Source organism: Streptomyces sp. NEAU-W12 (genome assembly GCF_026242095.1).
Taxonomy (GTDB): domain Bacteria; phylum Actinomycetota; class Actinomycetes; order Streptomycetales; family Streptomycetaceae; genus Streptomyces.
The window spans coordinates 56,621-113,299 of the sequence record NZ_JAPJDM010000008.1 but is presented as its reverse complement, the minus strand read 5'-3'; the positions used below and the strand labels follow the sequence as shown (position 1 = coordinate 113,299).

Sequence of the window (56,679 nt, the reverse complement as noted above, 5' to 3'; positions counted from 1 at the left end):
GGGAGACCTTCACCCGCGCGCCGGGCCGGGGCGCCTGCACCACCATGCCGTCGCCGAGGTAGAGGGCGACATGCGTGGCCTCGGGGAAGTACACGACGAGGTCACCCGGCCGCAGCTCGTCCAGCGGGACCCGGTCCAGCCGTGCCCACTGCCCCTGGCTGGTCCGGGGCACCGGTGTCCCGGCCGCCCCCCACGCCTCGGAGGTCAGCCCCGAGCAGTCGAACGCCTCCGGGCCCTCGGCGCCCCACTCGTACGGCTTCCCGATCTGCTCCACCGCGTACCGCAGGGCCCGGTCGCCCGCAGCGGAGGGCGTGCGCCCGGTACCGGGACCGCCCGGGGCGCCGGGAGCACCCGGCACGTCGAGGGCGCCGGACGCCATGAACTCCGCCTGTTTCCGGGACGCTTCGGTCCGCTCCAGCTCCGCGAGGGCGGCCAGTCGGCCGGGGGTGAGCGAGGCGAGCAGTTCCTCGACCTCGCCGAGCCGCTCGCGCACCGCGGCGCGTTGCTTCCCGCGCCGCTCGGTGAGGGCGAGCCGGTCGTCGAGCGCCTTGCGGGCCTGCCGGGCGAGCGCGTCGGCCCGCTGCTCGCTGCCGGTCAGCCGGCCCACCGCGGCCGCCCGGTTGCGCGCCAGCCGCCCGATCACGTGCCCCTGGTCGAGCGCGTGCTGCGGGTCGCGGGCCAGCAGCAGCCGTACGTACGGGGAGATGCCGGTGCTGCTCTGGTACTGCTGCCGGGCCAGCCGCCCGGCCGCGCTCCGGCTGTCGTGCAGGGAGAGCCGGGCGGCGGCGAGGGCGCGGTCCAGACGCCGTGTCTCGGCGCGCTGCTTCGCCAGCCGCTCCTCGGTGGCGTTGTAGGCCTCGGTGGCCTTCCCGACCTCGCGGTACAGCCGCTGAAGATCCGTCAGCAGTCCCGCGACGGACCGGTTGCCGGGCTGAGCTCCCCCCGTGGGCACGTCGGCCTCCGGAGCCCCGGTCGCGGTGCTGACCGGCGGGTCCGCGGCGGCCGTCGCGGACGCCGGCGCGAGAACGGTTCCGGTCGCGACCGCCGCCGTACACACCAGACGCAGAAGCATTCCTGACACGACATCACCTCCGACGCGGGCGGCTCCTCCGCTCCGCACCGCGAGCATCCGGCCGCCCGGCCGGGCCCGCTCGCCGGATGTGCGCGGTTCGGCGCAACGGCGTCACCCGTCGGCGTCGTCCGGCTTGCCGCGCGGCGTGGCGCCTGGATCGGCGGCCGGGCCGCGGGCGGGTCCGGACCACGGCCACCTCGGGCGGTCGGGCGTCGCCGCCCCGTCCGGGTCGTACAGGTACTTCCACCCCTGCGTCAGCCCGAGCCGGCTGCTCTGCCCCCGGGGCACGCGCCGGTAGACCAGCACCGTGGGCGGGCCGCCGTCCGGGGCCGGGACGGGGATGCGGTACGTCTTGGGCGGGTGCCCGGTGATGCCCAGCAGCACGGGCAGGACGCGCCCGTCCATGGGCCCGCCCTCGAAGGGGGTGTCCTGTCTCTTCACGGCACCAGTGTCGGCCATGCCCCCACGCCGGCCGCCCCCCGGCCGCCCGTCCGGCCGGTCAGCCGTCCGTGAGCAGTGCCCGGACGAGGGCCCCGGTCTCCGCGTCACGCCGCGCGGTCACCTCCAGGGCGGCCAGGAACTGCTCCACGAGCCAGTCCCGCAGCTCGGCGACGGGCAGCGGCCTGTCCTCGTCGAGCCAGATCAGCGAGGCCGCCTCCACGGCGGTGATCCACATCCGGATGGTCATCCGCAGCCGCGGCCCCGGCTCGGCGGCCCCGAGATGGCTGAGGATGTGCTCGGCGGCGGCCCGGCGCACCCCGTCGACGATGGCGCTCGTACGGGAGGTCTCCACCACGCTCCCACCCTGCAGCAGCGCGCTGAACCCGGTGCCGTGCCCGTCGACGAAGGCGAGATACCGGTCGAGCACCCGGGCCAGCCGGGACAGCAGCGGGCCCTCGCGGGGTTCGTCGAAGCAGTCCCGCAGTTCGTCGGCGGCGGACCGCAGCGCCGCCTCGTACAGCTGCTGCTTGCCGCCCGGGAAGTACCGGTACACCAGGGGTCGCGACACCCCGGCCGCCTCCGCCACGTCGTCCAGCGACACCTCGTCGGGTGCGCGGTGCGCGAACAGGGACAGCGCGGCGTCGAGCAGCTGACTGCGCCGCTCCTCGACGCCGAGGCGCCGGTAGGCGGGGGTGGGAGCCTGCGGAGTCATGCTCCGCAGCGTAACCGCCCGCCCCCGGCGGCTGCTCGGGCATGTACCGGTCGGCCCTGCCCGCACTGCGCCGGCGGTCCGGACGCCTTCCACGGCCGCCGCCCGACCCCGCGCGGCACCCCGATGCCGTCCGGGCTGTGTCGGAGTGCGGCTCCGCCGCGTGGCGGTGGGCTGCTTGCCGGGGTGCCGGGGTGCCGGGGTGTCGGGGCGCCGGGGTGCCGGGGTGCCGGGGTGCCGGGGTGGTGGTGTTCAGGCCAGTAGTCCGGACGCCTTCCACAGCCGCCGCCCGACCCCGCGCAGCACCCCGATGTCGTCCAGGAAGTCGGTGAGCCGCTTCGATCCCTGCTGCATGATGTCCCGGCGGTGCCCGCTCGCCCTGACCTGGGCGACGGCCTCGTGCTTGTCCAGCCCGACGTTCGTGTAGACCTCCGGGTTGACGAACGCCACCGAGAAGACGCGGGCGAACTCGCCGGAGGTGACCCGGGTGAACTCCTGCGACCACTTCGGCGCGGTCACCATCTGGCGCCGCAGTTCCTCACGGGCGTAGCGCACATGCCGGGCCTCCTCGACGACGTGGATGCGTGTGACGCCCCGGATCAGCGGCTGGACCCGCTCGTCGGGGAAGGTCAGCCGCTGCATCCAGTCCAGGACCTCCTCGCCGAGCAGGGTGGCGGTGAAGGAGCCGGGCGTGGTGGAGATGGTCTTGAACAGCCGTCCCAGGTGCTGGTGCGCCGGGCTCACCGGGTACCACGGTGTCCCGCCGCGGGTGATCAGCCGCGCGAACATCATGGAGTGCCGGCACTCGTCCTCGATCTCGGTGAGCGCGTACCGCACGTGTGCGCTGGTGGCGTCCTTGTCGTAGACGTGCCGCACCAGCAGCTGCATCAGGATCAGCTCGAACCAGATGCCGAGCGAGGCGAGCGCCGCCGCCTCGTGCTGCGACAGCCGGATGCGCTGTTCCTCGCTCATCCGCTTCCACAGCGGGGTGCCGTACAGCGAGACCAGCTCCGGCGGCCAGAACCACAGGCCCTCCTCGAAGGGCGCGTCCCAGTCCAGCTCCCTGTCCGGGTCGAAGGAGTGCTTGGCGGAGGCGTCGAGCAGCCGCTGCGCCACCTGCTCCCGGTCCTTGAGCAGGCCGAGCGCGTCGCGCAGCCCGTCGATCGCGTCGGCGTCCGTCAGGGGCTGGGTCGTCATGGTGGTCCCACCTCGCGGGCATATCGAGTTACCGGCGGTTACCCGACTTATGAGACCGCCTGTCAGCAAGCTCGTCAATCCCTTGCGCAGGTCTTGTTGACAGGTGATCTACCTGGCGCGGGCGTCAACGGTGCGCTCCCCGGAGCACCTCGCGGAACGGCGCATCGGCGTCCGCGTTCACCGGGTCGAGGTTGTCGACGAAGTCCTTCAACCGCGGGGAATCCAGAGGTGCCCTGAGCCGGGCGATGTCGACCTGGGCGAGTTCGTACGCGGGGGTGGCTTCGGGCATGGGCCGAACGGTAGGCGCGGAGGGCGGGTTTCGGCGGCCCTCGTCCCAGCAGGTGATCCGCGAGGTGATCCGCCGGCGACGCCTACGGCCCCAGCACCGCCTCCATCACCGCCCGCGCGATCGGTGCCGCCGTGCCGCCGCCGCTGATCTCCCGGCGGCTGGCCGACGCGTCCTCCACCACGACGGCCACCGCGACCTTCGCCACCGGGTCCCCGTCGGCCTGCGCCCAGGACACGAACCAGGCGTACGGTGTACCGGAGTTGCCGATCCCGTGCTGGGCCGTGCCGGTCTTGCCGCCGACCACGGCACCGGGGATCGCGGCGTTCGTGCCCGTGCCCTCCTCCACCACTCCGCGCATCAGCTCCCGCATCCGCAGAGCCGTCGTCGGGTGCATGGCCCGCCGGGCCGGCCCCGGGCCGGCCGTCGACACCGGGCCGCCGCCCGCCCGGGTCGTCCGCTCCACCAGGTACGGCTCCCGCACGTTCCCGTTGTCGGCGACGGCCGCCGCGACCATCGCCATCTGCAGGGGAGTGGCCCGCGTGTTGTACTGGCCGATCGACGACAGCGCGACCTGCGCCCGGTCCATCGTGGTGTCGAAGGTGCTGCGCGCCACCGGGAACGGCACCCGCAGCCCCTCCTCGTTGAAGCCGAAGCCCTCCGCCGTGGCCGACAGGTCCGCCAGGCCCGTGGCCACCCCCAGCTTGGCGAACACGGTGTTGCAGGACCAGGTGAACGCCTCCCGCACCGAGGCGTCCGCACACCCGCGGGACCCGTTCGTCAGCCGTGTCGTCGTCCCCGGCAGGGTGTACGGGTCGGGGGAGTCCGTCGGCTCGTCCAGGTCGGTGACCACCCCCGCGTCCAGCGCCGCCGCCGCGGTGACCACCTTGAACGTCGAACCCGGCGGATACGTCTGCCGCACGGCCCGGTTCAGCATCGGCCTGTCCGGATCGGCGTTCAGCCGGGCCCAGGCCCGCCGCGCCGCCGCCCCGTTCCCGGACAGCGGCTCCGGGTCGTACGACGGAACGGACACCAGCGCCAGGATCCGCCCGGTCGACGGTTCCACCGCCGCCACCGCGCCCTTGCGCGAGCGCAGTCCCTCGTACGCGGCCCGCTGGGCGGCCGGGTGGATCGTCGTGACGACGTCGCCGCCCGCGTTGCGGGAACGGGTGAAGTCGTTCCACAGCGGCAGCGGCTGGAGCAGCGGGTCGGTGCCCGCCAGCAGTGCGTCCTCCGTGTGCTCCAGCAGGGTCGTCCCGTACTCCTGTGAGGCGAAGCCGGTCACCGGCGCGTACAACGGGCCGTCGGTGTAGGTCCGCTCGTAGCGCAGATACTCGCCGGTGTCCCGCGAGCCGGTGACCGGGCGGCCGTCGACCAGGATGTCGCCGCGCGGCTGGTGGTAACGGGCGATGGCGTCACGGCGGTTGGCGGGGTTGTCGTCGTAGGCGTCGGCATGCAGCACCTGGACGCGGGTGGCGTTCACCAGCAGGGCGAACAGCAGCAGCGCGCAGAAGACGGCGGCACGCCGGATGTACCGCGTCATGACGCCACGCCTTCGCTCGTCCCGTCCCACCGGGGACGCCCGTCCCCCCGACGGCGCGCCGAATCGCTCAGCCGGACCAGCAGCGCCACGATCGCCCAGTTGGTGACCACCGACGAACCTCCCTGCGCCAGGAACGGCATCGCCATCCCGGTCAGCGGGATCAGCCCGGTCACCCCGCCCGCGATCACGAACACCTGGAGCGCCACGATCGCGGCCAGCCCCACGGCGAGCAGCCGGCCGAACGGGTCGCGCAGCGCGAGCCCCGCCCGGTAGCCGCGCTCCACCAGCAGCCCGTACAGCAGGAAGATCGCGGAGAGCCCGGCCAGGCCCAGTTCCTCACCGGCCGTGGCCAGGATGAAGTCGGACTTGACCGCGAAGCCGATGAGGACGGAGTGCCCGAGCCCCAGACCGGTCCCGAGCAGCCCGCCCTCAGCGAAGGCGAACAGGGACTGCGCCAGCTGGTTCGGGCCCTCGCCCGCCTCGATCGACTCGAACGGCCGCAGCCAGGTCTCGATCCTGCTGTGCACATGGGGTTCCAGCCGGCCCACGGCCACCGCGCCCAGGGACGCCAGCAGCAGCCCGACGGCGAGCCAGCCGGTGCGGCCGGTGGCGACGTACAGCACGACGACGAACAGGCCGAAGAACAGCAGCGACGTGCCGAGATCCCGTTCCAGGACCAGCACGCCCACGCTCACCAGCCACACGGCGACGATCGGTCCGAGCACCCGGCCGGTGGGCAGTCGCACCCCCCAGAACCGGCGGCCGGCATAGGCGAGCGCGCCCCGGTTCTCCGCCAGGTAGGCGGCGAAGAACACCGCGAGCAGCACCTTCGCGAACTCGCCCGGCTGGATGGAGAAGCCGGCGACGCGGATCCAGATCCGGGCCCCGTTCACCGGGGGGAAGAAGATCGGCACCGTGAGCAGGACGAGAGCGGAGGCGGCGTACACGCGGGTGAAGCGCCGGAGCACCCGGTGGTCGCGCAGCAGCAGGACGACCGCGATGAACAGCGACACGCCCAGCGTGGACCACACCAACTGGGTCGGGGCGGCCTCGTCACCCGGCGTCTCCAGGTCGAGCCGGTAGATCAGCACCAGGCCGAGCCCGTTGAGCAGGACGGCGATGGGGAGCAGGAGCGGGTCGGCCCAGGGTGCTCGGAAGCGCACCGCCAGATGGGCGACCAGCGCGAGCACGCCGAGCCCGGCGCCGTAACCGGCGGCGCCGGGCGGGACGGAGCCGTTCCTGGCGTGGCCGACGGCGCAGTAGCCGTACACCGACAGCAGGACGGCCAGGACGAGGAGGGTGAGTTCGACGCCGCGGCGCCGGGGGAGGGGGACGGTGGGCGTGGGCGGATCAGCCGTCGCCAAGGAGATTCCGGCCTTGCTCATGTCCGGAACTTATCTATATGTCCCCCTTGGGTGCTGTGTCCGTCAGCACCAGCGTGGCGCGGGCCCGATGTTGTCGATGTGACGGGCGGCGCCCCAGGCCCAGGTGCCGTCGGTGAGCAGGTACCAGAGCGGGTTGCCCTGCACCTCGTCCCCGCCGACCTTGCAGTAGATCGAGACGACATCGCCCTTGTGGGCGTACCGGATGACCTTTGAACCGCGGTCCGGCGAGGTGCGCAGAGCGAGCGAATCGCTGGTGACGACACCCTTGTACTCGCCCCGGTTGCCGTGGTTGCCGCCGGCCTGGTGGCCCCCGTTACCGCCGCCCCCGCCGCTGTTGTTGCCGTGATCGTTGTTGCCGTTGCCTCCGCCTCCGCCGTTGCCTCCGCCGTTGCCTCCGCCGCTGTTGTTGTTGCCGTGGTCGTTGTTGCCGTTGCCTCCGCCTCCGCCGTTGCCTCCGCCGCCGTTGTTGTTGCCGTGGTCGTTGCCGCCGTTGCCGCCGGTCTGCTGGTCCCAGCCGCCGTTGCCGCCCTGCTGGTTCGAGGACCCTCCGCCGTCGCCGTTGCCGCCCTGCTGGCTCCAGTCCGACTGGCCTCCGCCGTCCGGCGTGTCGCTCGCGACGGCGGGGGCGACGGCGGCCGCGAGCGCCAGGGTGCCGGCGGCCAGCGTCATGGGCAGGCGGCGAAGGAGGGGGGAGCGTGGCGAGCGCGGCGCGTGCGGGGAGTGGCGTGACATGAAGTACCTCCATAGGGGGTCGGAGCAGTCGAAGGTGACCAATCGCCACATTAGGAGCAGCCCTCCGCCCCTGCCCGCCTTGGTGCGCCATCGGGGACGGCCGTCCGCCTATTCGGCCAGTTCCTCCAGCAGGCGGGCCGTCGTCAGCCCGGCCCGCAGGTAGTCGACGAACAGGTCGTTGTGCAGGGCCCAGCCCGAACGGCGGGTCCGGATCAGCCGGATCGCCTCCTCGGCGGAGCTGCCCCGGCGCATCAGCGCGTGCGCGACGACCAGTCCCGAGCGGTTGTACCCGTGATAGCAGCGCACGAGGACCTTGCGCCCGTCCTCCAGCGCCTCGCACGCCGCCTCGGCGAGCCGGATGACGCCCAGCAGCTGGGTTCCGTCGAGCGGCCCGTCCGGGATCGGCCACACATGGTGCTCGACCCCGGGGGCCGGCCCGTGCCCCGGCAGTCGCAGCAGCGTCTGCACGAGATCGAACTCCTGGCGCACCGAGGCGAACTCCAGCTGCCCGGTCCGGGCCCTGAACTGGTGGCCGCCCATCCACAGACCGGGTGCGACCTCGTCCCACGGAGTGTCCGGTGCCGGTACGTCGGGTTGCTTTCTGCGGGCATGCAACGGCGCCTCCCGGGCATCACCGTCCACGTGCTCTCCAAGGTAGCCGGGTTCTTGCCCCTGGGGCACCCCGGCTGTTCCCATGGAAGGCGGGGTGATGGTGCATGAACGGTCTGCGCGTCGTACCGGCCTGGCGGCACGGCCGGGAGCGGCTGTACGTCTGTCTCCCGGACGGCGGGAACATCGCCTGGTACGACCGTGACGCGGCCAGGGTCAACCTGCTCGGTGAGGACCGCGAGGCGGAGGTGCTCGAAGCGCTCGGCCCCTTCCTCACCGGCCCGGTCTCGGTCGGCCCGCCTCCGGTCCCCACCCCCGCCGAGCTGGCACGGCTCACCCTCCACCCCGACGACGACCTCGCCCCGAACCGCCCCGGCGAGGCCCTCCTGATCGCGCTCGACCGCGACCCCGGCCCGGCCCACCGCCTCCGCGCCGACCCGCGCCACCGGGCACTCGAGGCGGAGCGGGCGGTGGGCGAGGCCCTGGACCGCATGGACGGCCTGGGCGTACGCACCCTGCACTCGATCCCGCTCCCCGGCGGCGACCGCGTCCACCACCTGGCGATCGGCCCCGGCGGGCTGTACGCCGTACACGCCGTGTACGCCCGCAGGCAGCGGGTGACGGTCGTCGACCCCCTGGTCGCCGTCGGCCGCCGTGGTGAGCCGCACCCCGTACTGCGCCGAGTCCGCGCCGACGCGGACCGGGTCTCGTACGCCCTGACCGCAGAGGTCCGCCCGGTGCTTGTCCTGGTCGGAGCGTCGCAGGTGACGGTGAGGACCCCGCCGCGCGAGGTGCGCGTCCTGACGGACGGCGAGGTGGAGCGTCTGGGTGACCTGGGGGGCGTGCTGAAGCCGGCCGACGTGGAGGCCCTGCACGCGAGGGCGCGGGACCGGAACACGTGGGCCCGGCTCTGAACGGAGCGGCAAGGCCCCGGACCTGATGGCGGCCGTGGAGAGCGGCGTCCGCGCCGCCCGCGCGTCCCGGGGCGCGAAGGAGGCCCCGGCCGGTAAGGCCGCCCCGCGCACACGCTCGGGCCGGCCCGGCCCGGCCGCGGACGACTGGCGGACGACCGCGGGCGGCTGTGGGCGGCTGTGGGCGACCGCGGGACGGCGAAACGGAATTCACCCGTACGGCGGTTCATGGATCCCAGGGCCCGTGTTCCGCGTCTTCCTCCAGGGCTGTGCTTCCATGTGCGTGATCTGTTGGACCTGTGTGCATGACAGAGGCAGCCGGTCACACGGCACACTCACGGACACCGGCGGAGGGCATGACCGAGGACGAGTTCGATGCTTTCTACGCGGCCGCGTTCCCCCGTCTGACCGGGCAGCTCTTCGCCTTCACGGGGGACCTGGGCGAGGCTCAGGACGTGGTCCAGGAGGCGTTCGTACGGGCCTGGGACCGGCGCCGCAAGCTGCAGGCCGACGGGGCACCCGAGGCATGGGTACGCACGGTCGCCATGCGCCTCGCGGTCAGCCGCTGGCGCCGCGCGCGCCGCTGGCTGGAGCTGGTGCACCATTCCGCGCTGCCGGAAACGACCCCCGGCCCCGGCCCCGAACGCGCCGCGCTGGTCGCCGCGTTGCGCGAACTGCCCGAAGCCCAGCGCATGGCGGTCGTCCTTCACCATCTGTGCGACCTCAGTGTCGAACAGGTAGCCTCCGAGACCGGCGCCCCCGTGGGGACGGTCAAGGCCCGGCTGTCCCGGGGGCGGGCGGCACTGGCCAGACAGCTGGCGGTGGACGAGGCCGAGGAGCCGGCCTGGAGGGAGGGCGGCCGTGTCGGATGAACTCGCCACTGCGTTGCGCGAGTTGGCGGAGGCCCATGAGACCCCGCCGCCCCTGCCGGCCGCCGAGGTCCGCACCCGGGCACGGCGTCGCTCCCGCCGCCGCCTGACCACCGTCCGCCTGGGCCTGGCGACCTCGGCGGCCGGCGTGCTGGCGACGATCGGACTCACCGTGCACGCGGAGGAGCCCGGCCACGACTCGCGGCGCACCCCGGCCACCTCGCCCGACACCCAGGCGATCGGCACGCCGGCGTCCAGCCCCCGGGCACCCGGGACGGCGACCGGCAGGCCGGCCGGCACCGCGGAGGCCGTCCTCGACCTGGGCCGCCACACCCTCACGGTCGGCGGCCGTGTCATGCGCGTCAACGCGCACTTCGTCGCCGCTCCGCTGCCGCACGGCCACCGACTGACCGTGCGGGCCAAGCACGAGGTCATGCTGCTGCGGAGCGACGCGAGGACCGGGAACGTCTACGAGGCCAAGGTCCCGTACGTGGTGGAGCTGCGTACCGGCGACGGGGCCCCGGCCTACGCGGGCGCCCTCGCCTTCGACACCGGATCCCTCGGTGCCCTCGACACCAGGACGAGCTGGCTGGGCCTGAGCGTCGACGACGCGCGATGGTTCTACACCCGCGCCCGGCGGGGCGAACACGTCGAGATCACCTCCGAGGCCACCCCGGCCCCGTCCGTGGCGACGACCGGCCCCACCACCGGGGCCGGCCTCGAAACCGGAACCGCGACCTCCCGCCCACGGACCTGACCCTGCCCACGGACCTGACCCCGCCCACGGACCTGACCCTGCCCACGGACCTGACCCTGCCCACGGACCTGACCCTGCCCACGGACCTGACCCTGCCCACGGACCTGACCCTGCCCACGGACCTGACCCCGCCCACGGACCTGACCCTGCCCACGGACCTGACCCCGCCCACGGACCTGACCCTGCCCACGGATCTGCCCTCCCCACGGACCTGCCCCCCGCGGACCTGACCCCCGCGGACCTGACCCCACCCGTGGCCCGGGGTCACGCCCCTCGGTGGTGTGAAGGGTGGTGTGAGCGGTGGTGCCACCCGGCGGCCCGGTCCGTTCGGAGGCCCTGTGCGGCACCATGTGACCCATGGGCGACAACAGGATCGTGAACACCCACCAGGCCGAGGCGTGGAACGGATACGAGGGCCGGCACTGGGCCGACCACCGGGCGCGCTACGACGCACTCAACGACCCCGCCAACACCCCGCTCCTGGACGCCGTGCGCCTCCGGGCCACGGACCGTGTGCTCGACGTCGGCTGCGGCAACGGACGCCTCACCAGGCTGGCCGCCCGCACCGCGGCGCACGCTCTCGGCGTCGACCTGTCGGCGCCCATGCTGGACCGGGCCCGCGCGAGCGCCGCCGAGGAACACCTCGAGAACGTCACCTTCCTCCGGGCCGACGCCCAGGTGCACCCCTTCGGGGACGCCGTCTTCGACGCGGCCCTCAGCCGCTTCGGGGTCATGTTCTTCGCCGATCCGGTCGCCGCCTTCGCGAACATCGGACGCTCCCTGCGGCCGGGCGGACGGCTCGCCTTCGTCTGTCCGCAGTCCTTCGGCCGGATGGACCAGTCGGTGGTCTTCGCGGCCGTCGCCGAGCAGGTGCCCCTGCCCGACCTCTCCCGGGAGACGGAGACCGGCCCCGCCTCCTTCGCGGACTCCGCGCGCACCACACGCGTGCTGCGCGACGCCGGCTTCGACGCCGTCACCGCCGAGCCGGTCGAACTGCCGCAGAGGTGGGGCGAGGACGCCCAGGACGCCGCCGACTTCCTCTTCGGGTGGGGGCCGATGCGCCACTGGCTGCGCGACGCGGCCCCCGAGGCCGTCGACCGGGCCCGGCGGGCCGCCGCGGACGCCTTTCGCGCGTACGAGGTGAAGGACGCGGACGGGACGGGCGGCACGGCCGGGGGTGTACGGCTCATGGCGCGGCACTGGCTGATGACCGCCACCTGGCCGGGCGCGCCGGGGGACACGACGGCGCCGAGGTCCGCAGGGTGAATCCCCGGGACCCCGGGACCCCGGGGCCGCCGCCCGCCGGCCGGGGTGACCGCGGCCACCGTCGGGTCCGCCACCGAGGGGTCCCGCGCGACGAACTCGCCGACGGCCGGGTACCGTTCGGCGGCCAGGGCACCGTCGTACAGCAGCCGCGCGGCCCGCAGCAGCGGGGAGACGTCGAGGACGGCGGTCTCCGCCCCGGCCGCCTCCAGCCGTTCGACGGCACCGCGGAACGCGGCCCGGGCCGCTGGTGAGAGCGGGGCCAGGTCCTCGTCCCGGGGCACCGCGACGCGCGGGTGCTCGGGCGCGGCCAGGCGTACGTCGCTCGGCCGCTCGCGCGCCCCGAGCCCGCCGTCGAGCACGGCGGCCCGCGACTCCGCGTACACCCGGTCACGCAGCGAACCCGCGGGCGGCGTCACGTCCGGGACCCCCGGGGTGAGCTGTCCGGCAGGATCGGGCGGGCCCGCCTCCGGCCGCGTATACACCGCTGGATCCATGCCCGCAGACGCCGGAGACCCCTTGTCCCCCAGGAGTCCCCCGCGCGGTGAACGCCTCGTCTCCGAGTCCTCACCCCGGAGTCCGGGCTCCGGCGCCCGGGGTCCGGCGCCCGTTCCCTCGGGCTCAGGTGACGCCGAGGCCGAGGCCGAGGCCGCGGGCGTGGGCGAAGCGGGCCTGGCCGTCGGCGAGGCCGATCAGCGGTTCGGGGTAGCCGAGGAGGGCGCGCCGGTTCTCCGGCAGCCGCCAGGGCTCGTGCACGTACCGGTCGTCCACGTCCGCCAACTCGGGCACCCAGCGCCGTACGTAGGCGCCGCTCGGGTCGTAACGCCTGCCCTGGCGCACGGGGTTGAGGACCCGGTTCGGGCGGGTGTCGGTGCCGGTACCGGCGACCCACTGCCAGTTGAGCTGGTTGTTGACGAGGTCGCCGTCCACGAGCAGGTCCAGGAAGTGCCGGGCGCCGACCCGCCAGTCCACGTACAGCGTCTTGGTCAGGAAGCTCGCCGCCAGCAGCCGTGCGCGGTTGTGCATCCAGCCCTCGTGGAGCAGCTGGCGCATCGCCGCGTCGACGACCGGATAGCCGGTACGGCCCTCCCGCCACGCGGCGATGTCCTCAGCCGCCTCGTCCTCGGTCCGCCACCGGTCGTGCCGGGGGCGGTAGTCGCGTACGGACGCCTCGGGCCGTGCCGCCAGCACCTGGTGGTGGAAGTCGCGCCAGCACAACTGGCGCACGAACGCCTCCGCCCCGGCCCCGCCCCGCGACCGGGCCCGGTGGACGAGCTCCACCGGCGAGAGGGCCCCGAAGTGGAGGTGGGCCGAGAGCCGGGAGGTCGCGTCGCCCGCCAGGTCGTCGTGCCGTTCCTGGTACCCGGACATCCGGGACCGGGCCCACCGGGCGAACTGTTCGCGCCCCGCCGACTCGCCTCCGTCCGGGAGGCCGGGGGAGAGGCCGGACAGGCCGTCACGGGAGGGCAGCGGCTCGCCGCGCACCGCGTCGGGGACCCGCACGGTGCGCGGCGCCGGGCAGGTCTCCCGCAGCTGCTCCTGCGACCAGCGGCGGAAGTAGGGGGTGAACACGGCGTAGTGGTCGGACCCGGCGGGTGTCACCGCCCCGGCGGCGACGGCGGTGATCACGGCGTCGTGCACCCGCAGCGCCACCCCGCGCCGCTCGAGCTCCTCCCGCAGCCGCTCCTCGCGCCGCTGGGCGTAGCCGCTGACGCCCGCCGCCATGTGGACCTCCGTGGCCCCGCACTCCGCGGCGACCGCGCAGGCCTCCCGGACACCCGGCCCCGTACGCACGACGAGCCGGCCGCCGCGTCGGCGCAGCGAGGCGTCGAGATCCCGCAGGCAGTCGCCGAGGAAGGCGGCACGGTTCGGCGCGTCGAAGCCGGCCGCGTGGATGCCGGGATCGCGTACGAAGAGCGGCACCACCTCGTCGGCCGCGGCGAGCGCGGCGCGCAGCGGCGGATGGTCGTGCAGACGCAGATCCGAGGTGAACAGGACGACCGCGACGGTCATGGGGCCACTCCTCGCCGTGCATGAGGCCTTGCTTGCTTTCCCGCCGTCTCTTCGGGCTGTTCCCGGCCCGCGGATGCGGAGCCGGGAGCGCCTCCGTCGGGAGCGCCTCCGTCGGGAGCGCCTCCGCTGGGAACGCCTCCGCCGGACTCGTCACCCGCGGTGCGGGTGCCGGGCACGCCGTGCGGACCCGTGGCTTCTGCCGCGGCCCCTGCGCGCATCGGCCCCGTGTGCGCTCATGCCCTTCGTGGCGGCCTGGGTGATGTTGCGGGCCATGCCGCCGAACACGACGGAGTGGAACGGGGCGACGGACCACCAGTAGGCGTGGCCCGGCAGCCCGCGCGGATGGAACAGGGCGCGTTGCCGGTAGAGAGTGCGGCCCTCGTCGTCCGTGCCGGCGTACATCTCCAGCCACGCGAGACCCGGCAGCCGCATCTCCGCCCGCAGCCGCAGCAGCCGCCCGGGCTCGATCTCCTCGACCCGCCAGAAGTCCAGCGAGTCACCGACCCGCAGCCGCTCGGCGTCACGCCGCCCGCGCCGCAGGCCCACCCCGCCGACGAACCGGTCCAGCCAGCCCCGCACCGCCCAGGCCAGCGGGAAGGAGTACCAGCCGTTGTCCCCGCCGATGCCCTCGATCACCTTCCAGAGCGACTCCACGGACGCCTCGACGCGCACCTCGCGCTCGTCGCGGTAGAGACTTCCGCCGGCCCAGTCGGGGTCGGTGGGCAGCGGATCGCTGGGCGCCCCCGGCAGGCTCGCGGACGACCAGCGCGTGGTGACCTGCGCCTCCCGCACCCTCCGCAGCGCGAGGGCCAGTGACTCGTCGAACGACAGCGGGCTGTCCGGTGTGTCGGGCACGTATCGGGCGATGTCGTGCTCGTGGCAGACGACCTCGTGGCGCAGCGACTCCGTCAACGGCCGCGCCAGGGAGGCGGGTACGGGGGTGACGAGCCCGATCCAGTGGCTGGACAGACTCGGGGTGAGCACCGGCACCGACACGACGAGCCGCCGTCGCAGTCCGGCGATGACGGCGTACCGCCGCATCATCTCGCGATAGGTGAGGACGTCCGGCCCGCCGATGTCGAACGCCCGGTCGACGTCGGCGGGCATGCCGGCCGAGCCCACCAGGTACCGCAGCACGTCGCGTACCCCGATCGGCTGGATCCGGGTGTGCACCCAGCTGGGGGTGACCATGACCGGCAGCCGTTCGGTCAGGTAGCGCAGCATCTCGAACGAGGCCGACCCCGAACCGATGACCACCGCGGCCCGCAGCACGGTGGCGGGCACCGGCCCGTCGAGGAAGATCCGCCCCACCTCGGCGCGGGAGCGCAGATGCGGGGACAGGGACTGCTCCGGGACGCCGCGCGGGGTCAGCCCGCCCAGGTAGACGATGCGCCGTACGCCGACGGCATGGGCCTGCTCGGCGAAGGTCCGGGCGGCCCGCCGGTCGGTCTCCTCGAAGCCGGAACCGGTCCCGAGGGCGTGCACCAGGTAGTAGGCGACGTCGATCCCGCGCATGGCCGCGGCGACCGAACCGGGGTCGGTGACGTCGCCCCGGACCGCCTCGACGTCACCCGCCCAGGGGTGGTCGCGGAGCTTGCCGGGGGAGCGGGCGAGGCACCGGACCCGGTGGCCGGCCCGCAGCAGCTCCGGTACCAGGCGCCCGCCGATGTATCCGGAGGCGCCGGTGACCAGGCAGTGCAGCCGCTCGGCGCCGCCCTCGTCCCACTGCCCGCCCGAGCCCTCGCCCGCGTCCGTCTCGGTACCCACGTCCGTCTCCTCCGCGCTCGTCCGTCGGCATGCCCGCGTGCCCATGTGCCCACGTGCCCACTCGCTCCGGGATTGCTTCCTCCCCTCCGATCATGGCGGCAGCGCGGTGGACGTGCCCGTTCAGCCGGACCGGGAACCGGAAGGGGCCCCGGAACCGGAAGGGGACCCGGAGCCGGTGCCGGCACCGGCATCCGCGTCGCCCTTCCGGGCCAGGGCGCTCGGCCACCACGCCCGGGGGCCGATGTCGATCACGAGCGCGGGCACCAGGAGCGAGCGGACCACGAGGGTGTCGAGCAGGACGCCGAAGGCCACGATGAACGCGATCTGGACCAGGAAGGCCAGGGGAATCACCATCAGGGCCGCGAACGTCGCCGCGAGGACGACACCCGCCGAGGTGATGACCCCGCCGGTCGTGGTGAGCCCGCGCAGCACGCCCTGCCGGCTGCCGTGCGTGAGCGCCTCCTCCCGGACCCGGGACATCAGGAAGATGTTGTAGTCGACGCCCAGTGCCACCAGGAACACGAACCCGTACAGGGGTACCGACGCGTCCGTGCCCGAGAAGCCGAGGAGATGCTCGAAGACGAGCGCCGACACCCCGAGCGTCGCCAGGAAGTTGAGCCCGACCGTCGCCACCAGCAGCACCGGTACGAGCAGCGAGCGCAGCAGCAGGACGAGGACCAGCAGGATGACGGCGAGCACGATCGGCACGATCACCGCACGGTCCCGGGCGGCGGTCTCCTGGGTGTCGTACTGCTGCGCCGTGTAACCGCCGACCAGCGCGTCGGCCCCGGAGACCGCGTGCACGTGGTCGCGGAGCCGTTCGACGGTCTCCTTGGCGGCGTCGCTGTCCGCGCCGTCCTCGAGGGTGGCGGCGATCTCGACCCGGCCGTCGGCGACGAGCGGTTCGCCGCCGGGCCGCCCCGAGGCGGAGACCGGGGCCGCCGAGGCGACGCCCTCGGTCTCCTCGGCCGCGGCCGTCACCTCGGTGGCGCTGCCGGCGTCGGCGATGATGACGGCGGGGTTGCCCGAGCCGCCGGGGAAGTGCTCACCGAGCGTCTCCTGGGCGGTCACCGAGGAGGCGTCGCCCACGAAGATCTCCTCGAACGGCACGCCCTTGGAGGACAGGGTGGGGGAGAAGGCCGCGAAGAGGGCGAGCACCAGGGCGGTCACCACCCAGGTGGCACGCGGCCGCCGGTCCACGGTCGCGGCGACCCGGTGCCACACTCCGTGCCCCTCCGCGGGGGCGTCCGAGGGGGCGTCCGAGGAGGGCGTGCTCCCGGCCTCCTTCGGGCGGGAGGGCCAGAAGGCGGTACGCCCCAGCAGGGCCAGCACGGCCGGCAGGAAGGTGAGCGTGGAGAGCACCGCGCACACGATGCCGATGGCGCCGACCGGCCCGAGGGCGCGGTTGTTGGTGAGGTCACTGGCGAGCAGCGCCAGCAGGCCGAGCGCCACGGTGGCGGCGCTGGCCGTGATCGCCCCGAACGAGCGGCGCACCGCGGCGACCGCGGCCTCGACCCGGTCCCCGCGCAGGGTGATCTCCTCGCGGAAGCGGGCGGTCAGCAGCAGCGCGTAGTCCGTGGCGGCGCCGATGACGAGGATGGAGAGGATGCCCTGCACCTGGCCGTCGACCCGGACGACGTCCCGGTCGGCCAGCGCGTACACGACCGCGCAGGCGAGCCCGAGGGCGAAGACGGACCCGAGGATGATCAGGAACGGCAGCAGGACGCTCCGGTAGACGAGCAGCAGGATCACCAGCACGGCGGCGAGCGCCACGCCCAGCAGCAGCCCGTCGATCCCCGCGAAGGCGTCCGAGAGATCGGCCTGGCTCGCCGCCGGCCCCGCGATCTGCGCCGTGGTCCCCGGCACGCTCCCGGCCGCCTCCCGGACCTCGTCCAGGACGGTGGGCAACTCCTCGTCGAGATCCGGCTCCAGCTGGACGACCGCCTGCAGGGCCTGCCCGTCGTCGGAGACGAGAGCGGGCGACGGCGAACCGGCGACCCCGGGCCGGCCGGCGAGAGCACCGACGGCCCGCGTGGCCTCCTCCTGCTGGGCCTCCGTGACCCGGCCGCCCCCCTCGGCCGTCCACACGACGATGGCGGGCACATCGCGCGACGCCCCGGCCTGTTCGAACGCCGCACCCTCTTCGAGCACCTTGGTGGACTCGGCGCTCTGCGGCAGGAACGAGGCCTGGTCGTTGGTGGCGACCTCGCCCAGCTTGCCCGCGTAGGGGCCGAGCGTGCCGCCCACCCCCAGCCAGACGATCAGCAGAACGAGCGGCACCAGCCACCGGCCCCGGGTTGGTGTGGTCCTCATTGAATCCCCAAGTGGCATCGGAACGGAAGGAGAGGAGACGACGCGAGCAGAGATAAGTCAATCATCGAGTATCTCAATTATTGAACAAATATATACTGAACGCATGTCCGGCACCGAGAGCCCCCCGCCCTCCCACTCCGGGGACGACCCGACGGGGCTGCAGAGCTTCGCGGTCCTGCTGCGCCGGATGAACGCCGAGTTCAACCGCATCGCCCACGAGTTCGCCCAGGCGCAGGGCCTGCACCTCACCGACGTGCAGGCGCTCGTCGCGATCCTGGACGCCGACCCGGCCGACGGCCCCATGACACCCGGCAGGCTGCGCGACCAGCTCGACCTCACGTCCGGCGCGGTGACGGCATGCGTCGACCGCCTGGAGAAGGCGGGCCACATCCGCCGCGTACGGGCCCTGGGCGACCGCCGCGTGGTCCATCTGCACTACGAGCAGGCGGCCAGGGCCGTCGCCGGCGCCTTCTTCCGCCCTCTGGCGCAGAGCACGGAAGCGGCCCGGGTCCGCTTCACCCAGGACGAACTGATGACGGTGACCCGCTTCCTCACCGAACTCAACCAGGAACTCGTCCTCCTGGGCCGCCACACCTCGTGACGACGGGAAGCGCGCCCCGGCTCCGGTCCTCGCCCGCACGAGAGGCCATGCCCGATCAGGGCGGGCAACCCCATCCCGGTGGGCGAGCGGGCCTCCCCCATCCCGGTGGGCGAGCGGGCCTCCCCCATCCCGGTGGGCGAGCGGGCCTCCCCCATCCCGGTGGGTGACCGGGCCTCCCCGAATCCGGTGGGTAACCGGGCCTTCTGCGGCCGCAAGCCCGGGAACCGGTGCCACGCAGCCCCGGTCCCTGCGCGGAACGACGACCGCCACCGGGTTCATTCGCAGTGCATCGGGCTTCGGCCGGTGGTGAAGCGCATCCTCGGCCTGCTCCGACCTCAGATGTGTGCACGGATCCGCACTGTTCACCTCAGCCGGAGTCGGAGCGGCCGGTTCTGCTGCTCGATGCACCGCTTCGGCGTCCAGCCCGGTGCCTCGGCCTGACCGCACACCCGAGCGTCACCGTCCAAATCGGCCCGGCGGCCTTTCCCGCGGCCGCGAGGACCTCCACGCCCGAGCCCGAGGAGGGACCGCGCCTGTGAGAGTGGGGTGGGCGCTCACTGCGGCGATCGCTCCCTCTTGTCCAGGGCCACCAGCCGCGAGATCCCACGAGATCTCAGCAGGAGTCGTCGCCCCCGGGTGCAGATCACCTGCGGTCGCCGGTCCGCCGAGTTGCCGGGCATGCTGCCCGGTCACCGTGTCCTGGCCGCTCGTCCCCGTCGGCGTACCGGCCCTCTACCCGTCCACGCTCCAGGGAAGCGGCGGACGCCTCTTGTCCGAGCCCGGTCCCGGTCCCGGGCGGCTGTTCCACATCAGCAGCAGGTCGCGTACGTGGAACCGCGCCCTCGGGTACCACCGCCGTCCGTCCACCGTGTTCGGAAGGGTGTCGGGGCGGTCGTCCTTGATCTGCGTCACGCTGCGGCCGTCCACTCCGATCAGCTTGGCGAACCCTCCCAGCGTCACCTCACGGTCCAGGTCCTCCTCCCTCAGCTCCACCGGATCGGCTCGCCGCGGACGAAACGGTTCCAACTTGACCGGGTCGTACCACGCGCTGCCCCCGCCCCCGCCCTTGGCGCTCACCCCGCGGCGAGCGCGCTCCGGGGCCGGGAAGCCGGGGTAGTGACGAGGCATCACGTGCACCACGTAGCCGTGGCTGTACCCCACCTGGGCGGCCCACTCCTTCAACGTCACCCAGCCCCTGTCAGGCTCGACCACGATCCCCCCGTTCCCACCCGGAATCCGCGACACACGGCAGCGCACATCAGCGTGATACCCACGGCACCCGAACAACTACCGGCCAACTACCGGCCTCACCGCCGTCACCGGCGTCGGGGCCCTTGATCCCGAGGACATCGCAGCACTGTGCGGCGGGCACACCGCAGTGACCAGGATCTGACGGCGTGCGTCGGGTGGCGGGCAGCGGACCGGTGCACGATCACACGGCTGCGACAACCCCCTGGCCGAGGGGGCCGAGGGGGCCGAGGCGTCCGAGTCGGTAGGCCCCATGGCGCGGGGCCACGCCCGCGGCGAAGCCGTGCTCACCGTGGCGTGGGCCTCCTGGGCAACGCCCGAACGAGGTCAGAGGGAGGGAACCCCCGGCTGCGGCGGCCCGACGGGCCCGTTGCCCCGCTCGGCGAGCCCGGCGTGCAGCAGAAGCAGGCGGGCCAGGTCACGCGCCTCGTCGGCGGTGAGTGCCGCCCACGTCCCCGGCCCGCCCCCCTGGTCCTGGCCCACGTCCAGGGTGACCCTGCTGATGGGCCGGTCCGCGGGCGCGAGCCGCAGGCACCGCACCGCGATCCTGCGCCCGCAGGCCGTCACGAGCGAGGGGGTCTCGGTCGCGGTGGCGGTGGCCAGGTCGCGTCCTGTCGTCGTCATCCGTCTCACACTCCTTTGCGCCGGCCGGCCCGGCAACTCCGGCGGGTGTCCTGTCCGCTGGGCCCGGCAGGTGTCCTGTCCGGGACCTCCGGCGGGACATTACGGTCAGCGCGGAGCGGCACCGGAATGTTCCCCGCCGGCGCGCTCCCCGCCGGATCGTGAACCGCTCCGGCGGGGACGGAGGCTTTTGATCTGCCCGGAGGCGCCCAGGGCTTCCCCGCTGCTAGCGCACATCGGAGGACGCGAGTTTCACGAAGTGCTCCAACGCGTCCCGTGCCCGGTTGCCCAGCGCACTCAGTTCCGTCCTGTCGGATGCTTCGTGCACCCCGGCCGTCAGTTCGTAGGCATGCCGCGCGGCATCGATCACTGTCTGGCTGCTTGCGATGAGCTGGACCCGGAACAGTGCGTGAAGGGCGACTCCACGAAGGCGGTACGCCTCGACGCGAGCTTCGAGACAGGCGGGGCCGTCGGGATCCTCGTCCCTGCGATGCCAGCGGTCGTGTTGGCCCCGCCTGAACTCGGTCACTGTCCCGGCGAAGTCGCTGTACACGGTCATGCGTTCGCTGCGGAGCTGCCGCTGAGCCGCGACCATCTGGTCGCGTGCAGCCGCTCGGCGCTGGAACAGGTGCGTCACGGCAACACCGAGGAGAGTCCCCAGAACTGCGATCAAGGCTGAGAGAACACCGGCCACGGGGAGCAGGACATCACAAGATCTCCTGCGTGCCCAGACGCTTGGACGTCCGCGCGGCCCCGAAACGAGTCCTGGCCTGCCGGAAAGGCCATCAAGATCATGACGTTCCTCTTGTGCGGGCGGCCTGCCGGGCGGCCCGATCGTGGCGGCCGGGTGCCTCGCCCTCCGCGGCCGGGCTACGCGAGGCGGGAGGGGGCGCGGGCCCCGGACGCGCCGGGGGTGCCGTCCGCGGTGCCGGTGTCCAGGCCGGGGGTGCTGCCGGACGTGGTTTCGAGGCCGCTCGTTCCAGCGGTGTGCGGCCCTTCCGCGGAAGCGGACGGGGCGGTGGGGCGTTGGGCGTGCAGTTCCTCGCGGAGGCGGCGGACCTCTTCCGCGAGGGCGGAGATCTCGCTGGTCGTCTGGGCCTCGTTGGCGCGGAGTTCGGAGAACCGGTCCATGAACCAGGACGCGAGGGTCGCGGTGACGAGACCCGCGAGCGCGATGCCGCCGACCATCAGCGCGACGGCGATCAGGCGCCCCTCGGTCGTCGTGGGATAGAGGTCGCCGTAACCGACGGTGGTGACCGTGGTCAGCGACCACCACAGGGCGTCACCGAACGTCGTGATCGAGGCGTCCGGGTTGCGCCGCTCGACGTCGAGGATCGCCAGACTGGAGAGGAACAGCAGCAGAGCCGTGCAGGCCGCCACGTAGGTGCCCAGACGCAGCCGTACCCGGCCCAGGGTGGAGGCGTTGCGGCGCACCACCATGAACACGAGGGTCACCAGTCGCAGGGGGCGCAGCGGCGGCAGGACCAGGGTCGCCAGGTCGAACAGCCGTACCTTGAGGAACTGCCACCGGCTGCCGGCCACGGCGAAGCGCAGAACGAACTCGACGGCCAGCAGCGCCCAGATGGCGAAGGTCACGGTCTCGGCGGCGTCACGCCAGGCGCGGGGCAGTCCCGGGTCGAGGATCGGCACCGCGTAGGCCGTGAGGTAGACCAGCGCGAGGCCGATGAGCCAGCCGCCGGTGCGCTGCTCCCAGCGCCGGAGCCGTTGGTCCCTGAGGGCAGGTGTGGCAGACATGGCACGCCATTGTGGCATTGGACCCGGTACGACGGTCACGACGGCATGCGTTCCGGCCCCGGAGGGACGGCGAAGGGGCCCGGCAGCGCGGGCGGGACGAAGCGAGGCTGTGATCCGCATGTGACCGCGGCCACGTAAGGTCCCTTGAGCCACGGTGACTTGTGGTGACAGCAAGCGAACACGGGGGCGGGAGATGGAATACCGGCGCGCGGTGATACCGGCGGTGGCGGGCGGGCTGATGGTGACGCTGCTCCTGTGGTGGGCGGGGGCGAGCGCCGACGCGTTGCACCTGGAGGGCGCCGCCGACGTTCTCGGCCACGAGACCGTCGCACGCCTCCGGGGCTGGCTGCTGCCCTGGGCGTACGAACCCTCCGGCGGGACCACGGGTGGCTCCTTCGACGGGACCGACGCTTCCCGTTATCTCGGCCTGCACCACACGGCGATCCAGATCCGCTTCGCCGCCGTGTTCGTCCTCTACGCGGCCGGAGCGCTCCTCCTGCTCCGGCGGCTTCCCCCGGAGCGCGGCCGGACGTGGGCCGCACTGCTCGCGCTGTGGGCCTGGGGTCTGGTGGCGGGGACCCTGGCGGTGACGGTGTCGGCCCCCTGGCTCATCGCGGCCCAGGGGCACGGCAGCTACCAGTTCCTGCCGCAGTTGGCGTCCCTCTCCTCGGCCGGGCGGCCGATCGTGGTGCCGGTGGCGCTGGCCGCGGCGGCGTGGGCGGTGCTCGTGGCGCGGCCGGCGCTGAAGGGCGCCGGGCCCCAGCCGCGCGAGGACGTTCCGGCGCGGGCCGCCCTGCTGGCCGCCACCGTCGGAACCGCGGTGGTCGCGGTGTCCCTGGTCGTCCTGTCGTACCAGTCGAACGCCGCCACCCTCCAGACGGCCTTCACCGGCGGCGGACTGCTCGCCGAACCGGGTGACCTGCTGCGCCAGTGGCTGCTGCTCGGAGCCTGGTCCGGCCCGGCCGGCACACCGCTCGGCGACTGGCTCCTGTACCGCCTCGGAGACGTCCTGCTCCTCGTCGTGGTCTGGTGCGCCCTGCGGTGGCTGCCCGGGCTGCTCACCCGGGTGTCCGTCCCGGCGATGGCGGCGGGCGGGGTCTGCGCGGTCGTCCTTGGGCTGCTGGCCGAGCAGGCGCTGCGCATGACGACGGACGGGACGCAGATGCGTTCGGGGCTGCTGTACGCGGCGTCCGGTCTCGGCGAGGGGGTCACCGCCGCACTGCTCTGGGGCGCCCTCGCGGGCGTCGCGGCCACCGTGACCCTGCGGGCGGCCGGCGCTCGTGCCCCCTCACGTCCCGTCTGACCTGTTCACACCGGGGCCGGAAACGCTCGATGGCCGAGTCGCGCCTCAAGGCGACCCCTGGAACACCCGAGTCCGGCACACGCCTGCTCCCTGCGGCACACGCCCGCACCTACGCGAAGACCCCGGCCTCAGCGAAAGCGCTGCTGACGGGGTCTTCGGGCACCTCATGCGAAGTGCCCCCGGCAGGATTCGAACCTGCGCACACGGCTCCGGAGGCCGTTGCTCTATCCCCTGAGCTACGGGGGCGTGTCGGTTGCGGTGATCGCTTCGACGGGTAGAACAGTACCAGTTCCGGCGGGGTGGTCATGAACCCGTTTTCCGCGGCGCGGGGGAGGGGTGGGGTCACCCTGTGCGTTCGAGGGGCCACCCCTGGGGGTGGAAGTGGGGAAAGCGCGGACGCGGTGGCCGGTCCCGACCTACTCTCGAGTGGTGCCAGGGGCGTCGCGCCGGGTGCTTGTTGTGGACGACAACAAGGTCATCCGGCAGTTGATCAGGGTCAATCTCGAGCTTGAGGGCTTCGAGGTCGTGACCGCGGCCGACGGTGCCGAGTGTCTGGAAGTCGTTCATCAGGTGCGGCCCGACCTGGTCACCCTCGATGTCGCCATGCCGCGGCTCAACGGGCTCAGGACCGCGGCCCGGCTGCGTTCCGATCCCCGGACCCGGGACCTCCCGCTCGCCATCATCAGTGCCTGTACCCGGTACGAGGTCGAGAGCGGGCTTGACGTCGGGGTGGATGTTTTCCTCGCCAAGCCCTTCGACCCCGCTGAACTCGTGCGGGTGGTAGGGCAGTTGGTCGAGCGGCGGAGGCGGGGGGCCGGCGGGGGCGGCGGTGGGACGAGCAACGGCGGTGGCCTCGGGGGTGCCGAGCGGGCCGCCGGGCACGCTCCCGGGTAGCCGCGCCGCCCGGTCCGTCCGTGCGGGCGTCCACATCGCGGGATCCCGGCCGAGCCGACTCGCCTCCCCACCCCCCTCCTCCCCTACCCTTGTCCCCGTGACCCCCGTCGAGCTCTCCCGCACCGTGCTGCGCGCGGTGCGCCGTGCTGTCGACGACGGGGAGCTGAGCGTGGCCGTGCCCGAGCGGGTCGTCGTCGCGCCGCCGGGACCCGGAGGGTGCGGGGAGTACGCCACCGGCGTCGCCCTCCAGCTGGCCCGGCCGGCCGGACGGACGCCGCAGCACGTGGCCGGGGTTCTCCGGGACCGTCTCCTTCGCGCCGAGGGCATCGGCGATGTCGTCATCACCGGACCCGGGTTCCTCAACATCAGCCTGCGGGGGGCCGACGCGTCCGTCGCCCTCGTGGAGGAGATCCTCGGCGCGGGGGACACCCCTTACGGGCACCTCCCCGCGGGGAGCCGGGAGCCCGTGCTGCTGCGTGGTGCGGCTGACGTGCGTGCCTTCGTGCACCTCGACGCGCTGGCCCGGATCCTGCGGGCCCAGGGGCATCCCGTGCGGGTCGGCTTCGACGCCCCGCCCGCGTCCGAGTGGGGCGTCGTGCTCGGGGACGGCGCCATCGAGGGCGGCACCGAGGGCGGCTCCGGGGGTGCCGCCGGGGGTGCTTCCCTCGAGTACGAGCAGAGCGCCGGCGGTCAGGAGGGCCGCCCTCCCGTCCCCGTGCCCGTCCGCCCCGTGCCCGCCCCCGCCGACCCGCTGCCGCTGGGCCGGGACGCCGCGCGCTGGGCGCTGCTGCGGCCCGCGGCGCACGACCGGCCGCGGATCGGTGGCGAGCACCTGGAGCAGAGGGAGGGCAACCCCCTCTTCCGGGTGCGGTACGCCCACGCCCGCACCCGTGCCCTCGTGCGCAACGCCGCCGACCTCGGGTTCCGCCCCGTGCCCGGCCCCGTCGGCGTGAGCGGGACCCGGCCGCTGCTCACCGCCCTCGCCGACCACCCCCGCGTCCTCGCGGCCGCCGCGCGGCACCGTGCTCCCGACCGGCTCGCCCGGCATCTCGTCACCGTCGCCGATGCGACGCAGCCCCTGCTCCCCGCCGTGCTGCCGCTCGGCGCCGAGAAACCCTCGGCCGTCCACCGCGCCCGGCTCGCGCTCGCCGAAGCCGCCGGGACGGTGCTCGCCGACGGCCTGTCCCTGCTCGGCATCGACGCCCCCGACCATCTTTGAGAGAGCACGCGAAGAATGAGCCGTTCCGCACACCCCGCCGGGCCCCGTCACGCCGACGTCCTGCCCGAGGGGCACTATTCCGCACCGCCCGCCGACCTCAACGCCCTCGACCCCAAGGTGTGGGCGCAGACCGTCAGCCGTGACGAGGACGGCGCGCTCACCGTCGGCGGGGTCTCCGTCACGCGGCTCGCCGAGGAGTTCGGCACCCCCGCCTACATCCTCGACGAGGCCGACTTCCGGGCCCGCGCGCAGGCCTGGCGCACCGCCTTCGGGGACGACGCCGACGTGTTCTACGCGGGCAAGGCGTTCCTCTCCCGGGCCGTCGTGCGGTGGCTCCACGAGGAAGGGCTGAACCTCGACGTCTGCTCCGGCGGGGAGCTGGCCACCGCCCTGTCCGCCGGCATGCCCGCCGACCGGATCGCCTTCCACGGCAACAACAAGTCCGTGGCCGAGATCACCCGGGCCGTCGAGGCCGGGGTCGGGCGGATCGTGCTCGACTCCTTCCAGGAGATCGTCCGGGTCGCGCACATCGCGCAGTCGCGCGGCAGGCGGCAGCGGGTGCAGATCCGTGTCACCGTCGGCGTCGAGGCGCACACGCACGAGTTCATCGCCACCGCGCACGAGGACCAGAAGTTCGGGATCCCGCTGGCCGGCGGGCAGGCCGCCGAGGCCGTGCGGCGGGCGCTCCAGCTGGACGGTCTCGAGGTCATCGGGATCCACTCGCACATCGGGTCGCAGATCTTCGACATGTCCGGGTTCGAGGTCGCGGCCCACCGGGTCGTCGGGCTGCTCAGGGAGATCAGGGACGAGCACGGGGTCGAGCTGCCCGAGATCGACCTCGGCGGCGGCCTCGGCATCGCCTACACCAGCGACGACGACCCCCGCGAGCCGCACGAGATCGCCAAGGCGCTGACCGAGATCGTCACCCGCGAGTGCGAGTCCGCCCATCTCGCCACCCCCCGCATCTCCGTCGAGCCCGGGCGGGCCGTCGTCGGGCCGACGGCCTTCACCGTGTACGAGGTCGGCACCATCAAGCCGCTCGACGGGCTGCGCACGTACGTCTCCGTCGACGGCGGGATGTCGGACAACATCCGCACCGCGCTGTACGACGCCGACTACAGCGTCTCCCTCGTCTCCCGCACCTCCGACGCCGAGCCGATGCTCTGCCGGGTCGTCGGCAAGCACTGCGAGAGCGGCGACATCGTGGTGCGCGACGCCTTCCTGCCCGGGGACCTGGCGCCGGGCGACCTGATCGCCGTACCGGCCACCGGGGCGTACTGCCGGTCGATGGCGAGCAACTACAACCACGTGCTCCGCCCGCCCGTCGTCGCCGTCGCGAACGGTGAGGCGCGGGCGATCGTCCGGCGCGAGACCGAGGACGACCTCCTCCGCCTCGACGTCGGGTGAGGGGAGACGCCGGAGGCGGCCAGGGGAACCAGGAAGGAAGCAGAGCAGGAAGCGGAGAAGGAGCGGCGGAAGATCTTCGGTTCTTCCTGCTTCCCGATGGAATTGATGTCTCACGATTCGGACATAGGGAAGAATCCTCCGTCCGGTGAGTGAGACTGGTGCAACCTAGACGGTAATCAGGAAACGAGGTCGGATGATGCGTACGCGTCCGCTGAAGGTGGCGCTGCTGGGCTGTGGAGTGGTCGGCTCAGAGGTGGCGCGCATCATGACGACGCAGGCCGCCGACCTCGCCGCCCGCATCGGGGCCCCGGTGGAGCTCGCCGGGGTCGCCGTGCGGCGTCCGGACAGGGTGCGCGAGGGCATCGCCCCGGAGCTCGTCACCACCGACGCCACCGCCCTGGTCAAACGGGGCGACCTCGACGTCGTCGTCGAGGTCATCGGCGGGATCGAGCCGGCGCGGATGCTGATCACCACCGCGTTCGAGCACGGCGCGTCCGTCGTCTCCGCGAACAAGGCACTGCTCGCCCAGGACGGTGCCGCGCTGCACGCCGTCGCCGAGGAGCACGGCAAGGACCTCTACTACGAGGCCGCCGTCGCCGGTGCCATCCCGCTGATCCGACCGCTGCGCGAGTCACTCGCCGGCGACAAGGTCAACCGGGTGCTCGGCATCGTCAACGGCACGACGAACTTCATCCTCGACGCCATGGACACCACCGGCGCCGGCTACCAGGAGGCGCTCGACGAGGCCACCGCGCTCGGGTACGCCGAGGCCGACCCGACCGCCGACGTCGAGGGCTTCGACGCCGCCGCCAAGGCCGCCATCCTCGCCGGGATCGCCTTCCACACGCGCGTGCGCCTCGACGACGTGCACCGTGAGGGCATGACCGAGGTCACCGCCGCCGACTTCGCCTCGGCGCGGGGGATGGGCTGCACCATCAAGCTGCTGGCCATCTGCGAGCGGGCCGCGGACGGTGGATCCGTCACCGCGCGGGTGCATCCGGCGATGATCCCGCTCACCCACCCCCTGGCCTCCGTGCGCGGCGCCTACAACGCCGTGTTCGTGGAGTCGGACGCCTCCGGGCAGCTGATGTTCTACGGGCCCGGCGCCGGCGGGGCGCCCACCGCCTCCGCCGTCCTCGGCGACCTCGTCGCCGTCTGCCGCAACCGGCTCGGCGAGACCACCGGACCGGGCGAGTCCGCCTACGCGGCGCTGCCCGTCTCCCCGATGGGCGAGGTCGTCACGCGCTACCACATCAGCCTCGACGTGGCCGACAAACCGGGCGTTCTCGCCCAGGTCGCGACCGTGTTCGCCGAGCACGGTGTCTCGATCGACACGGTTCGCCAGCAGGGCAAGGACGGGGAGGCCTCCCTCGTCGTCGTCACCCACCGTGCGTCCGACGCGGCCCTCAGCGGCACCGTCGACGCGTTGCGCAAGCTCGACACCGTGCGTGGTGTCGCCAGCATCATGCGGGTTGAAGGAGAGTAAGCAGCAATGACCCACCAGTGGCGCGGAATCATCGAGGAGTACCGGGACCGGCTGCCGGTCGCCGACACCACGCCGGTCGTGACGCTCCGTGAGGGCGGCACGCCGCTCGTGCCCGCGCGGGTGCTCTCCGAGCGCACGGGCTGCGAGGTCCACCTCAAGGTCGAGGGCGCGAACCCGACCGGGTCCTTCAAGGACCGGGGCATGACCATGGCCATCTCCAAGGCCAAGGAGGAGGGCGCGCAGGCCGTCATCTGCGCCTCCACCGGCAACACCTCCGCCTCCGCCGCCGCCTACGCGGTGCGCGCCGGCATGGTCTCCGCCGTGCTCGTGCCCCAGGGCAAGATCGCGCTCGGCAAGATGGGCCAGGCCCTGGTGCACGGCGCGAAGATCCTCCAGGTCGACGGCAACTTCGACGACTGCCTCACCCTCGCCCGCGCCCTCAGCGACAACTACCCGGTGGCGCTGGTCAATTCGGTCAACCCGGTGCGTATCGAGGGTCAGAAGACGGCCGCCTTCGAGATCGTGGACATGCTGGGCGACGCCCCCGACGTCCACGTCCTGCCGGTGGGCAACGCGGGCAACATCACGGCCTACTGGAAGGGCTACCGCGAGTACGCCGACGACGGCGTCTCCACCCGCAAGCCCCGGATGTGGGGATTCCAGGCCTCCGGCAGCGCCCCGATCGTGCGCGGCGAGGTCGTCAAGGACCCGGCGACGATCGCCACCGCCATCCGGATCGGCAACCCCGCCTCGTGGCAGTACGCGCTGGCCGCGCGGGACGAGTCCGGCGGTGTCATCGACGAGGTGACGGATCGTGAGATCCTGCGCGCCTACCGGCTGTTGGCCTCGCAGGAGGGCGTCTTCGTCGAGCCCGCGTCCGCCGCGTCGGTCGCCGGCCTGCTGAAGGCCGCGGAGCAGGGCAAGGTCGACCCGGGACAGCGCATCGTGTGCACCGTCACGGGCAACGGTCTGAAGGACCCGGACTGGGCCGTCGCCGGGGCGCCGCAGCCGGTCACCGTCCCCGTGGACGCCGCGACGGCGGCCGAGCGGCTCGGACTGGCCTGACCGCCGCCACCGGAAGGCCCGGGGCGCCGCGCCACGGGCCTTCCGGCCGCCCGCCCCGGGCCCTCCCCGCCCGGCGGCGGCAGCACGCGCCGGCAGGACGGGCGTAAGAAGGCGCCTGTCCGGGGAAGTTCCCCCTGAGGGAGGCACGGAGGGCTTGCGACACGCATCGTGCGCCTCCCGTGCGCCCTATGTCGACACAGAACCTTCCTTCGATAGGCTGTACTCAACCCGTCCGCCGCACATGCCGCGGTCCCGCGTCCTCCCGTGGTCCGGACCACGGTCCGCGGGGGCCCCGGAGGAGCCGGGAGGGGTTCGGGAAGCGGTCGGCCACCCCGGCCGGCGGCGGTCCCCGGGGTTGTGTACGTCATCGAATGTCATTCGACAGTTCGGCAGTCCGGCACTCTTCGGCTGCCACCGTCACCGTCACCAGCTCAAGGAGAGTCAACGAGCGATGGCCGGTCCCGCGTTCCGCGCCGCCGCCGTCCGGGTGCGCGTCCCCGCCACCAGCGCCAACCTCGGTCCGGGCTTCGACGCCTTCGGCCTCGCGCTGGGCCTCTACGACGACGTGGTCGTCCGGGTGGCCGACGCCGGGCTGCACATCGACATCGCCGGTGAAGGCGGTGAAACCCTCCCCCGCGACGAGAACCACCTGCTCGTACGCTCCCTGCGCACCGCCTTCGACCTGCTCGGCGGACAGCCGCGCGGCCTGGAGATCGTCTGCGCCAACCGCATTCCGCACGGTCGGGGCCTCGGCTCCTCCTCCGCCGCCATCTGCGCCGGAATCGTCGCCGCCCGCGCCGTGACCATAGGCGCCGAGGCCAGGCTCGACGACACCGCGCTGCTCGAGCTCGCCACCGAGATCGAGGGCCACCCCGACAACGTCGCGGCCTGCCTGCTGGGCGGCTTCACCCTCTCCTGGATGGAGAGCGGCGCGGCCCGCGCGATCAGGATGGAGCCCGCCGCCTCCGTCGTGCCGGTGGTGTTCGTACCCGGCAAACCCGTCCTCACCGAGACCGCGCGCGGCCTGCTGCCGCGCACCGTGCCGCATGGCGACGCCGCCGCCAACGCGGGCCGCGCCGCCCTGCTCGTCGAGGCTCTGACCAGGCGTCCCGAACTGCTGCTGCCCGCCACCGAGGACCGTCTGCACCAGGAGTACCGAGCCCCCGCCATGCCCGAGAGCGCGGCGCTGGTCGAGCGCCTGCGCGCGGACGGCGTCCCCGCGGTGATCTCCGGCGCGGGCCCCACCGTCATGGCGCTGGCCGACGCGGAAACCGCCGACAAGGTCGAAGCGCTGGCGGGCAACGACTGGGCCGCCAACCGGCTCGGCCTCGATGCGCAGGGAGCGAGCGTGCTTCCGCTCGCCACCTGACACACGGTTGCCGGACAAGGAGAGGGGGAATGTTTGTTGGATCCGGTAGTGTTAATCTCAAGTCTGCACCCGCACCCCACCATGGCGAGGTGCCTCGTGTCCCCGCTCGGGACAGACATTCTTCCGGGAGCCCCCCAAGCCCAACTGTGTTCTCTGCTTCGTACGCGGGCAGTACGTCGTACGCGGACACCGAACGGCCCGCCGGGCACGCTCCGGAACCGGTGCGACCGCGCCACGTGACACTGGATGCCACGGCTCGGGGAAGCGCCATCACCAGATATCCCTTCCGCCGTCGAGGCGGACCACCGCCCCGGCACGGTTCGCACAGCAAGGACCGAAGCCGGACAGCACAACCGGTCGCCGAGCCAGACAGGCCGACGTCCGCTCCAGGGAAGGACCCTTCGTGAGCGACACCACCGATCTGATGGGCGCACGTGTCGAGGAGACCGCTGCCGCGCCCGCCACGGACGCCTCCGCGCCTGCCAGCGGTGCCGGCTCCCGGCGGCGCCGCGGTACCGGCCTCGAGGGCATGGTGCTGGCCGAGCTTCAGCAGGTCGCCTCCGGCCTCGGCATCAGGGGCACCGCGCGCATGCGCAAGAGCCAGCTGATCGAGGTCATCAAGGAAGCGCAGGCGTCGGGCGGCTCCGCCGCGCCGAAGAGCGAGGCCCCGGCCGAGCCGGCGCAGACCAAGCCCAAGCGCCGCACCACCTCCAGGACCCGTACGGGCGACACCGCCCAGAAGAAGCCGGCTGCCGAGGCCCCCGCCGAACAGGCCGCCGCCCAGCAGCAGATCGACATTCCCGGCCAGCCCTCCCCGAAGGCCTCCGCCCCGGCCGAGCAGGCCCCCGCCGCCGAGGCCCCCGTCGAGCGCCGTCGCCGGGCCACCGCGGACGCGGGCGCTCCGGCCGCTGCGGCCGAGCAGGCCCCCGCCGAGACGAAGAGCGACGCGAAGGCCGAGGGCCAGGCGCAGTCGCAGCAGTCCTCGTCGCAGGGCGACGGCAAGTCCGACGGCGACGGCGACGGCCGCCGCCGTGACCGCCGCGAGCGCGGCCGTGACCGTGCCGAGCGCGGAGACCGGGGTGACCGCGGGGATCGCGGCGACCGCGGGGACCGTCGGGGCAAGGGCGACGACCAGCAGCAGAACCAGGGCGGCGGCCAGGGCCGTCAGCAGAACCAGCAGCAGGGCGGCGGCCGTCAGGACGACGGTTACGACGACGACGGAGGCGGCCGTCGCGGCCGTCGCGGCCGCTACCGCGACCGCCGTGGCCGCCGTGGCCGCGACGAGATGACCTCCGAGCCGCAGATCACCGAGGACGACGTCCTGATCCCGGTCGCGGGCATCCTCGACATCCTCGACAACTACGCGTTCATCCGGACCTCCGGCTACCTGCCCGGCCCGAACGACGTGTACGTCTCCCTCGCCCAGGTCCGCAAGAACGGCCTGCGCAAGGGCGACCACCTCACCGGCGCGGTGCGCCAGCCGAAGGAGGGCGAGCGGCGCGAGAAGTTCAACGCGCTGGTCCGCCTCGACTCCGTCAACGGCATGGCGCCCGAACACGGCCGCGGTCGCCCGGAGTTCAACAAGCTCACCCCGCTGTACCCGCAGGACCGCCTCCGCCTGGAGACCGACCCCGGCGTCCTCACCACGCGGATCATCGACCTCGTGTCGCCGATCGGCAAGGGCCAGCGCGGTCTGATCGTGGCCCCGCCGAAGACCGGCAAGACCATGATCATGCAGGCGGTCGCCAACGCGATCACGCACAACAACCCCGAGTGCCACCTGATGGTCGTCCTCGTCGACGAGCGTCCGGAAGAGGTCACCGACATGCAGCGGTCGGTGAAGGGCGAGGTCATCTCCTCGACCTTCGACCGTCCGGCCGAGGACCACACCACGGTCGCCGAGCTCGCCATCGAGCGCGCCAAGCGTCTGGTGGAGCTGGGTCACGACGTCGTCGTGCTGCTCGACTCGATCACGCGTCTGGGCCGTGCGTACAACCTCGCCGCCCCGGCCTCCGGCCGCATCCTCTCCGGTGGTGTCGACTCGACGGCGCTGTACCCGCCGAAGCGCTTCTTCGGAGCGGCCCGCAACATCGAGGACGGCGGCTCGCTGACCATCCTCGCCACCGCCCTGGTGGACACCGGGTCCCGCATGGACGAGGTGATCTTCGAGGAGTTCAAGGGCACCGGCAACATGGAGCTCAAGCTCGACCGGAAGCTCGCCGACAAGCGCATCTTCCCCGCGGTGGACGTCGACGCGTCCGGCACCCGCAAGGAGGAGATCCTGCTCGGCAGCGACGAGCTGGCCGTCACCTGGAAGCTCCGCCGGGTGCTGCACGCACTCGACTCGCAGCAGGCGATCGAGCTGCTCCTCGACAAGATGAAGCAGACGAAGTCGAACGGCGAGTTCCTGCTGCAGATCCAGAAGACGACGCCGACGCCCGGCAACGGCGACTGACGTCCGCCGTTCGCCACACCCGTCTCCTCACCAGGGCCGCTTCCCGGACATCCGGGGCGCGGCCCTTGTGGTTCCGGACGACGCCGCGGACGGGGTGGTACGGCCGGTTCCGGTGTGGTCGAAGGGGGTACCCGGGCGGACGGGAGCCGCCTATGTCTGCCGAGAACACGCACCGGACCGACGGCCTGCGGGCCGGGGGCCGCAGCCGCAGGTGGCGGGGCATGAAGGTCGTGGCGTGGACCGCGGCCCTCGTCCTCGCCCTCGGCGGCGCCGGCCTCGGATACGTGTACGTCACCCTCGACGGCAACCTCAGGAGCGTCGACATCGACCGGACACTCGGAGCCGACCGGCCCGAGAAGGCCGACGACGGCTCCGAGAACATCCTCGTTCTCGGCTCCGACACCCGCTCCGGCGGCAACGGGAAGCTCGGCGGCGGCACCGACGACGGCACGGCCCGCTCCGACACCGCGATGATCGTGCACGTCCACGAGGGACGGGACGAGGCCTCCGTGGTGTCCGTCCCGCGGGACACCCTCGTCGACCGTCCCGAGTGCACCGGCACCGAAGGCGGCGGGCACCCCGCCGCGGACGGCGTGATGTTCAACTCCGCGTACGCCACGGGCGGGGCCGCCTGCGCCGTCAAGACCGTCGAGTCGATGACCGGCCTGCGCATGGACCACTACCTGGAGGTCGACTTCAGCGGCTTCCGGGAGCTCGTCGACGAGCTGGGCGGCGTCGAGATCACCACCACCGAGGACATCGACGACCCCGACAGCCACCTGCACCTCGCCGCCGGCACCCACCGGCTCGACGGCGCGCAGGCCCTCGGCCTGGTCCGCACCCGGCACGGCGTGGGCGACGGCTCCGACCTCGGCCGCATCCAGCTCCAGCAGGCCTTCGTCAGGGCCCTGGTCCAGCAGGTGGACGACGTCGGCCTCCTCGCCGACCCCGGGAAGCTCCACGACATCGCCGACACCGCCACCCGGGCCCTCACCACCGACACCGGCCTGGGCTCGGTGAACTCCCTGATGTCCTTCGCCGCCGGCCTGCGCGACATCGACCCGGCCGGCCTGCACATGGTGACCATGCCGGTGCGCTACGACCCCGCCGACCCCAACCGCCTCGTGCCCGAGCCGCAGAAGGCGCGGCTGGTCTGGGACGCCCTGAGGAACGACGAGCCGATCCCGGGGACGGCCACGGACGACACGGCCACCGGCGAGGCCGGGGACGTCGCGGGCGCCCCGTGAGCAGCGCCGAAGGCCCCGCGGAGCCGGCGCCGGCGCGCCGGGAACAAAAGGCGGCGGCCCCCGGTTTGGGGGGATGGCACCAGTCCTGGCAGACTGGTACGTCGGCTCCGGTTCACGCTCCCGCATCCCGCGGCGGCGACCCGGCGCCCTCCCGAACCTAGGAGTCACCTTGAAGCGCGACATTCACCCCGCGTACGTCGAGACGCAGGTCAGCTGCACCTGCGGCGCGTCGTTCACCACCCGCAGCACCATCGAGTCCGGCACCGTCCGGGCCGAGGTCTGCTCCGAGTGCCACCCGTTCTACACGGGTAAGCAGAAGATCCTCGACACCGGTGGCCGTGTGGCCCGCTTCGAGGCCCGCTTCGGCAAGGCCGCCGGCTCCAAGAAGTAGCGAGCCCCATTTCGCCGGTCCACGGCCGCGCTCCCGCCCGGGGCAGGCCGGGACCGGCGTTTTTGGTCCGCCCCTTCACCCACGTACCAGCAGGAGCCCAAGATGTTCGAGGCCGTCGAGGAACTCGTCGCCGAGCACGCCCACCTGGAGACGAAGCTCGCCGACCCGTCGGTCCACGCCGACCAGGCCAACGCGCGCAGGCTGAACAAGCGCTACGCCGAACTCACCCCGATCGTCACCACGTACCGCACCTGGAAGCAGACCGGTGACGACATCGGGACCGCGCGTGAACTGGCCGCGGACGACCCGGACTTCGCCGCCGAGCTGAAGGACCTGGAGAAGCAGCGCGAGAAGCTCACCGAGAAGCTCCGCCTGCTGCTGGTCCCGCGCGACCCCAGCGACGACAAGGACGTCATCCTCGAGGTCAAGGCGGGCGCGGGCGGCGACGAGTCCGCCCTGTTCGCCGGTGACCTGCTGCGCATGTACCTGCGGTACGCCGAGCGCGTGGGCTGGAAGACCGAGATCATCGACGCCACGGAGTCCGAGCTGGGCGGCTACAAGGACGTCCAGGTCTCCGTGAGGACCAAGGGCGGCCAGGGCGCCACCGAGCCCGGCCAGGGCGTGTGGGCCCGGCTGAAGTACGAGGGCGGTGTGCACCGCGTGCAGCGGGTGCCCGCCACCGAGTCGCAGGGCCGCATCCACACCTCCGCGGCGGGTGTCCTGGTGACCCCCGAGGCGGAGGAGGTCGACGTCGAGATCAACCCGAACGACCTGCGGATCGACGTCTACCGCTCCTCGGGACCCGGCGGGCAGTCCGTCAACACCACCGACTCCGCCGTGCGCATCACGCACCTGCCGACCGGAGTCGTCGCCTCCTGCCAGAACGAGAAGAGCCAGCTGCAGAACAAGGAGCAGGCGATGCGTATCCTGCGCTCCAGGCTGCTCGCGGCGGCGCAGGAGGAGGCGGAGAAGGAGGCCGCGGACGCCCGGCGCAGCCAGGTCCGCACCGTCGACCGCTCCGAGAAGATCCGCACCTACAACTTCCCGGAGAACCGCATCTCGGACCACCGCGTCGGGTTCAAGGCGTACAACCTGGACCAGGTCCTGGACGGCGATCTGGACGCGATGATCCAGGCCTGTGTCGACGCGGACTCGGCCGCCAAGCTCGCCGCGGCATGAGGCCGGCCCACCGGGCCTGAGCACCCGGCCCGCTGTCCGGGCCGCGCGAGGGGCCCGGACACCGTACCGCCGCAGCGGCCGTACAAGAACTTCCGGAGGATGAGCGTGCAGCAACATAGTGGGGGGCGACCCCCGAGCCCCCGCAGCGTGCTGCTCGCGGAGGTGGCCCAGGCCACCCAGCGGCTGGCCGACGCGGGCGTGCCCTCGCCGCGCACCGACGCGGAGGAGCTCGCCGCGTTCGTGCACGGCGTCAAACGCGGCGCGCTGCACACCGTCCAGGACGCCGACTTCGACGCCCGCTACTGGGAGGTCGTCGCCCGCCGCGAGGCGCGCGAACCGCTCCAGCACATCACCGGGCACGCCTACTTCCGCTACCTCGAACTCCAGGTGGGGCCCGGGGTGTTCGTGCCGCGCCCGGAGACCGAGTCGGTCGTCGGCTGGGCCATAGACGCGGTACGGGCCATGGACGTCGTCGAGCCGTGCATCGTCGACCTGTGCACCGGCTCGGGCGCCATCGCGCTCGCCCTCGCCCAGGAGGTGCCGCGCTCCCGCGTGTACGCCGTGGAGCTGTCCGAGGACGCCCTCGTGTGGACCCGCAGGAACATGGAGGGCTCGCGCGTCGAGCTGCGCCAGGGAAACGCCCTGACGGCCTTCCCGGACCTCGACGGCCAGGTCGACCTCGTCGTCTCCAACCCGCCGTACATCCCGCTCACCGAATGGGAGTACGTCGCCCCCGAGGCGCGCGACCACGACCCCGGCCTGGCGCTGTTCTCCGGCGAGGACGGCCTCGACCTCATCCGCGGTCTGGAACGCACCGCGCACCGCCTGCTGCGCCCCGGCGGCGTGGTCGTCGTCGAGCACGCCGACACCCAGGGCGGCCAGGTCCCGTGGATCTTCGCCGAGGACCGCGGCTGGACCGACGCCGCAGACCACCCCGACCTGAACAACCGGCCCCGGTTCGCCACCGCCCGCAAGGCGCTGCCGTGACCGTCCGGCAGACTTCGACCACCCCCAGCCGCATGTGTACGAGGAGGCCCGCCAGATGGCTCGGCGATACGACACCAACGACACGACCGACCGCGCGACCGGTCTGCGTGAAGCCGCGTCCGCCGTCCGCCGGGGCGAGCTCGTGGTGCTGCCGACGGACACCGTCTACGGCATCGGTGCCGACGCGTTCACCGGCGAGGCCGTCGCTGACCTCCTGGAGGCCAAGGGGCGCGGCCGCAACATGCCCACGCCCGTCCTCATCGGCTCCCCGAACACCCTGCACGGCCTGGTCACGGACTTCTCCGAGCAGGCCTGGGAACTGGTCGACGCGTTCTGGCCGGGCGCGCTGACCCTGGTCGCCCGGCACCAGCCGTCCCTCCAGTGGGACCTCGGCGACACCCGGGGCACGGTCGCCGTCCGCATGCCGCTGCACCCGGTCGCCATCGAGCTGCTCACCGAGGTCGGCCCGATGGCCGTCTCCTCGGCCAACCTGACGGGACACCCCGCGCCGGAGAACTGCGACGCGGCCCAGGAGATGCTCGGCGACTCCGTCTCCGTCTACCTCGACGGCGGGCCCACCCCGGGCATCGTCCCCTCGTCGATCGTCGACGTCACGCGCCCCGTGCCCGTGCTGCTGCGCGAAGGCGCCATCTCGCCGGAGGAGCTGCGCAAAGTGGTACCCGACCTCGAGGTGGCGAATTGACGGCCCCCGAGTCGGGGCGTGGCATAGGCAACGGGGAACGCAGCGCGGAGGAGACGACCACCTTCGGGTTTCCGCGCGACACCTTCCGCATCCTCCACGTCAGCACCGGAAACGTCTGCCGCTCGCCCATCACCGAGCGGCTGACCCGGCATTTCGTGAGCCAGCGGCTGGGCCTCCTGGGCGGCGGGCTGATCGTGGAGAGCGCGGGCACCTGGGGGCACGAGGGCGCGCCGATGGAGTCCCACGCGGAGACCGTGCTGGCCGACTTCGGCGCGGACGCCTCCGGCTTCACCGGCCGTGAACTGCTGGACGACCACGTGATCCGCGCCGACCTGGTGCTGACCGCGACCCGCGACCACCGCGCCCAGGTCATCTCCATGGGCCACTCGGCGGGCCTGCGCACCTTCACGCTGAAGGAGTTCACCCGCCTGGTGAACGCGATCGACCCGGCGACCCTGCCCCCGGTGGACGAGGGCCTGGTCATGCGCGCCCGCGCCCTGGTCCGCGCCGCCGCCGCGCTGCGCGGGTGGCTGCTGGCCCCGACCGCCGAGGCGGACGAGGTCTACGACCCCTACGGCGGACCCCTGCCGTTCTTCCGCTCCATCGGCGACGAGATACACCAGGCCCTGGACCCGGTCGTCACCGCCCTCACCGGCGTCCCGACCCGAACCTGACGGCTCCGCCGGGGTGCCCGCCCGTCGTGCCCCGGGCGACGACCGCGACCTTCCGGGAGGCGCGGCAGCCGAGCGGGGCGGGGGTGGCGGGCCTACATTGGTCGTACGCCGGCTTCGACGTCCGGGAGCACACCATGACGGTCACCCACGCCCTCGAGGGCGGGTTCGGGGTTCTGCGCCGGCAGGACCCCGAACTCGCCGGGATCCTGGACGCGGAGCGGGAGCGGCAGGCGGCCACCCTCCAGCTGATCGCCGCCGAGAACTTCACCTCGCCCGCCGTGCTGGCCGCCCTCGGCTCACCGCTCGCCAACAAGTACGCCGAGGGGTACCCGGGCGCCCGCCACCACGGCGGCTGTGAGACCGCCGACGATGCCGAACGCCTCGCCGTCGAGCGGGCCAGGGCACTCTTCGGCGCCGACCACGCCAACGTCCAGGCCCACTCCGGATCGTCGGCCGTGCTGGCCGCCTACGCCGCCCTGCTGCGCCCCGGGGACACCGTCCTGGCCCTCGGCCTGGCCCACGGCGGCCACCTCACCCACGGCTCACCCGCGAACTTCTCCGGCCGCTGGTTCGACTTCGTCGGCTACGGCGTGGACGCGGAGACCGGGCTCATCGACCACGACCAGGTCCGCGCCCTGGCCCGCGCCCACCGGCCCAAGGCGATCGTCTGCGGCTCCATCGCCCACCCCCGCCACATCGACCACGCCTTCTTCCGCGAGGTCGCCGACGAGGTGGGCGCCTGTCTGATCGCCGACGCCGCGCACCCCATCGGGCTCGTCGCCGGGGGAGCGGCGCCCAGCCCGGTCCCGTACGCGGACATCGTCTGCGCGACCACGCACAAGGTGCTGCGCGGACCGCGCGGCGGCATGCTCCTCTGCGGCGCCGAGCTGGCCGAACGGGTCGACCGCGCGGTCTTCCCCTTCACCCAGGGCGGGGCCCAGATGCACACCGTCGCCGCCAAGGCGGTCGCCTTCGGGGAGGCGGCGACCCCGGCCTTCGCCGCGTACGCCCACCAGGTCGTCGCCAACGCGCGGGCCCTCGCCGAAGCTCTGGCCGACGAGGGACTCCTCGTCACCACCGGCGGCACGGACACCCACCTGATCACCGCCGACCCCGCTCCGCTCGGCGTCGAGGGGCGCGAGGCCCGCGGCCGGCTCGCGGCGGCCGGAATCGTCCTGGACTGCTGTGTCCTGCCGCACGCCGACGACCGCGGACTGCGCCTGGGCACCGCGGCGGTGACCACGCAGGGCATGGGGGAGCGGGAGATGGCGCTGATCGCCGGGCTGCTGGCGAGCGTCCTGCGCGGCGGCACCGAGCCGGCGCGGGCCCGCACGGACGTCCACGAACTGACCGCCGCCTTTCCGCCATATCCTGGCTGAGACATGTCACCCGGCCGGGCATGCGCACCCGTACGGGTGCCGACGTGGGGCGGGCACGCCCGGGCGGTCGGGCCGTGTGCGCCGTCGTGCACAGACACACGTGCAACCATCGTCGTTACCCGGAAGTCCTCACCCGTATGCGTGCCTCGCTAGGGTGTGAGGCTGTGATGGCCAGCGAGACCTGTGGGGAAGCCCGTGCGTGAATACCTGCTGACGCTCTGCATCACGGCCGCGGTGACGTATCTGCTGACAGGGCCGGTACGGAAGTTCGCGATCGTGGCGGGAGCGATGCCGGAGATCCGGGCACGCGACGTGCACCGGGAACCCACTCCCCGGCTCGGCGGGATCGCCATGTTCTTCGGACTGTGCGCGGGACTGCTGGTCGCCGACCACCTCACCAACCTCAGCCAGCTCTTCGAGGAGTCCAACGAACCACGGGCGCTGCTCTCCGGAGCGGCGCTGATCTGGCTGATCGGTGTGCTGGACGACAAGTTCGAGATCGACGCCCTGATCAAGCTGGGCGGGCAGATGATCGCCGCCGGTGTGATGGTCATGCAGGGCCTGACGATCCTGTGGCTGCCCATCCCCGGCGTCGGCTCGGTCGCGCTCACCCAGTGGCAGGGCACCCTGCTCACGGTCGCCCTGGTCGTCATCACCATCAACGCGGTCAACTTCGTCGACGGCCTGGACGGTCTCGCGGCCGGCATGGTGTGCATCGCGGGGGCGGCGTTCTTCCTGTACGCGTACCGCATCTGGTACTCGTACGGCATCGAGGCTGCCGCCCCGGCGACGCTGTTCTCGGCGATCCTGATGGGCATGTGCCTGGGCTTCATGCCGCACAACATGCATCCCGCGCGGATCTTCATGGGCGACTCCGGCTCCATGCTGATCGGTCTGGTCCTCGCCGCCGGCGCGATCTCCATCACGGGCCAGGTCGACCCCGACGCCCTGAACCTGTACGCGGGCGGGGAGAAGGAGGCCGTGCACCAGACGGTGCCGGTCTACATCCCGCTGCTGCTGCCGCTGACGATCATCGCGGTGCCGGCCGCCGACCTCGTCCTGGCCATCGTGCGCCGCACCTGGCGCGGCCAGTCGCCGTTCGCGGCGGACCGGGGCCACCTGCACCACCGCCTGCTGGAGATCGGCCACTCGCACAGCAGGGCGGTGCTGATCATGTACTTCTGGTCGGCGCTGATCGCCTTCGGCGCGCTCGCCTACTCGGTCAACTCGGCGTCCATGTGGATCGTGCTCAGCGTGGTCATCCTGAGCGCCCTCGGTCTGCTGCTGCTCCTGCTGCCCCGGTTCACCCCGCGCGCGCCCCTGTGGGCCCAGCGCGTCGTCCCGCCGCGCTACCGCCGTCGCCGCCGGTCCCCGGCGGCCGCGTCCGCCCCGCAGGAGGCGGGCGCGGGGGCCGCGGACGCGGCCGCCCCGGCGGGCCCGGAGCCGGACGCGGCCGCCCGGGCCGCCGCGGCGGCCGGCCGCCGCGCCCCGGTGGCCGCCGGGGTCTCGGGGGGCAACGGTGCGACGGCCCTGGGCCACCACGCGCACCCGGGCGACCGGGGGAAGACCGCGGGTTCCCGCTGAGGCGTCGTGGCACACATCACGGTCAAGGTAAGAATCCGACTAGAGCATTGCCAAGTCGTGGGGCGGCGATGGGACGTTCTTGGGGGCATGAAGCGCCCTAATACCAGACAAGTCGACCCCTCGCACCCTCAGGTACGTAGGCTCACCCGCATGTGTGACCTCTCCTGCGGCCATTAGGTAAAGACTGCATCAAATAGTTTGTGATACCGTTCACGAGTCTCGTCGGGGAGAGCCGGGGAACCGCAGCACGACGGTTCGCCGGCGGAGGGAAATCGTCCTCCGTCCGCGGGACTACGCTCGTCCCTGACGACATCCTTTGCCCCCTGTTCAAAGCGGAGTTCCGCCATGCCGTCCAACGACGTCCGGATCCTGATGCAGGCTGCCGTACCCACCGCCGCCGTCGGTGCCGTCGCGGTCGCGGTCGGTGGTGCCGTCGAAGGCGGCCAGGGAGCGATCGGCGCGGTCATCGGTGCGGCGCTCGTGATCCTGCTCATGGGGACCGGGCTGTACGTCCTCCAGTGGATCGCCAGGTCCATCCCGCACCTGTTCCAGGCCATGGGCATGATGATGTACCTGACGCAGATCCTGCTGATCTTCGTCTTCATCGCGCTCTTCAAGGACACGACGCTCTTCCACCCCCAGGCCTTCGCGCTCTCCCTGCTCGTCTCCACCCTCACCTGGGTCACGGCGCAGGCGCGCGCCACCATGAAGGCCAAGACCTACTACGTGGACCCCGAACCGACGACGACCGGCAACACGGCTGAGGCGAAGGAAGCTTCGGGGCGCCAGCCGTGAGACGTAGGGCCGGGATAAGGGCGCATGACAGACCCTGCTATCGTCCGGTGCCAACTGCGGCATCGCGGGCGCGGGCATCCACGCTGACGCCTGACACATCGCGAGGCGAGATGCCCCACAGCCGCCCCCACATCCGTAACACCAGTCCCGTGCCGATCCGCGGCTCCGTGCCGCGCCGACACCACGAGGTTGCCGAATCAATGCGCCACGCTGAAGGAGCCCGCGGTGAGTGCTGACCCGACACAGGTGCTCGCCTTCGAGACCGACTGCCACATCTTCGACGGCTGTGGCTTCCCGTCTCCCGGGCTGCACTCGTTCCTGTTCGAGCCCATGTGGGGCGACGGTGACAGCAGTGTGTACTTCAACAAGACGATGCTGCTGGCGCTGCTCGGCTCGGTCATCATCATCGGCTTCTTCTGGGCGGCGTTCCGCCGGCCCCAGGTCGTCCCCGGCAAGCTCCAGATGGTCGCCGAGGCCGGCTACGACTTCGTCCGCCGGGGCGTCGTCTACGAGACGATGGGCAAGCGCGAGGGCGAGAAGTACGTCCCGTTCATCGTCGCGCTGTTCTTCTTCGTCTGGATGATGAACCTCTGGTCGATCATCCCGCTCGCCCAGTTCCCGGTGACGTCGGTCATCGCGTACCCGCTGGTGCTGGCGCTGCTCGTCTACGCCGTGTGGGTCTCGCTGACCTTCAAGCGGCACGGCTTCGTCGGTGCCCTGAAGAACTTCACCGGCTACGACAAGTCGCTCGGTGCGGCGCTGCCGGTCGTCATGCTGATCGAGGCCTTCTCGAACCTGCTCGTGCGACCCTTCACCCACGCCGTGCGGCTCTTCGCGAACATGTTCGCGGGCCACATCCTGCTGGTGCTGTTCACCATCGCCAGCTGGTACCTCCTGAACGGCATCGGGATCGCTTATGCCAGCGTCTCGTTCGTGATGGTCCTGGTGATGACCCTCTTCGAGCTCTTCATCCAGGCCCTGCAGGCGTACGTCTTCGTTCTCCTGGCCTGCACCTACATCCAGGGCGCGCTCGCCGAGCACCACTGAGCGCCCCGCACCACCCCCATTCGTCCGGTGGCCCACCCCCCACCGGCCCGTGAAGAAAAGGAAGAACCGGAATGTCCTACACCCTGGCCGCTGTCACCGGCTCGATCGCTTCCATCGGTTACGGCATCGCCGCCTTCGGTCCCGGCATCGGCGTCGGCATCATCTTCGGCAAGGGCACCGAGGCTCTCGCCCGTCAGCCCGAGGCCGCCGGCCTGATCCGCTCCAACCAGATCCTCGGCTTCGCCTTCTGTGAGGCGCTCGCCCTGATCGGTCTGGTCATGCCGTTCGTCTACGGCCGGTAATCACCTGATCCACGACCGGCCCACCAGACGAAAGGCACTCTGATATGAGCCAATTGCTTCATATCGCGGCCGAGGAGGCACAGAACCCCCTCGTCCCGCCGATCCCCGAGCTCGTCATCGGCCTGCTCGCCTTCGTCATCGTCTTCGGTTTCCTCGCGAAGAAGCTCCTCCCGAACATCAACAAGGTTCTGGAGCAGCGCCGCGAGTCCATCGAGGGCGGTATCGAGAAGGCCGAGGCCGCTCAGACCGAGGCCCAGAGCGTCCTTGAGCAGTACAAGGCCCAGCTCGCCGAGGCCCGGCACGAGGCCGCACGCCTGCGCCAGGAGGCGCAGGAGCAGGGCGCCACGCTCATCGCCGAGATGCGCGCGGAAGGCCAGCGGCAGCGCGAGGAGATCATCGCCGCCGGTCACGCGCAGATCGCGGCCGACCGCAAGGCCGCCGCGTCCGTGCTGCGCCAGGACGTGGGCAAGCTCGCCACCGACCTGGCCGGCAAGCTCGTCGGCGAGTCCCTCGAGGACCACGCCCGGCAGAGCCGTGTGATCGACCGGTTCCTCGACGACCTCGACCAGAAGGCCGAGGCCGCACGATGAACGGAGCGAGCCGCGAGGCCCTGGCAGCCGCACGTGAGCGTCTCGACGCGCTGACGGACTCCACGTCCGTGGACGCCGGCTCGCTCGCCGAGGAGCTTGCCTCCGTCACCGCGCTCCTCCACCGCGAGGTGTCGCTGCGCCGGGTCCTCACCGACCCGGCGCAGGACGGCGGGGCCAAGGCGGACCTGGTCCAGCGCCTGCTCGGATCCCAGCTCAGCGGCAGCGCCGCCGACCTGGTCTCCGGCATGGTGCGCTCCCGCTGGTCGCAGCCCCGCGACCTGGTGGACGCGCTGGAGGAGCTGGCCGACCTCGCCGACCTCACCGCCGCGCAGCAGGCCGGCGCGCTCGACAGCGTCGAGGACGAGCTGTTCCGGTTCGGCCGGATCCTCTCCGCGAACAACGACCTGCGCGCCGCGCTGACCGACCGCAAGGCCACCGCCCCGGCCAAGAGCGAGCTGTTGGACAGCCTGCTCGGACGCAGGGCGAACGCGACCACCGCACGTCTGGTGACGCGTCTGGTCTCCGCGCCGCGTGGACGTAGCCTGGAAGCGGGACTGCAGTCCCTGTCCAAGCTCGCCGCCGACCGTCGCAACCGCATGGTGGCCGTCGTCACCTCCGCGGTGCCGCTGAGCGACCCGCAGAAGCAGCGCCTCGGCGCCGCCCTCGCGAAGCTCTACGGCCGCACCATGCACCTCAACCTCGACGTCGACCCCGCGGTCGTCGGCGGGATGCGGGTACAGGTCGGGGACGAGATCATCAACGGCTCCCTCGCGGACCGGCTGGAGGACGCGAGCCGCCGACTGGCCGGCTAGCGCCGACGCGGCCCCCGCGCACCACGCGGCGGACGCGGCAACTGAACACGTAGTACGTACCTACGGCCCTGGTTGGGCCGTGCAGAGGATTCACCTCTTTCCGGGGGGAGTCCACATCCCCCCCAAAGTGAAACTTCGGGCCCAACAAGGAGAGCAGGGAACTCAGATGGCGGAGCTCACGATCCGGCCGGAGGAGATCCGGGACGCACTGGAGAACTTCGTCCAGTCGTACAAGCCGGACGCGGCCTCGCGCGAGGAAGTCGGCACGGTCACCGTCGCCGGCGACGGCATCGCCAAGATCGAGGGTCTTCCCTCGGCCATGGCCAACGAGCTGCTGAAGTTCGAGGACGGCACCCTCGGCCTCGCCCTCAACCTCGAGGAGCGCGAGATCGGTGCCGTCGTCCTCGGTGAGTTCAGCGGCATCGAAGAGGGCCAGCCGGTCTCCCGCACCGGCGAGGTCCTGTCCGTCGCCGTGGGCGAGGGTTACCTCGGCCGCGTGGTCGACCCGCTCGGCACCCCGATCGACGGCCTCGGCGAGATCGAGACCGAGGGCCGCCGCGCCCTCGAACTGCAGGCCCCCACGGTCATGCAGCGCAAGTCGGTGCACGAGCCGATGGAGACGGGCTACAAGGCCGTCGACGCCATGACCCCGGTCGGCCGCGGCCAGCGTCAGCTGATCATCGGCGACCGCGGCACCGGCAAGACCGCGCTGGCCGTGGACACGATCATCAACCAGCGTGACAACTGGCGCACGGGCGACGTGAACAAGCAGGTCCGCTGCATCTACGTCGCCATCGGCCAGAAGGGCTCCACCATCGCGTCGGTCCGCCGCGCGCTGGAGGAGAACGGCGCCCTGGAGTACACGACCATCGTCGCCGCCCCGGCGTCCGACCCGGCCGGCTTCAAGTACCTGGCGCCCTACACCGGCTCGGCCATCGGCCAGCAGTGGATGTACGAGGGCAAGCACGTCCTCATCATCTTCGACGACCTGTCGAAGCAGGCCGACGCCTACCGCGCCGTCTCCCTGCTGCTGCGCCGCCCGCCGGGCCGCGAGGCCTACCCGGGTGACGTCTTCTACCTGCACTCCCGCCTGCTGGAGCGCTGCGCCAAGCTCTCCGACGAGATGGGCGCCGGCTCGATGACCGGTCTGCCGATCGTCGAGACCAAGGCCAACGACGTGTCGGCGTTCATCCCGACCAACGTCATCTCCATCACCGACGGCCAGTGCTTCCTGGAGTCCGACCTGTTCAACGCCGGTCAGCGCCCGGCCCTGAACGTCGGTATCTCGGTCTCCCGCGTCGGTGGCTCCGCCCAGCACAAGGCGATGAAGCAGGTCTCCGGCCGACTGCGCGTGGACCTCGCCCAGTTCCGTGAGCTGGAGGCGTTCGCCGCCTTCGGTTCCGACCTGGACGCCGCGTCGAAGGCGCAGCTGGAGCGCGGTCAGCGCATGGTCGAGCTGCTGAAGCAGGACCAGTACCAGCCGATGTCCACCGAGGACCAGGTCGTCTCCGTCTGGGCCGGCACCACCGGCAGGATGGACGAGGTGCCGGTCGCCGACATCCGCCGCTTCGAGAAGGAGCTGCTGGAGTACCTGCACCGCAGTGAGCAGGGCCTCATGACCTCCATCCGTGAGGGCGGCAAGATGTCGGACGACACCCTCCAGGCCGTGGGCGACGCGGTCGCGGCCTTCAAGAAGCAGTTCGAGACGAGCGACGGCAAGCTGCTCGGCGAGGACGCTCCGGCCGCTGCCGCCAAGTGACGTTCAAGGAAGGGACCTGACTCATGGGAGCCCAGCTCCGGGTCTACAAGCGTCGCATCCGATCCGTCACCGCGACCAAGAAGATCACCAAGGCGATGGAGATGATCGCCGCCTCGCGCGTCGTCAAGGCGCAGCGCAAGGTGCGGTCCTCCTCGCCGTACGCCCGGGAACTGACCCGTGCGGTCACGGCGGTCGGCACCGGTTCGGACGCCAAGCACCCGCTGACGACGGAGGCGGAGAACCCGGCCCGTGCCGCGGTCCTGCTCCTCACGAGCGACCGCGGCCTGGCCGGCGCCTTCAACTCCAACGCCATCAAGGCGGCGGAGCAGCTGACCGAGCGCCTCGAGCGCGAGGGCAGGGAGGTCGACACGTACATCGTCGGCCGCCGCGGGCTCGCGCACTACAACTTCCGCGAGCGCACGGTCGCGGAGTCGTTCACGGGCTTCACCGACGAGCCCTCGTACGCGGACGCCAAGAAGGTCGCGGCGCCGCTGATCGAGGCCATCGAGAAGGACGCGGCGGACGGCGGGGTGGACGAACTCCACATCGTCTACACCGAGTTCGTCTCGATGATGACGCAGACCGCGCTCGGCTCCCGGCTGCTCCCGCTGCGTCTCGAAGAGGTCGCCGAGGCGGGGACGTCAGCGGCTGAGGCCGCGGCGTCCACCAAGGACGAGATCCTTCCGCTGTACGACTTCGAGCCCTCGGCGGAGGACGTCCTCGACGCCCTGCTGCCGCGCTACGTGGAGAGCCGCATCTACAACGCGCTGCTCCAGTCGGCCGCTTCGAAGCACGCCGCCACGCGGCGCGCGATGAAGTCGGCCACCGACAACGCGGGCGAGCTGATCAACACGCTCTCCCGTCTTGCCAACGCGGCCCGCCAGGCCGAAATCACCCAGGAAATCAGCGAGATCGTCGGTGGCGCAGGCGCTCTGGCCGACGCAAACGCGGGGAGTGACAATTAATGACCACCACTGTTGAGACCGCGACGGCCACGGGCCGAGTCGCCCGGGTCATCGGCCCGGTCGTCGACGTGGAGTTCCCCGTCGACGCGATGCCGGAGATCTACAACGCCCTGCACGTCGAGGTCGCCGACCCGGCGAACGCGGGCGAGCTGAAGACGCTGACCCTCGAGGTCGCCCAGCACCTGGGCAGCGGCCTGGTCCGCACCATCTCGATGCAGCCCACCGACGGCCTGGTCCGCCAGGCCGTGGTGACCGACACGGGCTCGGCGATCTCCGTGCCCGTCGGCGAGTTCACCAAGGGCAAGGTGTTCAACACCCTCGGTGAGGTGCTGAACAGCGACGAGTCCTACACGGGCGAGCGCTGGCCGATCCACCGCAAGGCGCCGAACTTCGACGAGCTCGAGTCGAAGACCGAGATGTTCGAGACCGGCGTCAAGGTCATCGACCTGCTCACCCCGTACGTCAAGGGCGGCAAGATCGGCCTGTTCGGCGGCGCCGGCGTCGGTAAGACGGTGCTCATCCAGGAGATGATCTACCGTGTCGCCAACAACCACGACGGTGTCTCGGTGTTCGCCGGTGTCGGTGAGCGCACCCGTGAGGGCAACGACCTCATCGACGAGATGAGCGAGTCGGGCGTCATCGACAAGACCGCCCTGGTCTTCGGTCAGATGGACGAGCCGCCGGGCACCCGTCTGCGCGTCGCGCTGGCCGGCCTCACCATGGCCGAGTACTTCCGTGACGTCCAGAAGCAGGACGTGCTGTTCTTCATCGACAACATCTTCCGCTTCACGCAGGCCGGTTCCGAGGTGTCGACCCTGCTCGGCCGCATGCCCTCCGCGGTGGGCTACCAGCCGAACCTGGCCGACGAGATGGGTCTCCTCCAGGAGCGCATCACCTCGACCCGCGGTCACTCGATCACCTCGATGCAGGCGATCTACGTCCCCGCGGACGACCTGACCGACCCGGCCCCGGCCACCACCTTCGCCCACCTCGACGCGACGACGGTTCTCTCCCGTCCGATCTCCGAGAAGGGCATCTACCCGGCCGTGGACCCGCTGGACTCCACGTCCCGCATCCTGGACCCGCGCTACATCGCGCAGGACCACTACGACGCGGCCATGCGGGTGAAGAACATCCTGCAGAAGTACAAGGACCTGCAGGACATCATCGCGATCCTCGGTATCGACGAGCTCGGCGAGGAGGACAAGCTCGCCGTCCACCGCGCCCGTCGCGTGGAGCGCTTCCTGTCCCAGAACACCCACGTCGCCAAGCAGTTCACCGGCGTGGACGGTTCGGACGTGCCGCTGGACGAGTCGATCGCCGCGTTCAACGCGATCTGCGACGGCGAGTACGACCACTTCCCGGAGCAGGCGTTCTTCATGTGCGGTGGCATCGAGGACCTGAAGAACAACGCGAAGGAGCTGGGCGTCTCCTGAGCCACGTGCTCGAGTGAGAGGGGGGCGGGCACCGTCCCGCCCCCCGATCCACGCCCACTAGACTTGTAACCAACACCCGGCGGACCTGCCGGGTGGTGACCCGAGGAGCCATCTTGGCTGCTGAGCTGCACGTCGCGCTGGTCGCGGCCGACCGAGAGGTCTGGTCCGGCGAGGCCACCCTGGTCGTCGCGCGCACCACGTCCGGCGACATCGGCGTCATGCCCGGTCACCAGCCGCTGCTGGGTGTGCTGGAGTCGGGCCCGGTGACCATCCGTACGAACGACGGCGGGACGGTCGTCGCCGCGGTGCACGGCGGTTTCCTCTCGTTCGCCGACGACAAGCTGTCGGTGCTGGCGGAGATCGCCGAGCTGTCGCACGAGATCGACGTCCAGCGTGCCGAGCGGGCGCTGGGTCGTGCGAAGTCGGACGCCGACGCCTCTGCGGAGCGTCGCGCGGACGTTCGCCTGCGGGCCGCTGCGGCGGGCCGCTGAACGACCGGGGTGCCCGAGGCGCCTTCCGAGCCGTTTAGGCTCTGAGGGAGCCGTACGATGACGTCACTCAGCCGCGGCTGGGACCGGAGCGATCCGGACCCGGTCGCGGCTGAGGCAGATCTGGATGATTTTTCCGTTTCGTTACCTAGGAGACGAGGAGGTCGGTGTCGATGGTCCTCGCTCTGACTGTGTGCGGAAGCGTCGTGGCGCTCGTGGTGGTGGGCCTCTTCGTCTTCGGTCTGCGCCGCCGCCTCATCCAGCGTTCCGGCGGAACCTTCGACTGCAGCCTGCGCTGGGACGCCCCCGAACCGGGCGACTCCGGCGGCAAGGGCTGGGCGTACGGGGTGGCCCGCTACAACGGGGACCGGGTGGAGTGGTTCCGGGTCTTCTCCTACGCCCCGCGCCCGCGCCGGGTCCTGGAGCGCTCGGCGATCGAGGTGGCCGGCCGCCGGGTGCCCGAGGGCGAGGAGGAGCTGGCGCTGCTGTCGGACGCGGTGATCCTCGCCTGTCTGCACCGGGGCAGGCGGCTGGAGCTCGCGATGAGCGACGACGCGCTGACCGGCTTCCTCGCCTGGCTGGAGGCGGCCCCGCCCGGCCAGAGGGTGAACGTGGCGTAGCCGGGCGCGGACACACGGGTGCTCCCTCGGACCAGGTCCGGGGGAGCACCTCTGCCGTGCGGGGTCCTGCGGACCCGCGGTCTACTTCAGGCCGCTGTCGACGGCGGTGGCCAGCTCGCCGTTGGCGGTGTCACCGCTGAACTCCCAGAAGAACGCACCGCCCAGGCCCTGGTCCTTGGCCCAGTCCATCTTGCTGTCGATGGTGGCGGGGGTGTCGTAGGACCACCAGGTGTCGCCGCAGTGGGCGTAGGCCGTGCCGGCGACGGTGCCGGTGGCCGGGCAGCTGTTCTTGAGGATCTTGTAGTCCTCGATGCCGGCCTCGTAGGTGCCGGGCGCCGCTCCGGTGGCCGCGCCGCCGGGGGCGGCCTGGGTGACACCGGTCCAGCCGCGGCCGTAGAAGCCGATGCCGAGCAGCAGCTTGCTCGCCGGGACGCCCTTCGCCTTCAGCTTCGAGATCGCGGCCGCGGAGTTGAAGCCGTCCTGCGGGATGCCGTCGTACGAGGTCAGTGGCGAGTGGGGGGCGGTGGGGCCGTCCTTGTCGAAGGCGCCGAAGTAGTCGTACGTCATCACGTTGTACCAGTCGAGGTACTGGGCGGCGCCGCCGTAGTCGGCCGCGTCGATCTTGCCGCCCTCCGAGCCGTCCGCGGTGATGGCCGCGGTGACCAGGTAGTCCTGGCCGAACTCGGCGCGCAGGGCCCGGGAGAGGTTCTTGAAGGCCGCCGGGCCGCTGGTGTCGCAGGTGAGGCCGCAGGCGTTCGGGTACTCCCAGTCGATGTCGATCCCGTCGAAGACGTCGGCCCAGCGCGGGTCCTCCACGACCTGCTTGCAGGACTCGGCGAACGCGGCCGGGTTCTGCGCGGCCTGGCCGAAGCCGCCGGAGTAGGTCCAGCCGCCGAAGGAGTACAGCACCTTGATGTGCGGGTACTTCGCCTTCAGCTGGCGCAGCTGGTTGAAGTTGCCGCGCAGCGGCTGGTCCCAGGCGTCGGCGGTGCCGCTGACGGACTGGTCCGCGGTGTAGGCCTTGTCGGTGGCGGCGTAGGCGTCGTCGAGCTTGCACCGGCCGTTGACGACGTTGCCGAACGCGTAGTTGATGTGCGTGATCTTCTCGGCCGAGCCGGACGTCACCAGGTTCTTGACGTGGTAGTTGCGGCCGTAGACGCCCCACTCGGTGAAGTAGCCGAGCTTGATCTTGTCGCCGGTGGGCGGCGGCTCCGTGGTCCCGCCGGTGGTGCGGACCTTCACCGAGCCGCTGACCGGGCCGGTCTGGTCGGCGGTGTCACGGGCCCGCACGCTGTACGAGTAGTCGGTGCCCTTGCTGAGACCGCTGTCCGTGTACGAGGTGCCGGTCACGGTGGCGACCCTGGCGCCGTCGCGCAGGACGTCGTAGTTCTTGACGCCCCTGTCGTCGGTGGCCGCGGACCAGGACAGCTTCACCGAGGTGTCGGTGACGCCGGAGGCCGAGGGGGTGCCGGGCGCGGAGGGTGCCGCGTCGCCGGGGACGGAGGTGCCGTCGCAGCTGCCGCCGTTGAGCTTGCAGCCGGCGGGGGAGCCGGTGCCGGAGCCGTTGAGGCCGAAGCTGACGGAGGCGCCGGGGGCGAGGGTGCCGTTCCAGGACTTGTTCCTGGCGGTCCAGTGGTTGCCCGAGGACGTCACGTCGGCGTCCCAGGAGGAGGTGACGGAGGTGCCGGAGGGGAAGTCCCACTCGACGGTCCAGGCGCTGAGGGCGGTGGTGCCGGTGTTCTTCACCGTCCACGTGCCCTCGAAGCCGGAGCCCCAGTCCTGGGTCTTGGCGTAGGTGGCGGTGGCGGACGTCGCTGCCTGGGCGGGACTCGCGAGGGCGACGAGGGCGGAGAAGGGGAGGAGCAGGGTCGCGAACCCTGCCACGGCTCTGTGTCCGAAGCGCATGCTGCGCCTCCTTTGTGAGGCCGGATGTCGTCGCGGGCATGACTGAGCCATCACACCCGCGGTGCCGTGAGGATAGAAAGGTCTGGACCACGGGTCAATAGGTCTGGACCACTAGGTCGTCATGGTCCCTGGACGCCCAACTCCTGTGCGAGCACCGCCGCCTGCACCCGGCTGCGCAGGCCCAGCTTCCCCAGAAGGCGGCTGACGTGCGTCTTCACCGTGGCCTCCGCCATGTCGAGACGCTCGGCGACACCGGCGTTGGACAGGCCCTCGCCGAGACAGGCCAGCACCTCCCGCTCACGCCGGGTCAGGGAGTCCAGCACCGCCGGATCGGCCGTGGCCGCGCGGGCGGGCTTCGCCGCGAACTCGGCGATCAGCCGCCGGGTGACGGCCGGGGCGACGATCCCCTCCCCGCACGCCACCGTGCGCACGGCCGCGATGAGGTCCTTCGCCTCCGTGTTCTTCAGCAGGAACCCCGAGGCCCCGGCCCGCAGCGCCCCGAAGACGTACTCGTCGAGATCGAAGGTGGTCAGCACCAGCACGTCGGCGAGCTCCTCCGCGACCACCTGACGGGTGGCCGCCACCCCGTCCAGGCGCGGCATCTGGACATCCATCAGCACCACGTCCGGCCGCAGTTCACGGGCGAGGGCCACCGCCTGCTCGCCGTCCGCCGCCTCGCCCGCCACCTCGATGTCGGGCGCGCTGCGCAGGATCAGCACCAGCCCGGCGCGGACGGCCGACTGGTCCTCGGCGACCAGGACACGGATCATGCGGTCTCTCCTCGGGGGGTGGGCGCGGGGGCGGTGGCCGTGGCGTCGGCGGGGGTGCCGGTGAGGGGCAGGGAGGCGTGCACGACCCAGCTCCCGGGGTGAGCGCAGCCGCCGCCGTCCCCGGGGCCGGCCTCGAAGGTGCCGCGCAGCAGGGCGACCCGTTCCCGCATCCCCACCAGACCGGCCCCGGAGCCCGGGGCGCGCGGGGCGTCCCGACCGCCGTACGGGCTGACCACGCGGATGTCCAGGGCGCCGGCCCCGTGGCGCAGCCGCACGGTGACCGGCCCCCGACCGGCGTGCTTCAGCGCGTTGGTCAGCGACTCCTGCACGATCCTGTACGCGGCGAGCTCCACCGGCGGCGGGACGTCACCGTGCGCGGCGTCGGGCAGCGGGTCGAAGGCGACGTCCAGGCCGTTGGTGCGGGCCCCCTCCACCAGGGAGCCGAGACCGTCGAGGGTCGGGGTGGCGACCGGCTCCCGGTCGTCGTGGTGGCGCAGGATGCCGATGAGGCGGCGCATCTCGGCCAGCCCCTGGACACTGTTCTCCCGGATCACGGCGAGCGCGTCCCGGGAGGCGGACTCGTCGTCCAGGGAGAGCGCGGCGGTGGAGTGAATGGCGATCGCGGACAGGTGGTTGGCGACCATGTCGTGCAACTCCCGTGCCATCCGCGAGCGTTCCGCGGTCACCGCCTGGGTGCGGTCCATCTCGGCCAGCAGCGCGGTCTGCTCGGCGCGCAGCCGGGCGGCCTCGGCGGCCTCGCGGTGGTTGCGCACGATCAGCCCGGTCGACGCGGGCGTGAACGCGACGACGCCGACGGCCACGCCGACCAGCAGCGCCTCGGGCACCCGCCACACCGCGTACGGCACCAGCGCCCCCGCGACCGTGAGCAGCGCGGTGATCCGCGGGAGGAGGCGGGCGGCGGTGGGCGTGCCGTACAGGACGGCGGCGTACATCAGGTCGGTGTACATGATGATCGTGACCAGGCTGCCCTGGGTGAGACCGTCGGCGAGCAGCGCGGCCGTGCCGGTGAGCAGCGCGGTGCGCGGGGCGCTGCGGCGCAGCAGCTCGCAGCCGGCGATCACGACGAGCGGGACCAGGAGCGGCCACCTGCCGTCGAAGACCACGTAGGCCTCGTCGGCGGGCCGCATCCCCAGCCCGATGCCCCACAGCAGCAGCCCGCCGAGCAGTCCGGCGAGCGAGGCCCACACGTCGAAGCGGTGGGGCCGGGGAAGTCGTGGGGCCATGACTCCATCCAACACGCTGCGCGCGGCCGTCGCCTGATGCCCGAGAACGGTCCTCGGCGGCGCTGGACTGCACCTTTCGATGTACGGGGAGTTCATCGGCGGCGACGACGCCGGCGGCCGGTGCGCACGGGAGCCTGAAAGGGTGACCGAGAGGAGCCAACCGTGATCGTCGCCTTGATCGTCGCCTGTGAGATCGGCTTCTGGGTGCTGCTGGCCGCCGGACTGGCCTTCCGCTACCTGCTGAGAATGCCGCGCACCGGACTGGCGCTGCTGCTGTGCGAACCGCTGCTGGAGGTCGTCCTGCTGGTCGCCACCGCGGTCGACCTCAGGAACGGCGCCGAGCCGGGCTGGGCGCACGGCCTGGCCGCGCTGTACATCGGCTACACGGTGGGGCACGGCCACCGCACCGTGAAGTGGCTGGACGGCCATGCCGCCCACCGCTTCGGCGGTGCCCCGAAGCCGGCCGGACCACCGCGCCACGGGACGGCCCGCGCCCGGTACGAGACCAGGCTGTGGCTGGGCACGCTGGCGGGCGCCGCCGTGGCCGTCGCACTGCTCCAGCTCGCCGTCTGGTACGTCGGCGACGCGGGCCGTACCGGCCCGCTGGAGGACTGGCGCGCCACCGCCCTGCGCATCACCGCGATCCACGGCGTGGTGGCCCTGGCCCACTGGGTCTGGCCGAAGAAGGACCCGGCGGGGGAGTCCCGGGCCGGGGCGGACACCGGCAAGGAGCGTGTGGGCCGATGAACCGGGCGTCCAGGGATCTCCTCGCGGGGGCCGCCGCACTGGTGGCGGGCCTGGGACTGCGGCTGTTCGCCGGGGGAGTGGACCTGCCCCTGGTCACCCCCGCCAAGGTGGGGGTGGTGATGATGTGCGTCGGCGGGGCGGAGGTCCTGCTGGGCCTGTACCGGGCCGCGCGGACCGCGGCCGGGCCCCGGTAGGGCGTGCTGCGGGAGCGGCGTCGTCCGCCCGGAGGGCGGGGCCCGACGGGACTCCCGGAACACGCCCTGGGGCTCAGCGCTCCCCGCCCGGCACCCACAGCACGTCGCCGGTCTCCTTGTTGGCGATGCGCGCCAGGATGAACAGGAGGTCGGAGAGGCGGTTGAGATAGGTGGCGGTGAGGGCGTTCATCGTGTCGCCGTGCGCCTCCAGCGCGGCCCACGTGGAGCGCTCCGCGCGGCGGACCACCGTGCACGCCTGGTGGAGCAGGGCGGCACCCGCCGTCCCGCCCGGCAGGATGAAGGAGCGGAGCTTCTCCAGCTGCTCGTTGAAGCGGTCGCAGTCCGCCTCCAGCCGGTCCACGTAGAACTGTTCGACCCGCAGCGGCGGGTACTCCGGGTTCTCCACGACCGGCGTCGACAGGTCGGCGCCCACGTCGAACAGGTCGTTCTGGACGCGGGTGAGGACCGCGACGACCTCCGCCTCCAGGCCGCCCAGGGCGATCGCCGCACCGATCACCGCGTTCGCCTCGTTGGCGTCGGCGTAGGCGGAGATCCGCAGATCGGTCTTGGGGACCCGGCTCATGTCGCCCAGGTTCGTGGTGCCCCTGTCACCGGTCCTGGTGTAGATGCGCGTCAGATTGACCATGCGGCCAAGCCTAGTTGCGCCCGGGCGCGGCGGGCACGGCGGGCGGGTCCGCACCGGGGACCGCCCGCCGCGCGGCGCCGGGGCGCCGGGTGCCGGAGCGCCGGACCGGTCCGTCAGATGCCGCAGGTGGGGGCCGACCAGTACGGCGACGGGTCGTGGGCCACGTGGACGTGGTCGTTGTGGCCGGCGTAGCCGGGGCCGAGGATCTCCGAGAAGCCGTGGGTCCTGCTCTGCCTGGCGAGGGTGCAGAAGCCCGGGGAGCCGACCAGGTCGGCCGCGTCTCCGTAGAGGTGACGGCTGGTCGAGGAGCCGCCGACCGCGTTGTTGCAGGCGTAGGACCGGAAGCCGCTGGAGATGTTGATCGGCACGTCACCGAGCCGGCGCCGCATGGCCTCCAGCTTCCACATGGTCTTCAGGGCGTTCGCCCTGGCGGTGGCCGCCGGGACCGCGCCGCCCGACCAGGTGGAGTTGCACCTGTTGAGTTCGGCGTAGGTGAAGTGGACCGGCGTGCAGTCGGAGTCCTGGAGCGCGTAGATCCTGCTGAAGGTCGCCGGTCCGGCCACGCCGTCCGCGGCCAGCCCGTAGGCCGCCTGGAACTTCTTGACGGCGGCGGCGGTGCGGGCGCCGTACCGGCCGTCGTAGGAGAGCTGTTCGCCCGAGGTCACCCAGCCCGCGACCCGGATCTGCAGCTGGGTCACATCGTTGCCGGAGGAGCCCTGGGACAGCGTGCGGTTCCAGGTGTAGCAGTCGTCGGCGTGCGCCGTGCCCGCGGTGGCGCTCACACCGAGGACCGTGCCAGACATGACCATGACAAGAGAGAGGAGGGTTCGTGCCGCGCGTCCGAGCATGGTGGCCTCCCGACCGTCGGTCGCTGGATGGGGCGGTGCCGTCGGCCGGACGGCGACCGTCGACCAGCGTGCGCCAC

General features: G+C 72.3%; 54 protein-coding genes, 1 tRNA gene and 1 pseudogene (1 of these 56 running past the window's edge). 34 read left to right on the top strand and 22 right to left on the bottom strand.

From position 1 onward, the window contains the following. The 9 genes and pseudogenes from ORI94_RS12005 to ORI94_RS11965 form a co-directional block, all read right to left on the bottom strand. A protein-coding gene (locus tag ORI94_RS12005; RefSeq protein ID WP_266074508.1) for a C40 family peptidase crosses the window boundary here: on the bottom strand, positions 1-1,081 show its 5' portion. The gene continues 218 nt to the left of window position 1, outside the view; only the first 1,081 of its 1,299 coding nucleotides appear in the window; it begins with the start codon at positions 1,079-1,081; its stop codon lies beyond the left edge, outside the window. A 102-nt stretch (positions 1,082-1,183) separates the two neighbouring features. Next, complete coding sequence (locus tag ORI94_RS12000; protein WP_266074507.1) at positions 1,184-1,513, bottom strand: hypothetical protein; 330 nt, start codon at positions 1,511-1,513, stop codon at positions 1,184-1,186. Positions 1,514-1,571: 58 nt separating this feature from the next. Continuing rightward, a complete protein-coding gene (locus ORI94_RS11995; protein ID WP_266074506.1) occupies positions 1,572-2,225 on the bottom strand; it encodes a TetR/AcrR family transcriptional regulator in 654 nt (217 codons plus the stop codon). Positions 2,226-2,474: 249 nt separating this feature from the next. Continuing rightward, positions 2,475-3,419, bottom strand: coding sequence for an AurF N-oxygenase family protein (locus tag ORI94_RS11990; RefSeq protein WP_266074505.1), 945 nt, complete (start codon positions 3,417-3,419; stop codon positions 2,475-2,477). Between the two features lie 160 nt (positions 3,420-3,579). Next, positions 3,580-3,708: pseudogene (locus tag ORI94_RS11985) on the bottom strand (DUF3291 domain-containing protein); the annotation flags it as partial. 82 nt (positions 3,709-3,790) lie between these two features. Beyond that, positions 3,791-5,248: a penicillin-binding transpeptidase domain-containing protein gene (locus tag ORI94_RS11980; protein ID WP_266074504.1), complete on the bottom strand. Its 1,458-nt coding sequence runs from the start codon at positions 5,246-5,248 to the stop codon at positions 3,791-3,793. Then, entirely contained in the window at positions 5,245-6,633 is a 1,389-nt protein-coding gene (locus ORI94_RS11975; RefSeq protein WP_266074503.1) for an FtsW/RodA/SpoVE family cell cycle protein, read from the bottom strand. The genes ORI94_RS11980 and ORI94_RS11975 overlap by 4 nt, the downstream gene beginning before the upstream one ends. Before the next feature lie 42 nt (positions 6,634-6,675). Beyond that, positions 6,676-7,365 (bottom strand): SH3 domain-containing protein, encoded by a 690-nt coding sequence (locus ORI94_RS11970; RefSeq protein WP_266074502.1) that lies wholly within the window; start codon positions 7,363-7,365, stop codon positions 6,676-6,678. Between the two features lie 108 nt (positions 7,366-7,473). Then, positions 7,474-7,980 (bottom strand): protein-tyrosine phosphatase family protein, encoded by a 507-nt coding sequence (locus tag ORI94_RS11965; RefSeq protein ID WP_266074501.1) that lies wholly within the window; start codon positions 7,978-7,980, stop codon positions 7,474-7,476. Positions 7,981-8,081: 101 nt separating this feature from the next. Between ORI94_RS11965 and ORI94_RS11960 the strand changes: the two genes are divergently transcribed. The 5 genes from ORI94_RS11960 (at position 8,082) to ORI94_RS11940 (ending at position 12,028) form a co-directional block, all read left to right on the top strand. Continuing rightward, on the top strand, positions 8,082-8,888 hold the full coding sequence (locus ORI94_RS11960; RefSeq protein ID WP_266074500.1) for an NERD domain-containing protein: 807 nt from the start codon (positions 8,082-8,084) through the stop codon (positions 8,886-8,888). Between the two features lie 353 nt (positions 8,889-9,241). After that, positions 9,242-9,757, top strand: a complete 516-nt coding sequence (locus tag ORI94_RS11955) for a SigE family RNA polymerase sigma factor (RefSeq protein ID WP_266074498.1) — start codon at positions 9,242-9,244, stop codon at positions 9,755-9,757. Next, positions 9,747-10,511: a hypothetical protein gene (locus ORI94_RS11950; protein ID WP_266074497.1), complete on the top strand. Its 765-nt coding sequence runs from the start codon at positions 9,747-9,749 to the stop codon at positions 10,509-10,511. The genes ORI94_RS11955 and ORI94_RS11950 overlap by 11 nt, the downstream gene beginning before the upstream one ends. A gap of 357 nt (positions 10,512-10,868) precedes the next feature. After that, on the top strand, positions 10,869-11,777 hold the full coding sequence (locus ORI94_RS11945; RefSeq protein WP_266074496.1) for a class I SAM-dependent methyltransferase: 909 nt from the start codon (positions 10,869-10,871) through the stop codon (positions 11,775-11,777). Further along, a complete protein-coding gene (locus ORI94_RS11940) occupies positions 11,774-12,028 on the top strand; it encodes a hypothetical protein (protein WP_266074495.1) in 255 nt (84 codons plus the stop codon). Before ORI94_RS11945 ends, ORI94_RS11940 begins: the two co-directional genes overlap by 4 nt. Before the next feature lie 367 nt (positions 12,029-12,395). Here the strand turns inward: ORI94_RS11940 and ORI94_RS11935 are convergent, their stop codons facing one another. The 3 genes from ORI94_RS11935 to ORI94_RS11925 all read right to left on the bottom strand — a co-directional run bounded on the left by ORI94_RS11935 (position 12,396) and on the right by ORI94_RS11925 (position 17,867). Then, positions 12,396-13,787 (bottom strand): cryptochrome/photolyase family protein, encoded by a 1,392-nt coding sequence (locus ORI94_RS11935; protein ID WP_266074494.1) that lies wholly within the window; start codon positions 13,785-13,787, stop codon positions 12,396-12,398. Positions 13,788-13,937: 150 nt separating this feature from the next. Then, positions 13,938-15,599: an SDR family oxidoreductase gene (locus ORI94_RS11930; protein ID WP_416237806.1), complete on the bottom strand. Its 1,662-nt coding sequence runs from the start codon at positions 15,597-15,599 to the stop codon at positions 13,938-13,940. A 75-nt stretch (positions 15,600-15,674) separates the two neighbouring features. After that, positions 15,675-17,867, bottom strand: a complete 2,193-nt coding sequence (locus ORI94_RS11925; protein ID WP_266074493.1) for an MMPL family transporter — start codon at positions 17,865-17,867, stop codon at positions 15,675-15,677. Positions 17,868-17,970: 103 nt separating this feature from the next. Between ORI94_RS11925 and ORI94_RS11920 the strand changes: the two genes are divergently transcribed. Beyond that, positions 17,971-18,468: a MarR family winged helix-turn-helix transcriptional regulator gene (locus ORI94_RS11920; RefSeq protein ID WP_266074492.1), complete on the top strand. Its 498-nt coding sequence runs from the start codon at positions 17,971-17,973 to the stop codon at positions 18,466-18,468. A gap of 732 nt (positions 18,469-19,200) precedes the next feature. On the opposite strand, the gene ORI94_RS11915 is transcribed toward ORI94_RS11920, so the two are convergent. The 4 genes from ORI94_RS11915 to ORI94_RS11900 all read right to left on the bottom strand — a co-directional run bounded on the left by ORI94_RS11915 (position 19,201) and on the right by ORI94_RS11900 (position 22,092). Next, on the bottom strand, positions 19,201-19,680 hold the full coding sequence (locus tag ORI94_RS11915) for a hypothetical protein (protein WP_266074491.1): 480 nt from the start codon (positions 19,678-19,680) through the stop codon (positions 19,201-19,203). A 363-nt stretch (positions 19,681-20,043) separates the two neighbouring features. Next, the gene (locus ORI94_RS11910) at positions 20,044-20,340 is read right to left on the bottom strand and encodes a hypothetical protein (protein WP_266074490.1); all 297 of its coding nucleotides are present in this window, start codon (positions 20,338-20,340) and stop codon (positions 20,044-20,046) included. A gap of 223 nt (positions 20,341-20,563) precedes the next feature. Beyond that, positions 20,564-21,031 (bottom strand): hypothetical protein, encoded by a 468-nt coding sequence (locus ORI94_RS11905; protein ID WP_266074489.1) that lies wholly within the window; start codon positions 21,029-21,031, stop codon positions 20,564-20,566. Positions 21,032-21,207: 176 nt separating this feature from the next. Then, positions 21,208-22,092, bottom strand: coding sequence for a potassium channel family protein (locus ORI94_RS11900; RefSeq protein WP_266074487.1), 885 nt, complete (start codon positions 22,090-22,092; stop codon positions 21,208-21,210). A 193-nt stretch (positions 22,093-22,285) separates the two neighbouring features. On the opposite strand from ORI94_RS11900, the gene ORI94_RS11895 reads away from it, so the two are divergent. Beyond that, entirely contained in the window at positions 22,286-23,395 is a 1,110-nt protein-coding gene (locus ORI94_RS11895) for a hypothetical protein (RefSeq protein WP_266074486.1), read from the top strand. A 174-nt stretch (positions 23,396-23,569) separates the two neighbouring features. Here ORI94_RS11895 and ORI94_RS11890 read toward each other — a convergent pair. After that, positions 23,570-23,641, bottom strand: a tRNA-Arg gene (locus ORI94_RS11890). A gap of 135 nt (positions 23,642-23,776) precedes the next feature. Between ORI94_RS11890 and ORI94_RS11885 the strand changes: the two genes are divergently transcribed. The 25 genes from ORI94_RS11885 (at position 23,777) to ORI94_RS11765 (ending at position 50,248) form a co-directional block, all read left to right on the top strand. Beyond that, positions 23,777-24,289 (top strand): response regulator, encoded by a 513-nt coding sequence (locus ORI94_RS11885; RefSeq protein ID WP_266074651.1) that lies wholly within the window; start codon positions 23,777-23,779, stop codon positions 24,287-24,289. A gap of 97 nt (positions 24,290-24,386) precedes the next feature. Next, positions 24,387-25,508, top strand: coding sequence for an ArgS-related anticodon-binding protein NrtL (gene nrtL, locus ORI94_RS11880; RefSeq protein ID WP_266074484.1), 1,122 nt, complete (start codon positions 24,387-24,389; stop codon positions 25,506-25,508). Positions 25,509-25,523: 15 nt separating this feature from the next. After that, the gene (lysA, locus tag ORI94_RS11875; RefSeq protein ID WP_266074483.1) at positions 25,524-26,915 is read left to right on the top strand and encodes a diaminopimelate decarboxylase; all 1,392 of its coding nucleotides are present in this window, start codon (positions 25,524-25,526) and stop codon (positions 26,913-26,915) included. A 193-nt stretch (positions 26,916-27,108) separates the two neighbouring features. Continuing rightward, positions 27,109-28,401, top strand: a complete 1,293-nt coding sequence (locus tag ORI94_RS11870; protein WP_266074482.1) for a homoserine dehydrogenase — start codon at positions 27,109-27,111, stop codon at positions 28,399-28,401. Between the two features lie 6 nt (positions 28,402-28,407). Next, entirely contained in the window at positions 28,408-29,466 is a 1,059-nt protein-coding gene (thrC, locus tag ORI94_RS11865; RefSeq protein ID WP_266074480.1) for a threonine synthase, read from the top strand. 451 nt (positions 29,467-29,917) lie between these two features. Beyond that, positions 29,918-30,835 carry a homoserine kinase gene (gene thrB, locus ORI94_RS11860; RefSeq protein ID WP_266074479.1) on the top strand — a complete coding sequence of 306 codons (918 nt, stop codon included), beginning with the start codon at positions 29,918-29,920 and terminating at the stop codon, positions 30,833-30,835. Positions 30,836-31,238: 403 nt separating this feature from the next. After that, positions 31,239-33,290, top strand: a complete 2,052-nt coding sequence (gene rho / locus ORI94_RS11855) for a transcription termination factor Rho (protein WP_266074478.1) — start codon at positions 31,239-31,241, stop codon at positions 33,288-33,290. A gap of 152 nt (positions 33,291-33,442) precedes the next feature. Further along, positions 33,443-34,537 carry an LCP family protein gene (locus ORI94_RS11850; RefSeq protein ID WP_266074477.1) on the top strand — a complete coding sequence of 365 codons (1,095 nt, stop codon included), beginning with the start codon at positions 33,443-33,445 and terminating at the stop codon, positions 34,535-34,537. A 169-nt stretch (positions 34,538-34,706) separates the two neighbouring features. Further along, on the top strand, positions 34,707-34,928 hold the full coding sequence (gene rpmE, locus ORI94_RS11845) for a 50S ribosomal protein L31 (protein ID WP_007499053.1): 222 nt from the start codon (positions 34,707-34,709) through the stop codon (positions 34,926-34,928). A 102-nt stretch (positions 34,929-35,030) separates the two neighbouring features. Further along, entirely contained in the window at positions 35,031-36,107 is a 1,077-nt protein-coding gene (gene prfA / locus ORI94_RS11840; RefSeq protein WP_266074476.1) for a peptide chain release factor 1, read from the top strand. A gap of 99 nt (positions 36,108-36,206) precedes the next feature. Next, the gene (gene prmC, locus ORI94_RS11835; RefSeq protein ID WP_266074475.1) at positions 36,207-37,094 is read left to right on the top strand and encodes a peptide chain release factor N(5)-glutamine methyltransferase; all 888 of its coding nucleotides are present in this window, start codon (positions 36,207-36,209) and stop codon (positions 37,092-37,094) included. 55 nt (positions 37,095-37,149) lie between these two features. Further along, complete coding sequence (locus ORI94_RS11830; RefSeq protein WP_266074474.1) at positions 37,150-37,797, top strand: L-threonylcarbamoyladenylate synthase; 648 nt, start codon at positions 37,150-37,152, stop codon at positions 37,795-37,797. Then, positions 37,794-38,471: a protein-tyrosine-phosphatase gene (locus ORI94_RS11825; RefSeq protein WP_266074473.1), complete on the top strand. Its 678-nt coding sequence runs from the start codon at positions 37,794-37,796 to the stop codon at positions 38,469-38,471. The genes ORI94_RS11830 and ORI94_RS11825 overlap by 4 nt, the downstream gene beginning before the upstream one ends. 134 nt (positions 38,472-38,605) lie before the next feature. After that, complete coding sequence (gene glyA / locus ORI94_RS11820; protein WP_266074650.1) at positions 38,606-39,850, top strand: serine hydroxymethyltransferase; 1,245 nt, start codon at positions 38,606-38,608, stop codon at positions 39,848-39,850. Between the two features lie 195 nt (positions 39,851-40,045). Further along, positions 40,046-41,434, top strand: a complete 1,389-nt coding sequence (locus tag ORI94_RS11815; RefSeq protein WP_266074472.1) for an MraY family glycosyltransferase — start codon at positions 40,046-40,048, stop codon at positions 41,432-41,434. A gap of 345 nt (positions 41,435-41,779) precedes the next feature. Next, a complete protein-coding gene (locus tag ORI94_RS11810; protein ID WP_266074471.1) occupies positions 41,780-42,229 on the top strand; it encodes a hypothetical protein in 450 nt (149 codons plus the stop codon). Positions 42,230-42,454: 225 nt separating this feature from the next. Further along, entirely contained in the window at positions 42,455-43,276 is an 822-nt protein-coding gene (gene atpB, locus ORI94_RS11805) for a F0F1 ATP synthase subunit A (protein WP_266074470.1), read from the top strand. A 71-nt stretch (positions 43,277-43,347) separates the two neighbouring features. Continuing rightward, positions 43,348-43,578, top strand: a complete 231-nt coding sequence (atpE, locus tag ORI94_RS11800; protein ID WP_266074469.1) for an ATP synthase F0 subunit C — start codon at positions 43,348-43,350, stop codon at positions 43,576-43,578. A gap of 44 nt (positions 43,579-43,622) precedes the next feature. Further along, the gene (locus tag ORI94_RS11795) at positions 43,623-44,168 is read left to right on the top strand and encodes a F0F1 ATP synthase subunit B (protein WP_266074468.1); all 546 of its coding nucleotides are present in this window, start codon (positions 43,623-43,625) and stop codon (positions 44,166-44,168) included. Then, positions 44,165-44,980, top strand: coding sequence for a F0F1 ATP synthase subunit delta (locus tag ORI94_RS11790; RefSeq protein ID WP_266074467.1), 816 nt, complete (start codon positions 44,165-44,167; stop codon positions 44,978-44,980). The genes ORI94_RS11795 and ORI94_RS11790 overlap by 4 nt, the downstream gene beginning before the upstream one ends. A 166-nt stretch (positions 44,981-45,146) precedes the next feature. Continuing rightward, the gene (gene atpA, locus ORI94_RS11785) at positions 45,147-46,739 is read left to right on the top strand and encodes a F0F1 ATP synthase subunit alpha (RefSeq protein ID WP_266074466.1); all 1,593 of its coding nucleotides are present in this window, start codon (positions 45,147-45,149) and stop codon (positions 46,737-46,739) included. A 23-nt stretch (positions 46,740-46,762) separates the two neighbouring features. Further along, on the top strand, positions 46,763-47,704 hold the full coding sequence (locus tag ORI94_RS11780; protein WP_266074464.1) for a F0F1 ATP synthase subunit gamma: 942 nt from the start codon (positions 46,763-46,765) through the stop codon (positions 47,702-47,704). After that, positions 47,704-49,140: a F0F1 ATP synthase subunit beta gene (gene atpD, locus ORI94_RS11775; RefSeq protein ID WP_042167580.1), complete on the top strand. Its 1,437-nt coding sequence runs from the start codon at positions 47,704-47,706 to the stop codon at positions 49,138-49,140. Before ORI94_RS11780 ends, atpD begins: the two co-directional genes overlap by 1 nt. A 113-nt stretch (positions 49,141-49,253) precedes the next feature. After that, positions 49,254-49,631, top strand: a complete 378-nt coding sequence (locus tag ORI94_RS11770; protein WP_266074463.1) for a F0F1 ATP synthase subunit epsilon — start codon at positions 49,254-49,256, stop codon at positions 49,629-49,631. 170 nt (positions 49,632-49,801) lie between these two features. Further along, positions 49,802-50,248, top strand: coding sequence for a DUF2550 domain-containing protein (locus ORI94_RS11765; protein WP_055591766.1), 447 nt, complete (start codon positions 49,802-49,804; stop codon positions 50,246-50,248). Positions 50,249-50,329: 81 nt separating this feature from the next. Here ORI94_RS11765 and ORI94_RS11760 read toward each other — a convergent pair whose 3' ends face one another. The 3 genes from ORI94_RS11760 to ORI94_RS11750 all read right to left on the bottom strand — a co-directional run bounded on the left by ORI94_RS11760 (position 50,330) and on the right by ORI94_RS11750 (position 54,167). After that, positions 50,330-52,153, bottom strand: coding sequence for a glycoside hydrolase family 18 chitinase (locus ORI94_RS11760; protein ID WP_266074462.1), 1,824 nt, complete (start codon positions 52,151-52,153; stop codon positions 50,330-50,332). A 119-nt stretch (positions 52,154-52,272) separates the two neighbouring features. Next, positions 52,273-52,923: a response regulator gene (locus ORI94_RS11755; RefSeq protein WP_266074461.1), complete on the bottom strand. Its 651-nt coding sequence runs from the start codon at positions 52,921-52,923 to the stop codon at positions 52,273-52,275. Continuing rightward, complete coding sequence (locus ORI94_RS11750; protein ID WP_266074460.1) at positions 52,920-54,167, bottom strand: sensor histidine kinase; 1,248 nt, start codon at positions 54,165-54,167, stop codon at positions 52,920-52,922. Before ORI94_RS11750 ends, ORI94_RS11755 begins: the two co-directional genes overlap by 4 nt. A gap of 162 nt (positions 54,168-54,329) precedes the next feature. On the opposite strand from ORI94_RS11750, the gene ORI94_RS11745 reads away from it, so the two are divergent. Beyond that, entirely contained in the window at positions 54,330-54,914 is a 585-nt protein-coding gene (locus ORI94_RS11745) for a hypothetical protein (RefSeq protein ID WP_266074459.1), read from the top strand. Continuing rightward, positions 54,911-55,108 (top strand): DUF5708 family protein, encoded by a 198-nt coding sequence (locus ORI94_RS11740; protein WP_266074458.1) that lies wholly within the window; start codon positions 54,911-54,913, stop codon positions 55,106-55,108. The genes ORI94_RS11745 and ORI94_RS11740 overlap by 4 nt, the downstream gene beginning before the upstream one ends. A gap of 73 nt (positions 55,109-55,181) precedes the next feature. Here the strand turns inward: ORI94_RS11740 and ORI94_RS11735 are convergent, their stop codons facing one another. Both ORI94_RS11735 and ORI94_RS11730 read right to left on the bottom strand, forming a co-directional pair. Next, the gene (locus ORI94_RS11735) at positions 55,182-55,754 is read right to left on the bottom strand and encodes a cob(I)yrinic acid a,c-diamide adenosyltransferase (protein ID WP_266074456.1); all 573 of its coding nucleotides are present in this window, start codon (positions 55,752-55,754) and stop codon (positions 55,182-55,184) included. Between the two features lie 113 nt (positions 55,755-55,867). Then, positions 55,868-56,602, bottom strand: a complete 735-nt coding sequence (locus ORI94_RS11730) for a D-Ala-D-Ala carboxypeptidase family metallohydrolase (RefSeq protein ID WP_266074455.1) — start codon at positions 56,600-56,602, stop codon at positions 55,868-55,870. Positions 56,603-56,679 lie beyond the last annotated feature (77 nt).

Coding starts and splice junctions, on each gene's coding strand:
- ORI94_RS11900 (WP_266074487.1), bottom strand. CDS start 22,092: ATGTCTGCCACACCTGCCCTCAGGGACCAACGGCTCCGGCGCTGGGAG.
- prfA (WP_266074476.1), top strand. CDS start 35,031: ATGTTCGAGGCCGTCGAGGAACTCGTCGCCGAGCACGCCCACCTGGAG.
- ORI94_RS11790 (WP_266074467.1), top strand. CDS start 44,165: ATGAACGGAGCGAGCCGCGAGGCCCTGGCAGCCGCACGTGAGCGTCTC.
- thrB (WP_266074479.1), top strand. CDS start 29,918: ATGGCCGGTCCCGCGTTCCGCGCCGCCGCCGTCCGGGTGCGCGTCCCC.
- ORI94_RS11930 (WP_416237806.1), bottom strand. CDS start 15,599: ATGGGCACGCGGGCATGCCGACGGACGAGCGCGGAGGAGACGGACGTG.
- atpE (WP_266074469.1), top strand. CDS start 43,348: ATGTCCTACACCCTGGCCGCTGTCACCGGCTCGATCGCTTCCATCGGT.
- ORI94_RS11730 (WP_266074455.1), bottom strand. CDS start 56,602: ATGCTCGGACGCGCGGCACGAACCCTCCTCTCTCTTGTCATGGTCATG.
- ORI94_RS11760 (WP_266074462.1), bottom strand. CDS start 52,153: ATGCGCTTCGGACACAGAGCCGTGGCAGGGTTCGCGACCCTGCTCCTC.
- prmC (WP_266074475.1), top strand. CDS start 36,207: ATGAGCGTGCAGCAACATAGTGGGGGGCGACCCCCGAGCCCCCGCAGC.
- ORI94_RS11970 (WP_266074502.1), bottom strand. CDS start 7,365: ATGTCACGCCACTCCCCGCACGCGCCGCGCTCGCCACGCTCCCCCCTC.
- ORI94_RS11925 (WP_266074493.1), bottom strand. CDS start 17,867: ATGAGGACCACACCAACCCGGGGCCGGTGGCTGGTGCCGCTCGTTCTG.
- ORI94_RS11870 (WP_266074482.1), top strand. CDS start 27,109: ATGATGCGTACGCGTCCGCTGAAGGTGGCGCTGCTGGGCTGTGGAGTG.
- thrC (WP_266074480.1), top strand. CDS start 28,408: ATGACCCACCAGTGGCGCGGAATCATCGAGGAGTACCGGGACCGGCTG.
- ORI94_RS11960 (WP_266074500.1), top strand. CDS start 8,082: ATGAACGGTCTGCGCGTCGTACCGGCCTGGCGGCACGGCCGGGAGCGG.
- ORI94_RS11945 (WP_266074496.1), top strand. CDS start 10,869: ATGGGCGACAACAGGATCGTGAACACCCACCAGGCCGAGGCGTGGAAC.
- atpA (WP_266074466.1), top strand. CDS start 45,147: ATGGCGGAGCTCACGATCCGGCCGGAGGAGATCCGGGACGCACTGGAG.
- ORI94_RS11740 (WP_266074458.1), top strand. CDS start 54,911: ATGAACCGGGCGTCCAGGGATCTCCTCGCGGGGGCCGCCGCACTGGTG.
- ORI94_RS11755 (WP_266074461.1), bottom strand. CDS start 52,923: ATGATCCGTGTCCTGGTCGCCGAGGACCAGTCGGCCGTCCGCGCCGGG.
- ORI94_RS11795 (WP_266074468.1), top strand. CDS start 43,623: ATGAGCCAATTGCTTCATATCGCGGCCGAGGAGGCACAGAACCCCCTC.
- ORI94_RS11980 (WP_266074504.1), bottom strand. CDS start 5,248: ATGACGCGGTACATCCGGCGTGCCGCCGTCTTCTGCGCGCTGCTGCTG.
- ORI94_RS11895 (WP_266074486.1), top strand. CDS start 22,286: ATGGAATACCGGCGCGCGGTGATACCGGCGGTGGCGGGCGGGCTGATG.
- ORI94_RS11975 (WP_266074503.1), bottom strand. CDS start 6,633: ATGAGCAAGGCCGGAATCTCCTTGGCGACGGCTGATCCGCCCACGCCC.
- ORI94_RS11955 (WP_266074498.1), top strand. CDS start 9,242: ATGACCGAGGACGAGTTCGATGCTTTCTACGCGGCCGCGTTCCCCCGT.
- ORI94_RS11810 (WP_266074471.1), top strand. CDS start 41,780: ATGCCGTCCAACGACGTCCGGATCCTGATGCAGGCTGCCGTACCCACC.
- ORI94_RS11735 (WP_266074456.1), bottom strand. CDS start 55,754: ATGGTCAATCTGACGCGCATCTACACCAGGACCGGTGACAGGGGCACC.
- ORI94_RS11910 (WP_266074490.1), bottom strand. CDS start 20,340: ATGACGACGACAGGACGCGACCTGGCCACCGCCACCGCGACCGAGACC.
- ORI94_RS11990 (WP_266074505.1), bottom strand. CDS start 3,419: ATGACGACCCAGCCCCTGACGGACGCCGACGCGATCGACGGGCTGCGC.
- ORI94_RS11765 (WP_055591766.1), top strand. CDS start 49,802: ATGGTCCTCGCTCTGACTGTGTGCGGAAGCGTCGTGGCGCTCGTGGTG.
- ORI94_RS11750 (WP_266074460.1), bottom strand. CDS start 54,167: ATGGCCCCACGACTTCCCCGGCCCCACCGCTTCGACGTGTGGGCCTCG.
- atpD (WP_042167580.1), top strand. CDS start 47,704: ATGACCACCACTGTTGAGACCGCGACGGCCACGGGCCGAGTCGCCCGG.
- glyA (WP_266074650.1), top strand. CDS start 38,606: ATGACGGTCACCCACGCCCTCGAGGGCGGGTTCGGGGTTCTGCGCCGG.
- ORI94_RS11830 (WP_266074474.1), top strand. CDS start 37,150: ATGGCTCGGCGATACGACACCAACGACACGACCGACCGCGCGACCGGT.
- ORI94_RS11935 (WP_266074494.1), bottom strand. CDS start 13,787: ATGACCGTCGCGGTCGTCCTGTTCACCTCGGATCTGCGTCTGCACGAC.
- ORI94_RS11780 (WP_266074464.1), top strand. CDS start 46,763: ATGGGAGCCCAGCTCCGGGTCTACAAGCGTCGCATCCGATCCGTCACC.
- ORI94_RS11920 (WP_266074492.1), top strand. CDS start 17,971: ATGTCCGGCACCGAGAGCCCCCCGCCCTCCCACTCCGGGGACGACCCG.
- ORI94_RS11850 (WP_266074477.1), top strand. CDS start 33,443: ATGTCTGCCGAGAACACGCACCGGACCGACGGCCTGCGGGCCGGGGGC.
- lysA (WP_266074483.1), top strand. CDS start 25,524: ATGAGCCGTTCCGCACACCCCGCCGGGCCCCGTCACGCCGACGTCCTG.
- ORI94_RS11995 (WP_266074506.1), bottom strand. CDS start 2,225: ATGACTCCGCAGGCTCCCACCCCCGCCTACCGGCGCCTCGGCGTCGAG.